The organism is Streptomyces sp. NPDC102258 (genome assembly GCF_055584685.1).
In genome coordinates this window covers 55,980-113,650 of sequence record NZ_JBVJLO010000006.1, presented here as the reverse complement: position 1 = coordinate 113,650, position 57,671 = coordinate 55,980, and the positions used below count along the sequence as shown (strand labels likewise).

Annotated in this window: 45 protein-coding genes and 1 pseudogene (2 of these 46 cut by a window edge); 32 read left to right on the top strand and 14 right to left on the bottom strand. The window is 71.5% G+C overall.

What is annotated here, in order from left to right:
• Positions 1–442, bottom strand: partial view of an aminopeptidase P family protein gene (locus ACZ6ZT_RS12525; protein ID WP_469718596.1) — the beginning only. The gene continues 938 nt to the left of window position 1, outside the view; only the first 442 of its 1,380 coding nucleotides appear in the window; it begins with the start codon at positions 440–442; its stop codon lies beyond the left edge, outside the window.
• A gap of 171 nt (positions 443–613) precedes the next feature.
• Between ACZ6ZT_RS12525 and ACZ6ZT_RS12520 the strand changes: the two genes are divergently transcribed.
• The 14 genes from ACZ6ZT_RS12520 (at position 614) to ACZ6ZT_RS12455 (ending at position 17,049) form a co-directional block, all read left to right on the top strand.
• A complete protein-coding gene (locus ACZ6ZT_RS12520) occupies positions 614–3,040 on the top strand; it encodes a collagenase (protein WP_469718593.1) in 2,427 nt (808 codons plus the stop codon).
• A 104-nt stretch (positions 3,041–3,144) separates the two neighbouring features.
• Positions 3,145–4,329, top strand: a complete 1,185-nt coding sequence (locus ACZ6ZT_RS12515) for an NAD(P)/FAD-dependent oxidoreductase (RefSeq protein WP_469718589.1) — start codon at positions 3,145–3,147, stop codon at positions 4,327–4,329.
• Positions 4,330–4,460: 131 nt separating this feature from the next.
• On the top strand, positions 4,461–4,775 hold the full coding sequence (locus tag ACZ6ZT_RS12510; protein ID WP_469718584.1) for a (2Fe-2S)-binding protein: 315 nt from the start codon (positions 4,461–4,463) through the stop codon (positions 4,773–4,775).
• Positions 4,756–6,249 (top strand): FAD/NAD(P)-dependent oxidoreductase, encoded by a 1,494-nt coding sequence (locus ACZ6ZT_RS12505; protein ID WP_469718581.1) that lies wholly within the window; start codon positions 4,756–4,758, stop codon positions 6,247–6,249. The genes ACZ6ZT_RS12510 and ACZ6ZT_RS12505 overlap by 20 nt, the downstream gene beginning before the upstream one ends.
• Before the next feature lie 76 nt (positions 6,250–6,325).
• Positions 6,326–7,252: a dihydrodipicolinate synthase family protein gene (locus ACZ6ZT_RS12500; protein WP_469718579.1), complete on the top strand. Its 927-nt coding sequence runs from the start codon at positions 6,326–6,328 to the stop codon at positions 7,250–7,252.
• 20 nt (positions 7,253–7,272) lie between these two features.
• Positions 7,273–8,277, top strand: coding sequence for a proline racemase family protein (locus ACZ6ZT_RS12495; protein WP_469718575.1), 1,005 nt, complete (start codon positions 7,273–7,275; stop codon positions 8,275–8,277).
• The gene (locus ACZ6ZT_RS12490; RefSeq protein WP_469718573.1) at positions 8,274–9,302 is read left to right on the top strand and encodes a proline racemase family protein; all 1,029 of its coding nucleotides are present in this window, start codon (positions 8,274–8,276) and stop codon (positions 9,300–9,302) included. Before ACZ6ZT_RS12495 ends, ACZ6ZT_RS12490 begins: the two co-directional genes overlap by 4 nt.
• 71 nt (positions 9,303–9,373) lie before the next feature.
• The gene (locus tag ACZ6ZT_RS12485; protein WP_469718571.1) at positions 9,374–10,336 is read left to right on the top strand and encodes an ornithine cyclodeaminase family protein; all 963 of its coding nucleotides are present in this window, start codon (positions 9,374–9,376) and stop codon (positions 10,334–10,336) included.
• A 56-nt stretch (positions 10,337–10,392) separates the two neighbouring features.
• A complete protein-coding gene (locus ACZ6ZT_RS12480) occupies positions 10,393–11,103 on the top strand; it encodes a GntR family transcriptional regulator (protein ID WP_469718569.1) in 711 nt (236 codons plus the stop codon).
• 191 nt (positions 11,104–11,294) lie between these two features.
• Complete coding sequence (locus ACZ6ZT_RS12475; RefSeq protein WP_469718567.1) at positions 11,295–13,043, top strand: ABC transporter substrate-binding protein; 1,749 nt, start codon at positions 11,295–11,297, stop codon at positions 13,041–13,043.
• A 31-nt stretch (positions 13,044–13,074) separates the two neighbouring features.
• A complete protein-coding gene (locus ACZ6ZT_RS12470) occupies positions 13,075–14,079 on the top strand; it encodes an ABC transporter permease (RefSeq protein ID WP_469718565.1) in 1,005 nt (334 codons plus the stop codon).
• Entirely contained in the window at positions 14,076–15,062 is a 987-nt protein-coding gene (locus ACZ6ZT_RS12465) for an ABC transporter permease (RefSeq protein WP_469718563.1), read from the top strand. Before ACZ6ZT_RS12470 ends, ACZ6ZT_RS12465 begins: the two co-directional genes overlap by 4 nt.
• Positions 15,062–16,066 carry an ABC transporter ATP-binding protein gene (locus tag ACZ6ZT_RS12460; protein WP_469718560.1) on the top strand — a complete coding sequence of 335 codons (1,005 nt, stop codon included), beginning with the start codon at positions 15,062–15,064 and terminating at the stop codon, positions 16,064–16,066. Before ACZ6ZT_RS12465 ends, ACZ6ZT_RS12460 begins: the two co-directional genes overlap by 1 nt.
• The gene (locus ACZ6ZT_RS12455) at positions 16,063–17,049 is read left to right on the top strand and encodes an ABC transporter ATP-binding protein (protein WP_469718558.1); all 987 of its coding nucleotides are present in this window, start codon (positions 16,063–16,065) and stop codon (positions 17,047–17,049) included. The genes ACZ6ZT_RS12460 and ACZ6ZT_RS12455 overlap by 4 nt, the downstream gene beginning before the upstream one ends.
• Positions 17,050–17,119: 70 nt before the next feature.
• Here ACZ6ZT_RS12455 and ACZ6ZT_RS12450 read toward each other — a convergent pair whose 3' ends face one another.
• Positions 17,120–19,174: a S9 family peptidase gene (locus tag ACZ6ZT_RS12450; RefSeq protein ID WP_469718556.1), complete on the bottom strand. Its 2,055-nt coding sequence runs from the start codon at positions 19,172–19,174 to the stop codon at positions 17,120–17,122.
• A 107-nt stretch (positions 19,175–19,281) separates the two neighbouring features.
• Here ACZ6ZT_RS12450 and ACZ6ZT_RS12445 point away from each other — a divergent pair, with 107 nt between their 5' ends.
• Complete coding sequence (locus ACZ6ZT_RS12445) at positions 19,282–20,847, top strand: MFS transporter (RefSeq protein ID WP_469718554.1); 1,566 nt, start codon at positions 19,282–19,284, stop codon at positions 20,845–20,847.
• A gap of 68 nt (positions 20,848–20,915) precedes the next feature.
• A complete protein-coding gene (locus ACZ6ZT_RS12440; protein WP_469718551.1) occupies positions 20,916–21,503 on the top strand; it encodes a hypothetical protein in 588 nt (195 codons plus the stop codon).
• Here ACZ6ZT_RS12440 and ACZ6ZT_RS12435 read toward each other — a convergent pair.
• The gene (locus tag ACZ6ZT_RS12435; RefSeq protein WP_469718548.1) at positions 21,494–21,922 is read right to left on the bottom strand and encodes a DUF3224 domain-containing protein; all 429 of its coding nucleotides are present in this window, start codon (positions 21,920–21,922) and stop codon (positions 21,494–21,496) included. The genes ACZ6ZT_RS12440 and ACZ6ZT_RS12435 overlap by 10 nt on opposite strands.
• A gap of 115 nt (positions 21,923–22,037) precedes the next feature.
• Between ACZ6ZT_RS12435 and ACZ6ZT_RS12430 the strand changes: the two genes are divergently transcribed.
• Positions 22,038–23,000, top strand: coding sequence for a helix-turn-helix transcriptional regulator (locus ACZ6ZT_RS12430; RefSeq protein ID WP_469718545.1), 963 nt, complete (start codon positions 22,038–22,040; stop codon positions 22,998–23,000).
• 330 nt (positions 23,001–23,330) lie between these two features.
• On the opposite strand, the gene ACZ6ZT_RS12425 is transcribed toward ACZ6ZT_RS12430, so the two are convergent.
• Positions 23,331–23,762, bottom strand: a complete 432-nt coding sequence (locus ACZ6ZT_RS12425) for a hypothetical protein (protein ID WP_469718542.1) — start codon at positions 23,760–23,762, stop codon at positions 23,331–23,333.
• Between the two features lie 75 nt (positions 23,763–23,837).
• On the bottom strand, positions 23,838–24,551 hold the full coding sequence (locus ACZ6ZT_RS12420) for a hypothetical protein (protein WP_469718540.1): 714 nt from the start codon (positions 24,549–24,551) through the stop codon (positions 23,838–23,840).
• A 197-nt stretch (positions 24,552–24,748) separates the two neighbouring features.
• Here ACZ6ZT_RS12420 and ACZ6ZT_RS12415 point away from each other — a divergent pair, with 197 nt between their 5' ends.
• A complete protein-coding gene (locus ACZ6ZT_RS12415; RefSeq protein WP_469718539.1) occupies positions 24,749–24,955 on the top strand; it encodes a hypothetical protein in 207 nt (68 codons plus the stop codon).
• A gap of 397 nt (positions 24,956–25,352) precedes the next feature.
• Here ACZ6ZT_RS12415 and ACZ6ZT_RS12410 read toward each other — a convergent pair whose 3' ends face one another.
• On the bottom strand, positions 25,353–26,882 hold the full coding sequence (locus ACZ6ZT_RS12410; RefSeq protein WP_469718538.1) for a helix-turn-helix domain-containing protein: 1,530 nt from the start codon (positions 26,880–26,882) through the stop codon (positions 25,353–25,355).
• A 148-nt stretch (positions 26,883–27,030) separates the two neighbouring features.
• The gene (locus ACZ6ZT_RS12405; protein WP_469718536.1) at positions 27,031–28,944 is read right to left on the bottom strand and encodes an amidohydrolase; all 1,914 of its coding nucleotides are present in this window, start codon (positions 28,942–28,944) and stop codon (positions 27,031–27,033) included.
• 104 nt (positions 28,945–29,048) lie between these two features.
• Here ACZ6ZT_RS12405 and ACZ6ZT_RS12400 point away from each other — a divergent pair, with 104 nt between their 5' ends.
• The 5 genes from ACZ6ZT_RS12400 to ACZ6ZT_RS12380 all read left to right on the top strand — a co-directional run bounded on the left by ACZ6ZT_RS12400 (position 29,049) and on the right by ACZ6ZT_RS12380 (position 36,614).
• Complete coding sequence (locus tag ACZ6ZT_RS12400) at positions 29,049–30,047, top strand: LacI family DNA-binding transcriptional regulator (protein ID WP_469718533.1); 999 nt, start codon at positions 29,049–29,051, stop codon at positions 30,045–30,047.
• Between the two features lie 219 nt (positions 30,048–30,266).
• Positions 30,267–32,981 carry an aconitate hydratase AcnA gene (gene acnA, locus ACZ6ZT_RS12395; RefSeq protein ID WP_469718531.1) on the top strand — a complete coding sequence of 905 codons (2,715 nt, stop codon included), beginning with the start codon at positions 30,267–30,269 and terminating at the stop codon, positions 32,979–32,981.
• Positions 32,982–33,276: 295 nt separating this feature from the next.
• Positions 33,277–34,704: an N-acetylglucosamine/diacetylchitobiose ABC transporter substrate-binding protein gene (gene ngcE, locus ACZ6ZT_RS12390; RefSeq protein ID WP_469718528.1), complete on the top strand. Its 1,428-nt coding sequence runs from the start codon at positions 33,277–33,279 to the stop codon at positions 34,702–34,704.
• 22 nt (positions 34,705–34,726) lie between these two features.
• Positions 34,727–35,671, top strand: a complete 945-nt coding sequence (locus ACZ6ZT_RS12385) for a carbohydrate ABC transporter permease (RefSeq protein WP_469718524.1) — start codon at positions 34,727–34,729, stop codon at positions 35,669–35,671.
• 13 nt (positions 35,672–35,684) lie between these two features.
• Positions 35,685–36,614 carry a carbohydrate ABC transporter permease gene (locus ACZ6ZT_RS12380; protein ID WP_469718520.1) on the top strand — a complete coding sequence of 310 codons (930 nt, stop codon included), beginning with the start codon at positions 35,685–35,687 and terminating at the stop codon, positions 36,612–36,614.
• Here ACZ6ZT_RS12380 and ACZ6ZT_RS12375 read toward each other — a convergent pair.
• Positions 36,607–37,347 carry an MgtC/SapB family protein gene (locus tag ACZ6ZT_RS12375; RefSeq protein ID WP_469718518.1) on the bottom strand — a complete coding sequence of 247 codons (741 nt, stop codon included), beginning with the start codon at positions 37,345–37,347 and terminating at the stop codon, positions 36,607–36,609. The genes ACZ6ZT_RS12380 and ACZ6ZT_RS12375 overlap by 8 nt on opposite strands.
• Before the next feature lie 15 nt (positions 37,348–37,362).
• The gene (gene mgtA / locus ACZ6ZT_RS12370) at positions 37,363–40,083 is read right to left on the bottom strand and encodes a magnesium-translocating P-type ATPase (protein ID WP_469718515.1); all 2,721 of its coding nucleotides are present in this window, start codon (positions 40,081–40,083) and stop codon (positions 37,363–37,365) included.
• 583 nt (positions 40,084–40,666) lie between these two features.
• Here mgtA and ACZ6ZT_RS12365 point away from each other — a divergent pair.
• The 6 genes from ACZ6ZT_RS12365 to ACZ6ZT_RS12340 all read left to right on the top strand — a co-directional run bounded on the left by ACZ6ZT_RS12365 (position 40,667) and on the right by ACZ6ZT_RS12340 (position 49,181).
• Positions 40,667–41,881 (top strand): ROK family transcriptional regulator, encoded by a 1,215-nt coding sequence (locus ACZ6ZT_RS12365; RefSeq protein WP_469718511.1) that lies wholly within the window; start codon positions 40,667–40,669, stop codon positions 41,879–41,881.
• A 118-nt stretch (positions 41,882–41,999) separates the two neighbouring features.
• Positions 42,000–43,118 carry a sugar ABC transporter substrate-binding protein gene (locus ACZ6ZT_RS12360; protein WP_469718507.1) on the top strand — a complete coding sequence of 373 codons (1,119 nt, stop codon included), beginning with the start codon at positions 42,000–42,002 and terminating at the stop codon, positions 43,116–43,118.
• 185 nt (positions 43,119–43,303) lie between these two features.
• Complete coding sequence (locus ACZ6ZT_RS12355) at positions 43,304–44,092, top strand: ATP-binding cassette domain-containing protein (protein WP_469718505.1); 789 nt, start codon at positions 43,304–43,306, stop codon at positions 44,090–44,092.
• Positions 44,093–44,118: 26 nt separating this feature from the next.
• Positions 44,119–45,399, top strand: a complete 1,281-nt coding sequence (locus ACZ6ZT_RS12350; protein ID WP_469719065.1) for a sugar ABC transporter permease — start codon at positions 44,119–44,121, stop codon at positions 45,397–45,399.
• Between the two features lie 254 nt (positions 45,400–45,653).
• The gene (dxs, locus tag ACZ6ZT_RS12345) at positions 45,654–47,570 is read left to right on the top strand and encodes a 1-deoxy-D-xylulose-5-phosphate synthase (RefSeq protein ID WP_469718501.1); all 1,917 of its coding nucleotides are present in this window, start codon (positions 45,654–45,656) and stop codon (positions 47,568–47,570) included.
• 105 nt (positions 47,571–47,675) lie between these two features.
• Positions 47,676–49,181, top strand: a complete 1,506-nt coding sequence (locus ACZ6ZT_RS12340) for an amino acid permease (protein WP_469718498.1) — start codon at positions 47,676–47,678, stop codon at positions 49,179–49,181.
• A gap of 20 nt (positions 49,182–49,201) precedes the next feature.
• Here the strand turns inward: ACZ6ZT_RS12340 and ACZ6ZT_RS12335 are convergent, their stop codons facing one another.
• The gene (locus ACZ6ZT_RS12335) at positions 49,202–50,341 is read right to left on the bottom strand and encodes an LCP family protein (protein WP_469718494.1); all 1,140 of its coding nucleotides are present in this window, start codon (positions 50,339–50,341) and stop codon (positions 49,202–49,204) included.
• Positions 50,342–50,476: 135 nt separating this feature from the next.
• Between ACZ6ZT_RS12335 and ACZ6ZT_RS12330 the strand changes: the two genes are divergently transcribed.
• Positions 50,477–51,601: a PLL family lectin gene (locus ACZ6ZT_RS12330; RefSeq protein ID WP_469718491.1), complete on the top strand. Its 1,125-nt coding sequence runs from the start codon at positions 50,477–50,479 to the stop codon at positions 51,599–51,601.
• Here ACZ6ZT_RS12330 and ACZ6ZT_RS12325 read toward each other — a convergent pair.
• The 4 genes and pseudogenes from ACZ6ZT_RS12325 to ACZ6ZT_RS12310 all read right to left on the bottom strand — a co-directional run bounded on the left by ACZ6ZT_RS12325 (position 51,566) and on the right by ACZ6ZT_RS12310 (position 55,633).
• Complete coding sequence (locus tag ACZ6ZT_RS12325) at positions 51,566–52,639, bottom strand: hypothetical protein (protein WP_469718487.1); 1,074 nt, start codon at positions 52,637–52,639, stop codon at positions 51,566–51,568. The two genes, ACZ6ZT_RS12330 and ACZ6ZT_RS12325, sit on opposite strands and share 36 nt — an antisense overlap.
• Positions 52,636–53,553 (bottom strand): N-acetylneuraminate synthase family protein, encoded by a 918-nt coding sequence (locus tag ACZ6ZT_RS12320; protein WP_469718484.1) that lies wholly within the window; start codon positions 53,551–53,553, stop codon positions 52,636–52,638. The genes ACZ6ZT_RS12325 and ACZ6ZT_RS12320 overlap by 4 nt, the downstream gene beginning before the upstream one ends.
• Positions 53,554–53,586: 33 nt before the next feature.
• Positions 53,587–54,321 (bottom strand): annotated as a pseudogene (locus tag ACZ6ZT_RS12315) (acylneuraminate cytidylyltransferase family protein); the annotation flags it as partial.
• Positions 54,322–54,358: 37 nt separating this feature from the next.
• Positions 54,359–55,633 (bottom strand): DUF6716 putative glycosyltransferase, encoded by a 1,275-nt coding sequence (locus ACZ6ZT_RS12310; RefSeq protein ID WP_469718482.1) that lies wholly within the window; start codon positions 55,631–55,633, stop codon positions 54,359–54,361.
• Positions 55,634–55,944: 311 nt separating this feature from the next.
• Here ACZ6ZT_RS12310 and ACZ6ZT_RS12305 point away from each other — a divergent pair, with 311 nt between their 5' ends.
• Both ACZ6ZT_RS12305 and ACZ6ZT_RS12300 read left to right on the top strand, forming a co-directional pair.
• Positions 55,945–56,922 carry a glycosyltransferase family 2 protein gene (locus ACZ6ZT_RS12305; RefSeq protein WP_469719063.1) on the top strand — a complete coding sequence of 326 codons (978 nt, stop codon included), beginning with the start codon at positions 55,945–55,947 and terminating at the stop codon, positions 56,920–56,922.
• On the top strand, positions 56,919–57,671 hold the 5' end (the start) of the coding sequence (locus ACZ6ZT_RS12300) for a polysialyltransferase family glycosyltransferase (protein WP_469718480.1). It continues 990 nt past the right edge of the window; only the first 753 of its 1,743 coding nucleotides appear in the window; it begins with the start codon at positions 56,919–56,921; its stop codon lies off the right edge, out of view. Before ACZ6ZT_RS12305 ends, ACZ6ZT_RS12300 begins: the two co-directional genes overlap by 4 nt.

Genomic DNA, 57,671 nt, shown 5'->3' with positions numbered 1-57,671 from the left:
GGTCGGGGCGGCGCCCCACCCAGAACTCGCCGTAGCGGCGGTCGCGGAAGAACTCCTCGTTGCCGTCCGCGCGGGAGGAGCGCGGCCTCAGGTACAGCACGGCCTCGTGGCCGTGCGGCCCGGACGGCTCCAGCGCCAGGACGTGACCCGCCTGGTCCTCGCCCGTCAGCCCGGTCAGCCACGCGTACGCGCTGTGCGGCCGGAAGCGGAAGTCGGCGTCGTTCGAGCGGACCATCAGCTCGCCGGCCGGGATCAGCAGCCGCTCGCCCGGGAAGCGGGCCGAGAGCCGGGCGCGGCGGGCCGGGGTGAGGGCGTACGCGGGGACGCGGGTGGTGGCGGGGAGCGGAGTGGCCGCCCAGTTCCCGGCCATGAAACGGGACAACTCCGCTGATACCGGCCGGTCATGACTGCCGATGTTGAGGCGGGAGGAGGTGTCGGTCACGGAGGCTCCCTCAAGAAGTACCGAACTGGTGGGCGCACAGGGCTTGTCAGTGCAATTTCACATTACTATGTTACAGCTCACACCGCGGCACGTTAATCCCCGTCAAACGCCGTGTGAAGCAGGGCAGTTCACGCACCACTTCCCCCACCTCCCTCCCAACAGGAGCATCTGGTGTCCCAGCACAGAGCCGTGCGTACGTCCCTCCTCTCCGCCGCCGTGGCGGTCACCCTCCTCGCCACCGCCGGCCAGGCCGTGACCCAGGCCGCCGAGCGGGGCACCCCGAGCGCCCAGGCCGGCGCCACCGTTCCCGGCGCCTTCACCGGCGGCGCCCCCGGCGCGACGGGCGCCGCCGCACCCAACCCCTTCGACGAGGTCGACCACCTCGCGGAAGCCAAGCCGCTCGCCCCCGCGCCCGCCCCGGCCCCCGGCGGCACCGGCGTCACCGACGGCAAAGTGCCCGGCGCCGCCCCCGCCCTCTCCGCGCCCGGCTCGGCCAGCGCCGCCGAACGCGCCGAGAAGAGCCGTACGGCGGCCTCCGCCCAGACCGCGCCCGTCGCGCGCGGCGTCGCCGGCGGCGTCCCCTGCACCCTCGACGGGATCACCGGCCTGTCACCGGAGCAGTTCGCCGACTTCCTCGCCGACCAGTCCGTCCTCGCCGACGGCTGTCTGCGGGGCCTCATCTGGACCTGGGACGCCCGCCTGGTGCCCGTCATGTCGGACGCCCACGTCCAGGCCGTCGCCCGCCGGATATCCAGCCTGGCCGCCGCGCACGACGGCCGTAACTCCTCCCACCTGGAGGAGATGTTCACCTACCTGCACGCGGTCGCCTACCACGACTTCTCGCACGACGAGATCGACGTCACCGACGCCCCGACCGTGGCCACGATCCGCAAGGCCATCGACGACTTCGGCGCCGCGGCCCACTCCTTCGACGTCACCCCGTCCAACGCCCGCACCCTGCGCGAGGCCCTGTACGCCGCGGGCCCGGGCCTGCGCCAGTACCAGCTCGGCCTCATCAAGAAGGTGCTGGCCACGATGGACCCGGCCCACCCGGCCACGTACGCCGACGCCGGCTGGGGCGGCGCCGCGCTCGCCGCGCTGTCCATCAACTACCTCGGCGTCTACCCGGGCAACCAGGACTCCGCCTTCCACGCGGCCGTCCTCGCCGACCCGGCCTACCGGCCGACCTTCAAGGCCTTCGCCGGCTACACCCACCTCAAGGGCACCGCCAACGCCTGGGTGTCCCGCGACGCGCTCGGCGAGTACGGCCGCTTCGGCCAGATCGAGGGCCTGCAGGACCAGATCGCCGCCGACCTCGGCGCCCTCCTGGAGCCGGTCAAGACCGCCTGGGGCAACGGCAGCGAGCAGTGGGCGAAGGTGGTCACCTGGCTGAACGTGTACGACGCCTGCGCGCCGTACCACGTGTGCAAGGAGGACATCGAGAAGCAGCTCTTCCCCTACACATACACCTACGACAACGGCGGCATCAAGGTCCGCACCGCCCTCGACCGGGCCACCGTCGACCAGCTCTACTACGCGAGCAAGCAGGTCAAGACGCAGTTCCACCGCGTCCTCGGCACCGACCAGCCGCTGGCCGGCGACGTCAACACCACGCTGAACATCGTGCTCTATGCCTCCCGCGCCGACTACGAGAACTACCACCCCCTCCTCACCGGCTACGGCACCAACAACGGCGGCATCTACATCGAGAACGGCGCCACCTTCTACACCTACCAGCGCCGCGTCCCCCAGGACTCCTCCCTCACCCTGGAAGAGCTCTTCCGCCACGAGTACACGCACTACCTCAACGGCCGCTTCGCCGTCCCCGGCCTCTTCGGCGAAGGCGCCTGGTACGAGGGCGACCGCACCACCGCCATGGACGAGGGCACCGCCGAGTTCTTCGACGGCGCCACCCGCGACAACGGAATCGCCGTCCGCAAGTCCCTGGTCCGCGGCATCATGAGCGACACCGCCGGCGGCGGCCCCCGGATGACCGTCCAGCAGCTGCTCAACGCCACGTACGACGGCGACGGATTCCGCTTCTACAACTACGCGGGAACCTTCTTCGAGTTCCTGTGGACCGAGAAGCCCTCCCTGCTGCGCGAGATGTACACCCACATCCGGGCCAACGACGTGGCGGGCTTCGACGCCTGGCGCAACCGGATGGGCTCCGACAGCTACCTCCAGCGCGACTACAACCGCTTCCTGGACGCGCAGATCGCCAAGGTGGACCAGCTCTACGTCCCCAACACCACCTTCACGGCCAACGACCAGCTGCGCGACTCCGCGCTCGCGTCGGTCAAGTCCGCCTTCGCGACGGCCACCTACAACGCCCCGGACTGCGTGGAGAACGGCGACCCCGGCAAGCGCCGCTTCACCTGTACCGGGCGGATCACCGCGAACCTGAAGAACTGGCGCAGCGACGACCAGAACTTCAAGGACATGTCCGAGACGGTCGACTACTTCATCCTCGACCGCACGGCCCCCGTCTCCAACAACCTCGCCGACATGAACTGCTCCTTCGGCCCGGTGGAGATCTGGACCAACAAGGTGGCGGGCACCTCCTCCTACAGCTGTGAAGGCCCGCTGCGCAGCTGATCCGCGGCCGGGCCGGTCCCGAACGCCCTCGGGGGGCGGGACCGGCCCGGCGCACCCCTCGGGCCCGCCTGGGCACCCACTGAAGAATGTGACATATTACTGCCGTGTCCCAGACCCACTCCCCGGACCTCGTGATCATCGGCGCCGGTGTCGTCGGAGCCGCCTGCGCCTACTACGCGAGCCGCGCCGGACTCTCCGTCGCGGTGGTCGACCGCGGCCCCGTGGCGGGCGGTACGACCGGTGCCGGGGAGGGCAACCTGCTCGTCTCCGACAAGGCGGCGGGCCCCGAACTCGACCTCGCGCTCCTGTCGGCCCGGCTCTGGCGGGACCTGGCCGCGATCCTCCCCCCGGAGACGGAGTACGAGCCCAAGGGTGGCCTGGTCGTCGCCCCGGACGAGACCACCCTCAAGGCCCTGCGCGCCTTCGCGGACGGCCAGCGCGCCGCCGGGGTCCTCGCCACCGAGGTCGGACCGGACGGACTGCGTGAACTGGAACCCCACCTGGCCCCGGGCCGGGCGGGCGGCTTCCACTACCCCCAGGACGCCCAGGTCCAGCCGGCCCAGGCGGCGGCCCGCCTGCTGGCCGCGTCCGGCGCCGCAGCCCACCTCGGCGAGGAGGTCACCGAGGTGCTGCTGCGCGGCGGCAGGGCCGTCGGCGTCCGCACCACCCGCCGTACCCTCCACGCCCCGGCAGTGCTCAACGCGGCGGGCACCTGGGGCGGCCACATCGCCTCCCTCGCCGGAACCACCCTGCCCGTCATGCCGAGGCGCGGCTTCGTCCTCGTCACCGAACCCCTGCCCCGGGTAGTCCGCCACAAGGTCTACGCCGCCGACTACATCGCCGACGTCGCCAGCGGCTCCGCCACCCTGCAGTCCTCGGCCGTGGTGGAGGGGACCCCGGCCGGGCCCGTCCTGATCGGCGCCACCCGCGAACGCGTCGGCTTCGACCGGAGCCTGTCCACCGAGGCCCTGCGCCGCCTGGCCGGCCAGGCCGCGGACCTGTTCCCCGTACTGGCCGACGTACGGGTCCTGCGCACCTACCACGGCTTCCGCCCCTACCTCCCCGACCACCTCCCGGCGATCGGCCCCGACCCCCGCGTCCCGGGCCTCCTGCACGCCTGCGGCCACGAGGGCGCGGGCATAGGCCTGGCCCCGGCAACGGCCGCCTTGATAGCGGCGTCCCTCACCGGCGTGGAACCGCCCACGGACCCCACCCCATTCCGGCCGGACCGCTTCGAAGGGTCCGGGTCCGGTGACGGGGCGGGGTGCCGTCCGGGATGTAAAACGTGATGTGTTGGCGCGAGGTGCCGCCCGCCAACTCTGCTCCGGACAGGGCGCCATAAATCATGCCTATCCCGGACGGCACCCCGCCCCGTCACCGGACCCCCGCAGCCCCCCGCTCAGCCCCAAGGAGACCCCTGATGCGCCGCAGCCCCCGCTCGCTGGTCGGCGGCACCCCGGCGGCCACCTTCCCGATCGGCTTCGACGGCCGCGACCTGCCCGCCCAGGAGGGCCAGAGCATCGCCGCCGTCCTCTGGGCCGCCGGGATCCTCGCCTGGCGCACCACCCGCGAGACCGGCGCCCCCCGAGGGGCGTTCTGCGGGATCGGCGCCTGCTACGACTGCCTCGTCACCGTCAACGGCCGCCCGAACCAACGCGCCTGCCTCGTCCCGGCCCGCCCCGGCGACACCGTCACCACCCAGGAGGGCACCGGACATGCCGACCTCACCGTCTGAGCACCCCGACGGGTACCCCGCCGGCCCGGCCGAACCCCCCGCCGGCCTCGCCATCGTCGGCGCCGGCCCCGCCGGCCTCGCCGCCGCCGTCACCGCGGCCCGGCTCGGCCTGCGCGTCACCCTCCTCGACTCCGGCGAGCGCCCCGGCGGCCAGTTCTACCGCCACCCCGCCCCCGGCCTCGGCGCCACCCGCCCCCAGGCCCTGCACCACGACTGGCGGGCCTTCGCCACCCGCGAAGCCGCCCTGCGCGCCCACGTGTCGGCGGGCCGGATCACGTACCTCCCCTTCCACCACGTCTGGACGGTGGTCCCGGACGGCGACGGCGGCTGGACCCTGCACGCCGTCGCGGGCCCGGAGGAGCGCGCGGCGAGCGTCGGAGCCCGGGCCGTCCTGCTCGCCACCGGGGCCTACGAGCGGCAACTGCCGTTCCCCGGCTGGACGCTGCCCGGGGTGATCGGCGCGGGCGGGGCGCAGGCCATGCTCAAGGGCGGCCTCGTCCTGCCCGGCCGCCGCGTCCTGGTCGCCGGGAGCGGGCCGCTGCTGCTCGCGGTGGCCGGCTCCCTCGCGGCGGCCGGAGCCACCGTCCCGGCCGTCGTCGAGGCCGCCTCGTACACGGCGTACGCACCCCAGGCCCCGGCCCTGCTGCGCAATCCGGCGAAGCTCGTCGAAGGCGCCGCGTACGGCAGCGCCCTGTTGCGCCACGGCATCCGGCTGCTGACCCGGCAGGCCGTGACGGAGGCCCACGGGCGCGGCCGCGTCGAGGCCGTCACCGTCGCCCGCCTCGACCGGGACTGGCGCCCGCTGCCCGGCACCGCCCGCCGGATCCCCTGCGACGCCCTCGCGGTGGGCCACGGGCTCGTGCCGCAGCTGGAACTGGCCACCGCCCTCGGCTGCGCCACCCTGCCCGCCCCGGACGGCACCGTCGCCCTGGAACTGGACGCGGGACAGCGCACCTCCGTACCCGGCGTCTGGTCGGCGGGCGAGACCGGCGGCATCGGCGGCGCCCAGCTGGCCCTGACCGAGGGCGAGATCGCCGCCCACGCGGTCGCCGGCGTACCGGTCCCGGCGTCCCTCGTCCGCGGCCGCGCCCGGCTGCGCGCCTTCGCCGGGGCGATGGGCGCCGCGCACCGCCCCGGCGCGGGGTGGACCGGCTGGCTGCCCGACGAGGCCGTCGTGTGCCGCTGCGAGGAGGTCCCGGCGGGCCGGATCCGCGAGGCCGTCGACGCACTCGGCGCGCGGGACGCCCGTACGGTCAAACTGCTCACCCGGGCCGGGATGGGCTGGTGCCAGGGCCGGATGTGCGGCCCGGCCGTCGCCGCCCTGGCCGGCGCGGAACCCGCGCCCGACCGGCGCCCCTTCTCGTGCCCGGTTCCCCTGCGCCACCTGGCGGCCCTCCCCGAGACCGCACCACCCGCCCCGCCGGCCCGCCCGGACACTGGCCCGGCCGGCGAACTTCCGCCCCCCGCCCGCTGATCCGCCCCGCCCGGCCCCTTGTGGCCGACTCACACCCACTAGTAAAATGTCACACACCACACTAGGGAGTTCCTCCATGAACCACGCGCCCACCCCCGCGCCCCGCCCCGACACCCGCACCCGCCCCTGGCACGGCATCATGGTCGCCACCGCCCTCCCGCTGCGCGAGGACCTCAGCATCGACCACGACGCCTACGCCGAGCACGTGGCCTGGCTGATCGCCGAGGGCTGCGACGGCGTGGTCCCGAACGGCTCCCTCGGCGAGTACCAGACCCTCACCGACGAGGAGCGCGCCCGCGTCGTGCGCACCGCCGTCGAGGCCGCCGGGGACGGCTCCCGCGTCATGCCCGGCGTCGCCGCGTACGGCAGCGCCGAGGCCCGTCGCTGGGCCGAGCAGGCCGCCGAGGCCGGGGCTGGCTCGGTCCTGCTGCTGCCCCCCAACGCCTTCCGTGCCGACGAGGCCACCGTCCGCGCCCACTACGCCGAGGCCGCCCGCGCCGGGCTGCCCGTCGTCGCGTACAACAACCCCATCGACACCAAGGTGGACCTGACCCCGCAGTTGCTCGCCCGGCTGCACGCCGACGGCAGCATCGTCGCCGTCAAGGAGTTCAGCGGCGACGTCCGCCGCGGTTACGAGATCGCCGAACTCGCCCCCGGCCTCGACCTGCTCATCGGCGCCGACGACGTCCTCCTCGAACTCGCCCTCGCCGGCGCGGTCGGCTGGATCGCCGGCTACCCCAACGCCCTGCCGCGCTCCTGCGCCACCCTCTACCGGGCGGCCGTCGCCGGTGACCTGGCGACCGCCCTGCCCCTGTACAAGTCCCTGCACCCGCTGCTGCGCTGGGACTCCAAGACCGAGTTCGTCCAGGCCATCAAGCTCTCCATGGACCTGGCCGGGCGCCCCGGCGGCGCCACCCGCCCGCCCCGCTTCCCGCTCACCGGCGAGACCGAGGCCGCCGTACGCGCCGCCACCGAGAAGGCCCTCGCCGAAGGCCTCAACTAGCCCCCAGGAGACCGAGACCCATGCGCACGCGCCACGTCTACCACGCGGTGGACTCGCACACCGAGGGCATGCCGACCCGGGTGATCACCGGAGGGATCGGGGTGATCCCCGGCGCCACCATGGCCGAGAAGCGGCTCCACTTCATCGCGCACATGGACCACGTCCGCACCCTGCTCATGTACGAACCCCGCGGCCACGCCGCCATGAGCGGCGCCATCCTCCAGCCGCCCACCCGGCCCGACGCCGACTTCGGGGTGCTCTACATCGAGGTCTCGGGCCTGCTGCCGATGTGCGGCCACGGCACGATCGGGGTGGCCACCGTCCTGGTGGAGACGGGCATGGTCCCGGTCACCGAGCCCGTCACCACGGTCCGGCTGGACACCCCGGCCGGGCTGGTCAGCGTCGACGTACGGGTGGAGGACGGCGCCGCCACCGCCGTCACCTTCACCAACGTCCCCGCCTTCAGCGTCGGCCTCGACCTCAAGGCGGAGGTGCCCGGCTTCGGCACGGTCACCTACGACCTCGCCTACGGCGGGAACTTCTACGCCTTCGTCGAACTGGACGCCCTCGGCCTGCCCTTCGACCGCTCCCGCAAGGAGGACCTGATCGCCGCGGGCCTCGCCGTCATGGACGCCGTCAACTCCGGCCCGGACCGCCCCGTCCACCCCGAGAACCCCTCGATCGCCGGGGTCAAGCACGTCTACCTCGCCGCCCCCGGCTCCGACGCCCGCCGCTCCCGGCACGCCATGGCCATCCACCCCGGCTGGTTCGACCGCTCGCCCTGCGGTACGGGGACCAGCGCGCGCATGGCCCAGCTGCACGCCCGCGGCCTGCTGGAGCTGGATGCCGACTTCGTCAACGAGTCCTTCATCGGCACCGAGTTCACCGGCCGGCTCACCGCCGCGACCACGGTCGGCGGCCGGCCGGCCGTGGTGCCCACCGTCACCGGACGGGCGTGGATCACCGGCACCGCCCAGTACTTCCTCGACCCGACCGACCCCTTCCCCGGAGGGTTCCTGCTGTGAGCGCCGTCCGCACCACCGACTACCACACGGCGGGGGAGCCCTTCCGGATCGTCGACCTCACGGACGGCGCCGCCTCCGGCGTCCCGGCGGCGCCCGGTGACACCGTCGCCGAGCGCTGTGCCACCGCCATCGGCCCCGGGGGTTCGGGGACCGCGCCGAGGCGGAGCGCGCTGGACGACGTACGGCGCCTGCTCGTGCGGGAGCCGCGCGGGCACGCCGGGATGTACGGGGGGTTCGTGGTCGCGCCGGACGACGACGGAGCCCACTTCGGGGTGCTGTTCTGGCACAAGGACGGGTACTCCACCGCCTGCGGCCACGGCACCATGGCGCTCGGGGCGTGGGCGGTGGACACCGGCCGGGTCCCGGCGCCGGCCGACGGGGACGTCCAGGTGCGCATCGACGTGCCGTCGGGCCGGGTCGCCGCCACCGTCCACCGCGACGGGGGCCGCACCACCGGGGTCACCTTCCGCAACGTCCCGGCCCGGGTGGCCGCCCGCAAGGTGCCGGTGGCCACCACCCTCGGCCTCGCGGAGGTGGACATCGCCCACGCCGGGGCCTGTTACGCCGCCGTCGCCGCCCGGGACCTCGGCCTGGAGGTCTCCCGCGCCGCGCTGCCCGCCCTGGTGCGGGCCGGTACGGAGATCCGCGCCGCGCTGGCCGCCCACCCCGCGACCTGGCACCCGGACGGGCCGCTGCTGTCCGGGGTGTACGGGGTCGTGCTGTACGAGGAGCTGCCCGACACCCCGTTCGGGCCGCACCAGCGCAACGTCACCGTCTTCGCGGACGGGCAGACCGACCGCAGCCCCTGCGGCTCCGGCACCTCGGCGCGGCTCGCCCTGCTGGCGGAGGACGGGCGGCTGGGGCCGGGGGAGGACCTGCTGCACGAGTCGGTGGTGGGCACGGTGTTCACCGGCCGGATCCTGGGCGGCGGGGTCACCGAGGTCACCGGCACCGCCTACCGCACCGGCGAGCACGCCTTCACCCTCGACCCCCACGACGCCCTCGGCACGGGCTTCCTCCTGTGACGCCCCACCCGACCCACCCCGAGCCCCCGACCCATCCCGGGCCACAGCCCGCCCCCGGCGAGTCGCCGAGAGTGGCCCCCGCCGCCGCCCTGCCCCAGCTCACCCCCGAGCAGACGGCCGGTCTGCTCACCCCCGCGCAGGCCGCCGACGCCCTGGCGGACGTGCTGCGCGCCGGCCTCGACCCCGAGTCCTGCCCCCAGCGCTCCGCCCTCCCCGTGCCCGGCGGCGGCGAACTGCTCCTGATGCCCGCCGCGACGTACGCGTACGCCGGAGTCAAGATCGCCGGAGTCGCCCCCGGCAACCCGGCCCGGGGCCTGCCCCGGATCACCGGGAGCTACCTGCTCCTCGACGGCCCGACCCTGACCCCGCTGGCCCTGCTCGACGGCGCGGCCCTGACCGCGCTGCGCACCCCGGCCGTCTCGGCGCTCGCCCTGCGCCACCTCGCGCCGCCCGGCCCGGCCGGCCGGCTGGTGCTGTTCGGCTCCGGCCCCCAGGCGTACGGGCACCTCGACGCGGTGCTCGCCGAGCGCCCGCCCGCCGAGACGCTGGTCGTGGCCCGCGACCCCGAGCGGGCGGAGCGGCTGGCGGCGTACGCGCGTGCCCGCGGCCTCGCGGCCCGTACCGGCGCCCCGGCCGATGTGGCCGGCGCGGACCTGGTCGTCTGCTGCACCACCGCCCGCACTCCCCTCTTCGACGGCACGCTGGTGGCGCCGGGGACCCTGGTGATCGCCGTCGGCTCGCACGAGCCGGAGGCCCGTGAGACCGATACGGCCCTCGTGCGACGGGCGGCCGTGTACGTGGAGTCGCGCGCGGCGGCGCTGCGCGAGGCGGGAGACCTGCTGGTCCCGGAGGCGGAGGGGGCGATCGGAGCCGGTCATATCAGCGGAACGCTCGCCGACCTGGTCTGCGGCCGGATTCCGCGGGGAGGCCGGCCGAGTTGTCCACAGCTCTTCAAGAGCGTGGGCATGGCCTGGGAGGATCTCGCCGTGGCGGTCGCGCTGTTCAGGGCCGCTGGGGCGAGCAGCGAAACGTGACATTGTACGCTGTTCCTCTGCTCGTCGGCAGCGTCGGGTGTCTCGGAGGAAAAGCAATGGGTGACCTGAAACAGCACAGCCTCATCAAGGCCCAGGAACGGCTCCGCGACCAGGTCGGCCACGCCCTGAGGGCAGCCCTCATCGCCGGTGAACTGCGCCCCGGGAGCGTCTACTCCGCCCCCGGCCTCGCCTCCGAACTCGGCGTCTCCGCCACGCCCGTGCGCGAGGCCATGCTCGACCTCGCCCGCGAGGGCCTGGTCGAGCCGGTCCGCAACAAGGGCTTCCGGATCACCGAGGTCAGCGAGCGCGACCTCGACCAGTACACCGAACTGCGCACGATGATCGAGGTCCCGACGGTCGGCCGGATCACGAAGATCGCCACGGCCGAGCAGCTGGAGGCGCTGCGCCCCGTCGCCGAGGAGATCGTCACCAGCGCCCGCGAGCACAACCTCATCGGGTACCTGGAGGCCGACCGCCGCTTCCACCTGGGCCTGCTCGCCCTCTCCGGCAACGACCGGCTGGTCGAGACCGTCGGCGATCTGCGCAAGCGCTCCCGCCTGTACGGGCTGACGGGCCTGGACGAGGCCGGCAAGCTGGTCTCCTCCGCCGAGGAGCACATCGAGCTCCTCGATCTGATGCTCACCGGGGACGCCGACGCCGCCGAGGCCTGTATGCAGCGCCACCTCGGCCACGTCCGCTCGCTCTGGGCGCAGGGCCGCGACGAGCCGGTCGGCCGCACCCCGGGCGGCCTCGGCTCCGGCGTCTAAACGTCCGTCCCCTCCGCCTCCCCGAGCAACCGGGCGGCCCGGCCCACGCGGCCGCGGCCGCCCAACGGCGTGGTGGGGGACGGTATTTGGACACGGCTGGATAACGGCACCGCCAACCCCTTGTCAGTACAATTTCACATTACTATGTTACCGGTCACACCCTAAAGCGCGGCCCTTCACTGGAGTGACCCATGACCAAGCGCACCCAACTCGCCCTCGCCACCGCCGTGGTGGCCGCTCTCGCACTCGGTGCCTCGGGCTGCTCCGACCCCAAGAAGACCGCGAACGCCGGGAATCCCTCGGCGGCCAACCCGGCCGCCGCCAACGACGGCAAGGTCCTCGGCGGCACCCCCGTCAAGGGCGGCACCCTCACCGTCCTGTCGAACCAGGACTTCTCCCACCTGGACCCGGCCCGCAACTGGGTGATGCCGACGATGGACTTCGGGACCCGGCTCCTCTACCGCACGCTCGTCACCTTCAAGGCAGAGCCCGGCAAGGCCGGCAGCGAGCTGATCCCCGACCTCGCCACCGACCTCGGCACCCCCTCCGACGGCGGCAAGACCTGGACCTTCACCCTCAAGGAGGGCGTGAAGTACGAGGACGGCTCGCCCATCAAGGCGCAGGACATCAAGTACAACGTCGAGCGCTCCTTCGCCCCCGACCTGACCGGCGGCCCCGACTACGCCGCCCAGTACCTGGCCGGCACCGAGGGTTACAAGGGCCCCCTGGACGGCAAGCACCTCGACTCCGTCAAGACCCCCGACGACCGCACGATCGTCTTCCAGCTCAAGCGCCCCGTCGCCGAGTTCTCCGCGACCGCCACCCTGCCCACCTTCGCGCCCGTCCCGCAGTCCCAGGAGAAGGGCACCCAGTACGACGCCCGCCCGTTCTCCTCCGGCCCGTACAAGATCGAGACGTACGACCGGGACAAGAAGCTCGTCCTCGTCCGCAACGAGCACTGGGACCCGAAGACCGACACCGTCCGCAAGGCCTACCCGGACAAGTTCGTCGTGGTCATGGGCCTCAAGGGGGGCCAGATCGACGACCGCATCATCGCCGGGGAGGGCGCCGACGCCTCCACCGTCGAGTACGCCGACATGCGGCCCGAGAGCGCCCCGAAGGTGCTGCCCAAGCCCGACGTCAAGTCCCGCCTGCTCGCCGAGTCGCAGGGCTGCACCGAGATGCTCTTCCTCAACAACTCCCGCGCCCCCTTCAACGACCCCAAGGTCCGCGAGGCCATGCAGTACGCGGTCGACAAGGAGGCCGTGATCACCGCGGGCGGCGGCCCGGCCCTCAACGAGGTCGCCACCGCCTACCTGCCCCCGGCCCTCTCCGGCGGCAAGCAGGCCGACACCCTGAAGATCGCCCCCGCGGGCGACCCGGCCAAGGCGAAGGACCTCCTCAAGGCCGCCGGCAAGGAGGCCCTCAAGGTCTCCCTCTCCGTCTCCACCGGCGACAAGGGCAAGGCCGAGGCCATCCAGCAGGGCCTCGCCCGGGCCGGCGTCCAGGTCGTCATCGACACCGTCGACCCCGGCGCGTACTACGACGTCATCGGCGACCTCTCCACCACCCCCGACATGACGCTCAACGGCTGGTGCCCCGACTACCCCTCCGGCTCCACCTGGATCCCCTTCGTCTTCGACGGACGCACCATCAAGGACAAGGGCAACCAGGGCAACTACTCCCAGTTCCGCGACGACGCCACCATGAAGCGGATCGACGAGATCAACGCCATGGCCGACGCCCAGCAGGCCAAACAGGCCTGGATCGACCTCGACGCCGAGATCATGAAGAAGTCCCCGTCCGTGCCGCTGCTGCTGGAGCGCAAGCCGCTGCTCGTCGGCCCCAACATCGCGGGCGCCTACGGCCACCCGGTCTGGACCGGCACCATCGACTACGGGACCGTCGGCCTCAAGGACCCCTCGAAGAGCCAGGGCTGAGGAGGGCCGGATCCGAAGGGTTCCCCACACCATGACCACCATCGCACCGGGCGGCACCGGACCCGGCGCCCCCGGACCGGCCGCCGGCCGCCCCACCGCCCCGGAAAGGGCGGGCGCACCGGCGAAGGACGTGCCGCCCGGCAGCAGCCCCTGGCAGCTCGCCCGGCGCGAACTGCGCCGCCGTCCCGCCGTCCGCGTCAGCCTCTGCGTCGTCCTGCTCTTCGTCGTGATGGCGCTGGGCGCGCCCTGGCTGGGCGCGCTCGGCGGCTGGTCCCCGGACGCGTTCGACAAGGCCGCCGTCGACCCCTACCTCGGCGGGCAGCCCCTCGGCTCCTTCGGCGGGATCAGTCCCGAGCACTGGCTCGGCGTCGAACCCGTCACCGGCCGCGACCTGTTCGCCCGCGTCGTCCACGGCGCCCAGGTCTCCCTCATGATCGCCTTCGCCGCCACCGCCATCGTCGTCCTCGCGGGCACCGCCGCCGGCATCGCGGCCGGCTACTTCGGCGGGCGCACCGACGCCGTCCTGTCCCGGCTCATGGACCTCACGATGTCCTTCCCCTCGCTGATCTTCATGATCGCGATGCTGTCGGTGGCCAAGGACGTCAACCGGATCGTCCTGATGACCGCCGTCATCGGCCTCTTCGGCTGGCCGGGCGTCGCCCGCGTCGTCCGCGGCCAGACCCTCTCCCTCAAACACCGCGAGTACGTCGACGCCGCCCGCGTCGGCGGCGCCGGCTCCTGGCGGATCCTCACCCGCGACATCCTGCCCGGCGTCGCCGGCCCGGTCATCGCCTACACCACCCTCCTCATCCCCGGCATGATCAGCACCGAGGCCGCCCTCAGCTACCTCGGCGTGGGCGTGCGTCCGCCCACCCCCTCCTGGGGCCAGATGATCGCCGAGTCCGTGGCCTTCTACGAGACCGACCCCATGTACTTCGTCATCCCGAGCGTCTTCCTCTTCCTCGCCGTCCTCGCCTTCACCCTCCTCGGAGACGCCCTGCGCGACATCCTCGACCCGAGGGGCGGCCGTACGTGATCCTCTACCTCCTGCGCCGCCTGTTCGCCCTCGCCGGCGTCCTCCTGGCCATCACCGCCGTCACCTTCCTCATCTTCTACGTCCTGCCCACCGACCCGGCCGCCGCGGCCTGCGGCAAGACGTGCAGCGCCGAACGGCTGGCCGACGTACGGGACTACCTCGGCCTCGACCAGCCCCTCTGGAAGCAGTTCGCCGACTTCCTCTCCGGCATCTTCACCGGACGCACCCTCGGCAGCGGCCAGTACGCCGTCCAGTGCGACTTCCCCTGCCTGGGCTACTCGTACGAGGACGCCCTGCCCGTGTGGGACCTCCTCATGGACCGGCTCCCCGTCTCCGCCTCCCTCGCGGTCGGCGCCGCCGTGCTGTGGCTGCTGCTCGGCCTCGGCGCCGGGGTCACCGCCGCCCTGCGCAAGGACACCGCCACCGACAAGGCCCTGATGGTCGGCGCCGTCGCCGCCGCCTCGCTGCCCGTCTACTTCACCTCCGTGATGCTGATCTACGGAGTCATCCGCGTCGCGGGCCTCCTGCCCTACCCCGCCTACCGGGCCCTGACCGACGACCCGCTCGGCTGGGCCTCCAACCTGCTGCTCCCGTGGACCGCCCTCGCCCTGCTCTACGCCGCCATGTACGCGCGCCAGAGCCGCGGTTCGATGATCGAGGCGATGGCCGAGCCGTACATCCGCACCGCCCGCGCCAAGGGCATGCCCGAGCGCACCGTCGTGATCAAACACGGGCTGCGCTCCGGGATGACCCCGATCCTCACGATCTTCGGCATCGACCTCGGCGGTCTGCTCGCCGGAGCCGTGATCACCGAGTCGATCTTCGGACTGCCCGGCATCGGCCGGCTGTTCTACGGCGCGCTCGTCAGCTCCGACCAGCCCGTGGTCCTCGGGGTCACCCTGCTCGCCGCCTTCTTCATCGTCGTCGCGAACCTCGTCGTCGACCTCCTGTACGCCGTCGTCGACCCGAGGGTGAGGTACTGATGGCCACCGCGCCACCCCTGCTCGAAGTACGCGACCTGCGCGTCACGTTCACCACGCCGCGCGGCTCCGTACGCGCCGTCGACTCCCTCGGCTTCACCGTCGAGGCCGGCCGCACCCTCGGCATCGTCGGCGAGTCCGGCTCCGGCAAGTCCGTCACCTCGCTCGCCGTCATGGGCCTGCACCGGGGCGGCGCCGAGGTCACCGGCTCCGTCGCCCTCGCCGGACGGGAACTCACCGGGCTCTCCGAGAAGGAGCTGTCCTCGGTGCGCGGCCGGAAGATGGCGATGATCTTCCAGGACCCGCTGTCCAGCCTGCACCCCTATTACACCGTCGGCGAGCAGATCGCCGAGCACTTCCGGGTCCACTTCCGGGCCGGGCGCTCCGCCGCGCGCAAGCGGGCGGTCGACATGCTCGGCGAGGTCGGCATCCCGGAACCGGCCCGCCGCGCGGGGGAGTACCCGCACCAGTTCTCCGGGGGCATGCGCCAGCGCGCGATGATCGCCATGGCCCTGGCCTGCGAGCCCGACCTGCTCATCGCCGACGAGCCGACCACCGCCCTCGACGTCACCGTCCAGGCGCAGATCCTGGAGCTGATCGCCCGCCTCCAGCAGGAGCGCGGCCTCGGCGTCGTGATGATCACCCACGACCTCGGAGTGGTGGCCCGCGTCGCCCACGAGGTGCTCGTCATGTACGGCGGCCGCGCCGCCGAACAAGCCACCGCCGACGACCTGTTCGCGGAGCCCGCGCACCCCTACACGCGCGGCCTGCTCGACTCCCTGCCCCGTCTGGACACCGCCGACGATCTCCCCCTGCCCTCCATCCCCGGCTCCCCGCCCTCCCTGCTGGAGCCCGCCCCCGGCTGCGCCTTCGCGCCCCGCTGCGTGCGGGCCGCCGCCCGCTGCACGCACGAGCGGCCGGCGTTCGAGCCGTACGGGGACGGGCCCGGGCGGGCCGTGGCCTGCCACTTCGCGGGAGCCCCGCAGCCCGAGGAGGCGGCCCGATGACCGCGACCGACACCGGCCGGCCCCTGCTCTCCGTACGCGACCTGACCATGACCTTCCCCGGCCGGCGCTCGCTCACCGGCCGCCGCGGGGCGCCCGTCCGGGCGGTCGACGGGATCTCCTTCGACCTCGCCCCCGGCCGCACCCTCGGCCTGGTGGGGGAGTCGGGCTGCGGCAAGTCCACCACCGGACGGATGCTGGTCCGCCTCCTGGAACCCACTTCCGGCACCGTCACCTTCGACGGCAAGGACATCAGCCGGCTCTCCCAGGGCGCCCTGCGGCCGGTCCGCAAGCACATCCAGATGGTCTTCCAGGACCCGCACTCCTCCCTCAACCCCCGCCAGACCGTGGCCCGGATCATCTCCGACCCGCTGCTGGTCCAGGGCTGGAGCGCGGGCGACGCCCGCCGCCGGGCGGCCGAGCTGATGGAGCTCACCGGCCTGATCCCCGAGCACATCGACCGTTACCCGCACGAGTTCTCCGGCGGCCAGGCCCAGCGCATCGGCATCGCCCGCTCCCTGGCCACCAACCCGCGACTGGTCATCGCCGACGAACCGGTCTCCGCGCTCGACGTCTCCGTCCAGGCGCAGATCGTCAACCTGATGGAACGGCTGCGCGCCGAACTGGGCCTCGCGTACGTGTTCATCGCGCACGACCTCTCGGTCGTCAAACGGGTCAGCGACCGGGTCGCCGTCATGTACCTCGGCCGGATCGTCGAGATCGGTGACAAGAAGGCCCTGTACGAGAACCCGCAGCATCCCTACACCCGGGCCCTGCTCTCGGCCGTCCCTCTCCCCGACCCTGCGGCGGAACGCCGCCGCGAGCGGATCGTCCTCCTCGGCGACCCCCCGAGCCCCGCCGCCCCGCCCCCGGGCTGCACCTTCCACCCCCGCTGCCCGAAGGCCCAGCCGGTCTGCCGCACGGAACGCCCCTTGCTGCAGCTCACCGCCGCCCGAGAGGTGGCCTGCCACTTCCCGGGTGACTGACGGGGATCACGGGAAGAAGGAGGGCCCCGCGGCCGACGAAGCCCGCGGGGTCCTTCCGCGTACCGGCTCGCTAGCCCAGCTCGCGGCGGAAGAAGGCGAGTTCCTGGGCCATGACCTTCTCGCGGGTGCCGTGCGGGGTCATGTGGGTGGTGCCGGGGAGGGGCAGGACCTGGTGGGGGCGGGACGCGTCGGTGAGGGCCTGGGACAGGCGCAGGGTGTGGGAGGGGTGCACGTTGTCGTCGGCCAGGCCCGTGATCAGGAGCAGCGGGCGGGTCAGCTTCGGGGCGTCGGGGATCAGGGAGTCCCGCTCGTAGACCTCGGGGTGGTCCTGCGGGAGACCCAGGTACCGCTCCGTGTACGCCGTGTCGTAGTGCCGGAAGTCCGTCGGCGCGGCCCCCGCGGCCGCCGCGTGGAAGACGTCGGGGCGGCGCAGGACGGCCATCGCCGCCAGGTAGCCGCCGTAGGACCAGCCGCGGACGCCGACCCGGCCGAGGTCGAGGTCGCCATGGCGCTCGCCCAGTGCGCGCAGGGCGGCGACCTGGTCCTCCAGGGTGACGTCCGAGAAGCCCCGGTACATGGCGTGGGTGAAGGCGGGCGAGACGTACGGGGTGCCGCGGTTGTCGACGGTGACCACGGCGAAGCCCTGGTCGGCCCACCACTGCCGGGCCTGCCAGCGGCGCGGCTCGGCGCAGACGTCCTGGAAGCCGGGGCCGCCGTAGCCGTCCACCAGGACGGGCAGCCGCCGGCCGGGGACGTGCCCGCGCGGCAGGACGAGGGCGGTGGGCAGCCCGTGCTCGGTGACCCGCTCCAGCACGGGCACCACCCGGTACGGCAGCGGCGCGGACAGGTCGGCGGGGGTCCAGGCGCGCCCGTCGGCGGTGCGTACCGTACGCCGGTACCCGTCCACGTCGGCGGAGGTCAGCAGCAGCGCCCCGGCGGCGGCCTGGACGGAGTGCACCCCGGGCCCGTCGGCGAGGGCGGTCAGCTCGCCCGTGCCGGGGTCCAGCAGCAGCACCTGCTGTTCGGCGGGGTCGCGCAGCCCGGCCTCGATCAGCAGCCGGCCGTCGTACAGGCCGGCCACGCGGCGGACCTGTATCGCGTCGCCGGTCAGCGGCTTCCCGTCGAGGGCGAGTCCGCGCGCGGCCCCGCCGGGGGTGTCGGCGGCGGTGAGCATCCGCCCGTCGGGCAGCCGCGCGGGAGTGCCGGGCAGCGGGTCCACCCACTGGGGGTGTTCGGTGCGCGACAGCTCCCGGGTGTGCCCGGTGGCCGGGTCGGCGGTGAGCAGCAGCACGCTGCGCTGGAGCCGGTCCTGGACGGTCAGCAGGATCTCGGTGTCCGACTCCCAGCCGGCCTCCGACACGTACGGATGGGCGGCGGCGTCCCAGTCGAGGCGTACGCGGCCACCGTCCGGGCGGAGCACCCACAGCTGGACGTCGGCGTTGGGCCCGCCGGCCTCGGGGTACGCGAAGTCCTCGGCGGGCCGCCCGGGGTGGGCGGGGTCCGCGAACCAGCGCCGCGGCAGGGCGCTCTCGTCGACGCGGGCGGCGAGCAGGGTCTGCCCGTCGGGGGACCACCAGTGGCCGCGGGCCCGCCCGAGTTCCTCGGCGGCGGCGAACTCGGCGACGCCCCAGCGGGCCCCGTCGTCGGGGCTGACCCGCCCGCCCGGGGCCACGTACAGGGCGTCGTCGGCGACGTACGCGGTGCGTGAGCCGTCGGCGTTGGGGCGCGGGTCCAGGACCGGGCCGGCGGCCGGGATCTCCTCGGGCTGCCCGGCCGCGTCGGCGCCGACGCCGTAGAGCCGCCCGTAGAGGGGGAAGACGGCGCGGCGGCCGTCGCCGGAGAGCGCGTACGAGCCGATCCCGGCGGCGACGAGCCGGATCCGCTCGCGCAGGCGCCGCTCGGCGACGGGCACCTCCCCGGGCTCGGCGCACAGGGCGCGGGGGTCGGCGAGCAGGGTTTCGCCGCCGGTGACGGTGTCGAGCACCCAGAGGCCCTCGTACGGGTCGCTGGGCCCGGTCGAGCGCAGGAACCACAGGAGGCGGCCGTCGTCGCCGAACGCGAAGGCGCGGGGCGCTCCGTGGGTGAAGCGGGCGGTGTCGGCGGAGAGGCTGAGGAAATCGTCCATGGGCCGAGTCTGTCATGTGAAATGTCACACGGTATAGACCGCGTTCAGGCGGGCTGCACTAGGCCATTCGAGTGGTGACCCTCGAAGTCCGGGCATAGCGTCGACTAATGGACCCGAACACACTGCCGACCAGCGACGGGACCGACGGCAAGGTCCGAGGGAGCGGAAACGGGCTGGCCCTGTTCGTGATCGCCTCCTGCCAGCTCATGGTCGTCCTCGACATCACCATCGTGAACATCGCCCTGCCACACATCCAGACCGCTCTCGGCTTCTCGACGGAGAGCCTGGCCTGGGTGGTCAACGCCTACACCCTCACCTTCGGCGGCCTGCTCCTCCTCGGCGGCCGTACCGGCGACATCCTCGGCAGACGGCGGGTCTTCATCTTCGGCGTCCTCCTCTTCGGCCTCGCCTCCCTCCTCGGCGGCCTCGCCCAGAACGACGGCCAGCTCCTGGCCGCCCGGGCCCTCCAGGGCGTCGGCGGCGCCATCGCCTCCCCGACCGCGCTCGCCCTGATCACCACCACCTTCCGCGAAGGCCCCGCCCGCAACCGGGCCTTCGGCGTGTTCGCGGCCGTCTCGGCCGCCGGCGGCGCGATCGGACTCCTGGCGGGCGGCATCCTCGTCGAATGGCTCGACTGGCGCTGGGTGTTCTTCGTCAACGTCCCCATCGCCCTGCTGATCGCCCTGGTCGCCTCGCGCGTCATCCGCGAATCCGCCCGCCACTCCGGGCACTTCGACGTCGCGGGAGCGCTGCTGTCCACCCTCGGCATGGTCTCCCTCGTCTACGGGTTCATCCGCGCGTCCCAGGAGGGCTGGCGCGACCCCTACACGATCGGCTCCTTCGCCGTCGCCGTCGTCCTGCTCACCCTGTTCGTCCTCAACGAGCGGCGCTCGCCCCAGCCGATCACCCCGCTGCACATGTTCGCCGACCGCAACCGGGCCGGCACCTACGGGATCATGCTCTTCCTGGCCTGCGCGATCTTCGGCATGTTCTTCTTCCTGACCCTCTTCGTGCAGAACGTCCTCGACTTCACCCCGATACGGGCCGGCCTGGCCTTCCTCCCCGTCAGCGTGATGATCGCGCTGGCCGCCGGCACCGCCTCGCAACTGCTGCCCCGGTTCGGGCCCAAACCCTTCATGGTCACCGGAGCGCTGTGCTGCGCGGCCGGGCTGGGATGGCTGACCCGGACCGACGTCCACTCCACGTACGCGGGCAGCATCCTCGGACCGATGCTGGTCTTCGGCACCGGCATGGGGCTCCAGTTCGTCTCGCTGACCCTGATGGCCCTGTCCCACGTGCCCGACCGCGAGTCCGGCGCCGCGTCCGGGCTGCTCAACACCATGCAGCAGGTGGGCGGTTCGCTCGGTCTGTCCATCCTGGTGACCGTCTTCGGCACGGCCAGCCGCGACGAGGCCAGGGCGCAGGCGCCGGACTTCCTGCGCACCGCCACCCCTGAGCAGAAACTCTCCTTCGTCCGCACCCGCCAGCTCCCGAAGCCCTGGGCCGACCAGGTCCTCACCTCCGGCGTGACCTCGGCCTTCGTGGCGGGCGCGCTCTTCACCCTGGTCGGTGCGGCGATCGCGCTCTTCGTCATCCAGGTGCGGCCCTCGGACCTCCAGCGGCTCCAGGGGAACCACGCCCCGGCGGCCGTGCGGGAGGAAACGGGCGGATAGGCTCGCAGATCACCGCCCGCCCGCCCGCTCATCCGGCCGGCGGGTCAACGCACCTCGGGGGGAAGACGATGCTCAGCTCGACCAGCTCGACCAGCTTCCACACGGCCCGGCGGCGCCGGGCCGCGACCGCCGCCCTGACCCTGTCCCTGGCCCTGCTCGCGGCGGCCTGCGGCAGCGGCGACGCCAAGCCGAAGGCCGCCGCGCCGCCGTCCGCCCCGCCCGCGGCCGCGACGCCGACGCCACCCGCGACCGCCACCGCGTCCCCGTCCGCGCTCCCCGTACCGGGCGCCACGCCGCCGCTGTCGCCGACCGCCCCCGCCCCGGCCGGCAGCGGCTTGCCCGCCGCCGGACCGGAGAAGGTACGGGACGCCTTCGCCGGGCTCCAGGCCACCCTGGGCGAGTCCTGCACCCCGGCGAACTGCGCCTACTTCCTCGGCCGCGTCCACGACGAACTCCACCGCCTGGACCGCGCGTTGAAGGCCGACCCGAAGGGCCCCGGCCACTTCCCCGAGCCGATCGCGGCGATCGCCGGACTGGACGAGGAGCTGGGCGGGGACAGCGGCTTCGAGAACCTGAAGAAGCACCAGAGCACCCTCATCGCCGCCCGCGACGAGATCAACGACTGGATGCAGGACCACCCCGACGACTACCGCTGACCCGGGCGCACCTCACCGAGCTCGTACGTGAAGACGTAGGCGACGGAGGGCTCGCCGTGCCGGGCGGTGAAGGCGCCGCTGCCGCGCAGCCCGGCCAGCTCGCGGGTGCCCGAACCCGGCACGACCTCGAAGGCGCACCGTACGGTGCCGTCGGCGTCGAACGAGCCGCGCTCCTCGACGGCGAAGCCGCCCCGGCGTCCGTCGAGGCCGCCCTCCAGCACCTCCATGCCGGCGAACGTACCGGTCCCGTCGGCGAGGTAGGCGATGGTGTACGCGCAGGTGGTGTCCGCGGCCTCGATACCGCCGGTGAAGGTGTTGACGACAGCGGCGCGGGCCAGCCCCGGCCGCCCGCCACCCGCGGCGAGCGGGTGCTCCTCCCAGTCGGCGGCGGTGAAGTGGCCGGTGGTCCGTACGGGCATGGTGGTGCTCCTCCGCATCGGCCGCGCGGGCTGTTCCGCGCGGCAGGGGACCAGCCTGGCGCCCGTACCTGACACCTCGTGTCAGGTACGGGCGTACGGGGAGGAGAATGGCCCCGTGCGCGCCGACCGGCTTCTCTCCCTGCTCCTGCTGCTCCAGAACCGCGGCCGGATGACGGCTCCCGAACTGGCCACCGCGCTGGAGGTGTCCGTCCGCACCGTCTACCGGGACGTCGAGGCGCTCGCCGCCTCGGGCGTCCCGGTCCTCGCCGACCGCGGACCGGCCGGCGGCTACCGCCTCATGGACGGCTACCGCACGCGGCTGACGGGGCTCACCGACGCCGAGGCCGGTTCGCTGTTCCTCGCCGGGGTCCCCGGTCCGGCGCACGAGCTGGGCCTGGGCGCGGTGCTCGCGACCGCTCAGCTCAAAGTGGAGGCCGCGCTCCCGGCGGCCCTGGCCGACCGGGCCCGGCGCGTCCAGGACCGCTTCCACCTGGACGCGCCCGCCTGGTTCCGGGACGCCGACCCGGTGCCCCACCTGGCGGCCCTCGCCCGGGCGGTGTGGGAGCAGCACGTGCTGCGGGCCCACTACCGGCGCTGGCGCGGCGAGGTCCACCGCGAGCTGCGCCCGCTGGGACTCGTCCTCAAGGCGGGCATCTGGTACGTGGTGGCGCTGGGGGAGGAGGCCGTACGCACCTACCGCGTCTCCCGGTTCCTGGCCGTCGAGAGCCCGGGGGAGACCTTCGAGCGGCCGGCCGGCTTCGACCTGGCGGCCTACTGGGAGCACTCCTCCCGGCGCATGGAGGCCGCCCTGCACCAGGACACCGCCCGGCTACGGGTCTCCCCGAGCGCGGCACGCCTGCTGCCGGTGCACTTCGGCGCGGCGGGCCGCCGCGCACTCGACGGGGCCGGCCCGCCGGACCGGGAGGGCTGGGTGGAGGTACGGCTCCCGGTGGAATCCCCCGCCGTGGCGGTCGCCGACCTGCTCCGCCTCGGCGCCGACGCGGAAGTCCTCGACCCCCCACACCTACGCGAAGCCATCGCCCACACCGCCCACGCCCTGGCCCGGCGCTACGCGTAGCCGCGTCGGGGCACAAATGATGGAAGGCCGTAGCTTTACGGCCGCCCCGAATTTCAGGAAATTGGTTGTTTTCGCCTGCCTGGCTCTAGTGAGAGTAAGCGCGGGGCTCTCACAGGCATGCTCCGGAACATTTCACCGTTCTGCTGGCGCCCGTGTGATGCGTTACAACAGCGACTGGCCGGCAGAGCCATCCGCGATCCGGCGTGCTTAGACGCTCGGCCCGACAGCAACAGACATGAGACGGCCCCCGGCGGGGCTGTCATCCGGGTTGAGGGTCGGACCAAGCCGGAAGCCTCAACCTTCCCTGTGGCTCCCCGGCATCTGCTGTCGTCAGCTTCGCTGAGGCTCCACCATCGTGCCCCTTCCCATGCGCCTGCCCTGTGCGTCGAAGGTGCCGATCCGGACCGCGTCCGTGGCGCGCTGAGGCCACTGTGTATACGCCTCTCCGATCGCCTGGGCCTGCATGTCGGAGTCGGTCTTCTTCGAGTTCAGGTCGGTATGGACGTAGGCGTACACGGCGTCTCCCTCCACCACGCGCTGCACTGCCTTCACATGGCTCACGACGGACCAGTCCGGGTTGTTCTCGGAGGCTGCCCATGCCTTGAAGAGTTCGCCGTCCCTGGCCTCGTCCTGGAGGTAGAACCCGTGGGGCTCGGGTGTGAGGTGGTCAGGTACAGCGAGGTCTCCCTTCGGATGGCCCTCCAGTGAGCATCCGGCCAGTGCAAGGAGGGAGGCGGTCAGCAGCAGGCGGCGTGTGATCAAGGGGGCCCCTCGGGTGCAGGAATGGGAGAGCCCCCACACCGTAGTCAGTGCGGGGGCTCGGGGGACAGTGAGGTGTTACATGGTCAGTTCGTCGGCCTTGTCGCCCCAGTTCCCGCCGTACGGGTAGCTGTAGCTGTGCAGGTTTCCGAGGCATCCACCCAGTCCGGTGATGATGGACGGGTCCAGCATCCCGGTGCGCCAGTCGTAGAGTGTCATGCCGCCGGACTCGTCGTTGTTGCAGGTGGACGACGCCTGGTCGCGGAAGGAGTAGTCGCCCAGGTTTTTCGAGCCGTCGCTGTAGAAGGTGAGCTGGCGGCCGTAGTACCAGATGTCGGCCCAGATGCGGGTGGAACCGAACGGGGTGTAGGCGGTGCCGTCCCCGTCGACCGCTATGGCCATCGAGCCGGACTTGTTCGGTGCGCCCTTCTTCATCGTCAGGTCGGATCTGCCTTCGGGCGCCTCGGGAATCGCGCGCTTGGTACCCTTCGTGGCTTTCTTGTAGGAGTTGGTTGCGGCCTTCTCCTCGTCTTCGGTGTCGAAGCACTTGACGGTGAGGTCGGGGTATTCGGTGCAGTTTTTGGCGGTGCCCCAGCCGTTCTTGGTCAGGTTGATCTTCTTGCCCTTGTACGTGGCGAAGATGTCACCGGTCTTCTTGGTACCGGCCCGGTCGGCCTGCTCCTTGGCCTGTTCCGCGGCAGGGTCGACGGTGTCGGCACTGGCGACCTGGGCACCGGCGAGCACGAGCAGCGTGGCGGCGAAGGGTATGGCGATCTTTCGGGTCTTCCACACGTCTCCTGGAATCCTGGTGAGAGATCGGGTGAATTCCCCACCCTACTAACTGAGTTGGGGGTCACCAAGGAGATTTCACAGGCTGGGACGGGAGTGGAAGCGGGTCCCCCGGTTCGACGGGTTGGTGCGGCTGAGCGGCGCGTGGGGGACGGGAAGGTTAGGGGTCCATGGCCGGGGCCAGGTCGTTGAAGAGGGCGATGGCCGAGGCGAGCGTCTCCTCCAGCGGCGGGATCACCGATGAGGTGGAAGCCCCGCCGGGCGAAGAACTCGATCAGCTCGAAGCAGCAGTCGTGGTCTTCGGTCGCGAACAACCGGGCACCTGCAATCTCCGGCCGCCGACTCCTGAGCCCGACGTCCCTGCCCCCCGCTTCGGCGGTATCCTCTTGCCGCGCCAGCGCGTCTGACCCCTTTGGTCCACCGGAGCGGGGTCATTTGTGTCGCGGAACAGCAGCGGGGCGCCTCGCCGGTCAGTAGCGCTCGGCGCTGATGCGGCAGGGTTCGCCGGTCGGCCATATGCGGCTATCCGGCTGTCGCATACCGATTCCGGGCACGGGCTGTTGCACAGGCCGCGGCAAATGAGCCAGCCGCTTCTGCGGTTTCGGCGAAGCCGAATCCAGCTCGGCCGTTGTCTCCGCAATCGTCCCATCGGGCGGGCTTTGCACCGGGTCTCGCGCTACTACCTGTAGTGCTTCCGCAAAGGCGCTGGCAGACGTCGAGAAGCGTCAGAAGTGTTCCGCAGTTCAGAGGGCAAATTCGAGGGAGCGGGGCCAAGCCCTGCTTGGCCCCGCTTCATCCGGATCCCTAGATGTCGCGGAAGATCTCGATCTGGGCGCCCACCGAGTTGAGGCGCTCCGCCAGTTCCTCGTAGCCGCGGTTGATGACGTAGACGTTGCGCAGGACCGAGGTGCCCTCGGCGGCCATCATGGCCAGCAGGACGACCACGGCCGGGCGCAGGGCCGGCGGGCACATCATCTCGGCGGCGCGCCAGCGGGTCGGGCCCTCCACCAGGACCCGGTGCGGGTCCAGGAGCTGGAGGCGGCCGCCGAGGCGATTGAGGTCGGTCAGGTAGATGGCCCGGTTGTCGTACACCCAGTCGTGGATCAGGGTCTGGCCCTGGGCGACGGCGGCGATGGCGGCGAAGAACGGGACGTTGTCGATGTTCAGCCCGGGGAAGGGCATCGGGTGGATCTTGTCGATCGGTGCTTCGAGCTTGGAGGGGCGCACCGTGAGGTCGACCAGACGGGTGCGGCCGTTGTCGGCGACGTACTCCGCGGAGCGGTCGTGGTCGAGGCCCATCTCCTCCAGGACCGCGAGCTCGATCTCCATGAACTCGATCGGCACCCGGCGGATCGTCAGCTCCGACTCCGTGACCACGGCGGCGGCCAGCAGGCTCATCGCCTCGACCGGGTCCTCGGAGGGGGAGTAGTCGACGTCGACGTCGATGACGGGGACGCCGTGCACGGTCAGCGTGGTGGTGCCGATGCCCTCGACCTTGACGCCCAGCGCCTCCAGGAAGAAGCACAGGTCCTGGACCATGTAGTTGGAGGAGGCGTTGCGGATGACGGACACGCCGTCGTGGCGGGCCGCGGCCAGCAGCGCGTTCTCGGTGACCGTGTCCCCGCGCTCGGTCAGCACGATCGGGCGGTCGGGGGAGACCCCGGCCTCGATCTTGGCGTGGTAGATGCCCTCGGTCGCGGTGATGTCCAGGCCGAAGCGGCGCAGGGCGATCATGTGCGGCTCGATGGTGCGGGTGCCGAGGTCGCAGCCGCCGGCGTACGGCAGCTTGAAGCTGTCCATCCGGTGCAGCAGCGGGCCGAGGAACATGATGATGCTGCGGGTGCGGCGGGCCGCGTCCGCGTCCATGGCGTCCATGTCGAGGCGGGCCGGCGGGACGATCTCCAGGTCGACGCCCTCGTTGATCCAGCGGGTGCGGACGCCGATGGAGCCCAGGACCTCAAGGAGCCGGTAGACCTCCTCGATGCGCGCCACCCGGCGCAGCACGGTGCGGCCCTTGTTGAGGAGCGAGGCGCACAGCAGCGCCACGCACGCGTTCTTGCTCGTCTTGACGTCGATGGCCCCGGACAGGCGGCGGCCGCCCACGACGCGCAGGTGCATCGGTCCGGCGTAGCCGAGAGAGACGATCTCGCTGTCGAGTGCTTCGCCGATTCGGGCGATCATCTCAAGGCTGATGTTCTGGTTGCCGCGTTCGATGCGGTTCACCGCGCTCTGGCTGGTGCCGAGTGCGTCGGCGAGCTGACTCTGTGTCCAGCCCCGGTGCTGCCGAGCGTCACGGATGAGCTTGCCGATGCGTACGAGGTAGTCGTCTGCCATGGATGCACCGTATCTCAGATATGAGATGCCTTCCGTTCCGGGTGTGGCAGACGGGTGTTACCGACCGTCAGCTCCCCGGACCTTTAGAACATCACGCCGAATACGGACATCCAACCTCTTCTGCGCATCGGCCGCCCGTCGTCACCCGTCAGTGGCCGCAGGCGTGGTGGCGCCCGCCGTGTACCGCCGCGTACGTGGCCGGGCGCGGTCCGGACCCCGCGGCGCGGGCCAGCCGGGCCGCGGCGGCCCGGCCCGCCGCCGAGTCCGCGTCGTGCACGACCCGGCCGCCGACCAGGGTCATCCGTACGCCGGTGCCGCTGATGTCGGCCACCGGACAGCGGGTCACATCCCGGTCCAGCAGCACCAGGTCCGCCGCCTTGCCCGGCTCGACCGTGCCCGTCAGCCCCTCCTGCCGCAGTTGCCACGCCGTCCCGGCCGTGTGCATCCGCAGCACCGAGGTCCGGCTCAGCCCCTCCAGCTCCCGGTACAGCTCGCCCGAGCCGAACGCGCCCTGCCGGTCGATCGCGGCCCGCAGCTGGTTCCACACCTGGAGGGCGTCCACCGGCCAGTCGGAGCCGCCGGTCAGCCGGGCGCCCGCGCGCTCCAGGCTGCGTGCCGGGTACATCCACCGGTGGCGGCGCGGACCGATGTACGGGAGCAGGGCGTCCATCGTCCAGGTGTCCTCGGACGCCCACTGGAGCTGCATGCAGGCCGCGACGCCCAGTTGCGCGAAGCGCGGCAGGTCCGCCGGGTCCACGAGCTGCAGGTGTGCGATCGCGTTGCGCGCGTCCCGCTGCCCGGTCGCCCGGCGGGCGTACGCGTACCCGTCCAGAGCCGTCCGTACCGCCCGGTCACCCAGCCCGTGGGCGTGCAGCTGCCAGCCCGCCCGGTTGAACGCCTCCGTCAGCCGGCCGTAGTCGGCCGCCGAGGTGTACAGCTCGCCCCGGTTGCCGGTCGGCTTCCCGTGCCCGTCCAGGTACGGCTCCAGCAGGGCGGCCGTCTGCGCCGGGTACTCGATGACCCCGTCCAGGAACACCTTGACCATGCCGAACCGCAGGCCCGCCACCCCCTCGAACTCCTTGCGCAGACCGCGCGCGTACGCCAGCGAGCCCGCCGGGTCCTTCGTCTGACCGGCGTCGAGCCGGATCGCCGGCACGATCCGCTGCGGCAGCTTCCCCGCCGCCGACAGTGCCTGGTAGAGCTCCAGCTCGTGCCGCCCGACCAGGGCGTCCATCATCGTGGTGACCCCGGACGCGGCCGCCAGCTCCAGCACCCGCGCGCAGGCCGCCACCAGTTCGGCCCGGGAAGGCTCCGGGACGTGCCGCTTCACCAGGTCCTGCGCGTCGTCCTTCAGGACCCCGGTCGGCTGCCCGTCGGCGCCCTTCACGATCCGGCCGCCGACCGGGTCGGGGGTGGCCGCCGTGATCCCGGCGATGTCCAGGGCCCGCTGGTTCGCCCAGAGGTTGTGGCCGTCGCCGCCGACCAGCGCGACCGGTCTGCGGGTCGCCAGGGCGTCCAGCATCGTGTGGTGCGCCACGGTGCCGGTCGGCAGCAGTCCGACCGGGTTCCAGTCCTCCACCACCAGCCAGCGGTCCGGCTCCGCGTCCGCGCCCCCGGTGTCGGCGAGGAAGCCGGTCAGCAGCTCCCGCAGGGCGGCCAGCGTGGTCTCCGCCCCCTCCAGCGAGGGCCGCAGGGAGCGGTCCCCGGCGCCCAGCGGGTGCACGTGCCCGTCGTGGATACCGCTCATCACGGTGTTCCCGCGCGCGTCGACGAACGCGGTGTCCCGCCCGGCGTGCCGGCGCACCGCGGCGCCGCTCCCGGTGGCCAGGACCTTCCCGTCCCGCCCGACCGCGACCGCCTCCACCGGCGCCCCGCCGCCGCCCGTGGTCCCGGTGAACACCCGGGCGTTGTGGATCACCAGGGCGGCCGAGCCGCGCCCGCCGGAGGAGCCGGCCGCGGCGGCGGGGCCCGCGCCGAGGAGCCCGGCGGCCCCGGCCGCGCCGACGGCCCCGAGCAGGCCGCGCCGGGAGAGGGGGGAGGACGAAGCGGAAGCAGAGGTCATGGCCACTCCAAAGGTCGGTGTGGCCAGGACACTGGATGATTAACCCCTTAACCAGAACCCGTCGCGGCCGACGAAATCCGCACCGCCGTCCGTACGATGACCCCGTGCCCGGGCCCCTACCGACCATCGCCGACATCGCGCGCGCCGCGGAGGTCTCCACCGCGACCGTCTCGCACGCGCTGGGCGGCACCGGCCGCGTCGGCGAGTCCACCCGCCGCCGGGTCCGCGAGGTGGCCGCCGCCCTCGGCTACGGCGGCCGCCGCGGCCCGCGCACCCGTGCGCTCGGCGTCGCCGTCACCACGTACGCGGGCTCCGCCTGGAACTACGTCGAGATCGCCTACTTCTCCCGGCTGCTGACCGCCGCCACCGCGGCCGCCCACGCCCGCGGCTACGCCCTCACCGTGCTGCCGGCCGACCGGGGCGGCGAGCCGCTGTGGCACACCCTCGCCGTCGACGGGATGCTGCTGCTCGACAGCCCGGCCGGCGATCCGGTGCTCCGCGCCCTGCGGGCCCGCGGCCTGCCGGTGGTCTTCGACGGCCGGCCCCCGGACCTGCGGCCCGAGGACGTGTGGGTGGACAACGACCACGAGGCCACCACCCGCGAGGTCCTCGACCACCTGGCCGCCTCCGGGGCCCGCCGGATCGCGCTGCACGCCGGGTACGGCCGCGACCACTACACCGAGGCGGTCACCGCGGCCCACGCCCGCTGGTGCGCCGCGCGCGGGACCGAACCCCTGGTCGTCCCGTTCGACCCGGGCGACACCCCCGGGCACGCCTTCGACGCCGCGTTCGCCGCGCCGGGCCGGCCCGACGCCGTGTACTGCGTCTACGACCCCGGCGGCCGCCAGGTGCTGGCCGCCGCCGCGCGCCACGGGCTGCGGATACCGCGCGACCTGCGGCTCGTCTGCGCGAGCGAGGACCCCTCGTACGCGGCCGGCGACCCGGCGGTGAGCACCGTGACCCTCTGCCCGGACGTGATCGGCGAGAGCGCCGTCACCGCCCTGGTGTCCCTCCTGGAGACCCCCCACGACACACCCCCGGGCCGGCGAACCGCCCCGACCGCCCTGACGGCACGCACGTCCTCCGCCACGTGGTCGCGCTGAGCGCTGGAGGGCCGGCCGCCGATGTGGCCCATGCCGCATGACCCGGGGCGTGGCGATGTACTAGAGTTATCTCGACATCGAGATATCTGCCGAAGGCGCACCGCAGCCGCCCCTGCGAGTAAGGCTTACCTAACTTAGCCTTACCTTAGCGGATTGGCCACAGGGCGTGGCGGCAGGATTGCGGTAATACGCGCGAAATCATGCATGAAGGAGACTGTCGTGTCGGCGAACAGCTTCGACGCCCGCAGCACGCTGCAGGTGGGCGACGAGTCGTACGAGATCTTCCGGCTGGACAAGGTCGAGGGCGCCGCGCGCCTTCCCTACAGCCTGAAGGTCCTGCTGGAGAACCTGCTCCGCACCGAGGACGGCGCGAACATCACCGCCGACCACATCCGGGCGCTCGGCGGCTGGGACTCCCAGGCCCAGCCCAGCCAGGAGATCCAGTTCACGCCGGCCCGCGTGATCATGCAGGACTTCACCGGCGTGCCCTGCGTCGTCGACCTCGCCACCATGCGCGAGGCCGTGAAGGCCCTCGGCGGCGACCCGTCGAAGATCAACCCGCTGGCCCCGGCCGAACTGGTCATCGACCACTCGGTCATCGCCGACAAGTTCGGCACCAACGACGCGTTCGCCCAGAACGTGGAGCTGGAGTACGGCCGCAACAAGGAGCGTTACCAGTTCCTGCGCTGGGGCCAGACCGCCTTCGACGAGTTCAAGGTCGTCCCCCCGGGCACCGGCATCGTCCACCAGGTCAACATCGAGCACCTGGCCCGTACGGTCATGGTCCGCGGCGGCCAGGCCTACCCCGACACCCTCGTCGGCACCGACTCGCACACCACCATGGTCAACGGCCTGGGCGTGCTGGGCTGGGGCGTCGGCGGCATCGAGGCCGAGGCCGCGATGCTCGGCCAGCCGGTCTCCATGCTGATCCCGCGCGTCGTCGGCTTCAAGCTGACCGGCGAGCTGCCGACCGGCACCACCGCCACCGACCTCGTGCTGACCATCACCGAGATGCTGCGCAAGCACGGCGTCGTCGGCAAGTTCGTCGAGTTCTACGGTGAGGGCGTCGCCGCCACCTCCCTCGCGAACCGCGCCACCATCGGCAACATGTCGCCGGAGTTCGGCTCGACCGCCGCGATCTTCCCGATCGACGAGGAGACGCTGAAGTACCTGCGCCTGACCGGCCGCGACGCCCAGCAGGTCGCGCTCGTCGAGGCGTACGCCAAGGAGCAGGGTCTGTGGCTGGACCCGGCCGCCGAGCCGGACTTCTCAGAGAAGCTGGAGCTCGACCTCTCCACGGTCGTCCCCTCCATCGCCGGCCCGAAGCGCCCGCAGGACCGCATCGTCCTCGCGAACGCCGCCGAGCAGTTCGCCGTCGACGTACGCAACTACGTCAGCGACGACGAGGAGGCCGGCAAGGAGTCCTTCCCGGCGTCCGACGCCCCGGCGTCCTCCAACGGTGTGCCCACCAAGCCCACCCTGGTGACCCTGGCCGACGGCACCTCCTTCGAGATCGACCACGGCGCCGTCACCGTCGCCGCGATCACCTCCTGCACCAACACCTCGAACCCCTACGTCATGGTCGCCGCGGCGCTCGTGGCCAAGAAGGCGGCCGAGAAGGGCCTGACCCGCAAGCCGTGGGTCAAGACCACCCTGGCCCCGGGCTCGAAGGTCGTCACGGACTACTTCGACAAGGCCGGCCTGACCCCGTACCTGGACAAGCTGGGCTTCAACCTGGTCGGCTACGGCTGCACCACCTGCATCGGCAACTCCGGTCCGCTGGACGAGGAGATCTCGAAGGCGATCAACGAGGCCGACCTCGCCGTCACCTCGGTGCTCTCGGGCAACCGCAACTTCGAGGGCCGCATCAACCCCGACGTCAAGATGAACTACCTGGCCTCCCCGCCGCTGGTCGTCGCGTACGCCATCGCGGGCTCCATGAAGGTGGACATCACCAAGGACGCCATCGGCATCGACACCGACGGCAAGCCGGTCTTCCTCGCGGACATCTGGCCCTCCGAGGCCGAGGTCAACGACGTCGTGGCGAACGCCATCGGCGAGGACATGTTCAACAAGTCCTACCAGGACGTCTTCGCGGGCGACGCCCAGTGGCAGGCGCTGTCGATCCCGACGGGCAACACCTTCGAGTGGGACCCGCAGTCGACCTACGTGCGCAAGCCCCCCTACTTCGAGGGCATGACGATGGAGACCACCCCGGTCTCCGACATCGCCGGCGCCCGCGTGCTGGCGAAGCTGGGCGACTCGGTCACCACCGACCACATCTCCCCGGCCGGCGCCATCAAGGCCGACACCCCGGCCGGCAAGTACCTCACGGAGCACGGCGTCGAGCGCCGCGACTTCAACAGCTACGGCTCCCGCCGCGGCAACCACGAGGTCATGATCCGCGGCACGTTCGCCAACATCCGCCTGCGCAACCAGATCGCGCCGGGCACCGAGGGCGGCTTCACCCGCGACTTCACGCAGGCCGACGCGCCGGTCGCCTTCATCTACGACGCCTCCCAGAACTACCAGGCCGCCGGCATCCCGCTGGTCATCCTGGCGGGCAAGGAGTACGGCTCGGGCTCGTCCCGCGACTGGGCCGCCAAGGGCACCGCGCTGCTCGGCGTCAAGGCCGTCATCGCCGAGTCCTACGAGCGCATCCACCGCTCCAACCTGATCGGCATGGGCGTCCTGCCCCTGCAGTTCCCCGAGGGCGCCACGGCCGCCTCGCTCGGCCTCACCGGCGAGGAGACCTTCTCCTTCACCGGTGTGGAGGAGCTGAACAACGGCACCACCCCGCGCACGGTCAAGGTCACCACCGACACCGGCGTGGAGTTCGACGCGGTCGTCCGCATCGACACGCCGGGTGAGGCCGACTACTACCGCAACGGCGGCATCATGCAGTACGTGCTCCGGAACCTGATCCGCGGCTAGTCACCGCTCGGGCGCCACAGGCACCCAAGGGCCGTATCCCCTAAAAGGGGGTGCGGCCCTTCCGCGTATCCGGGGCCGGGGTGAGGTTTCGGAGAGGTCTCAACTCGGAAATGTCTGTGCATGATCTTGCTCACACGAGCAGAAGTGGACTATACCTGTGCCCGTCCGGCCTGCCGAGTTTTCGAACGGCACCGGACCGGGGGATGGGCGGGGACCTGCGGTGACGTCCGCATGCACGGCGCCGGCCGTGATTTCCGGCCTCCTTCACACTTCTGACGAAGGCGAGGACAAGAGCATGGGATCCACTGGTGAGGGCTTCGGCCGCCGTGACCTGATCAAGCGCTCTGCGGCGCTGGGACTGATCACGGTGCCCACGATGAGCTTCCTGTCCGCCTGCGCCTCCGGCGGGGACGACACCTCCACGAAGGGGCCCGACAAGGCCGCGGTGACCAAGGAGAACCCCTTCGGCGTCGCCAAGGGCGGCAAGATGGACGTCGTCGTCTTCAAGGGCGGGTTCGGTGACGACTACGCCAAGGCGTGGGAAGCCGCCTTCGACAAGAAGTGGGGCACCACCACCTCCCACCTCGGCACCCAGGAGATCGCGGGCAAGCTCCAGCCGCGCTTCAACGGCGGCAACCCGCCGGACGTCATCGACGACTCGGGCGCCCAGCAGATCAAGGTCGACGTCCTCGCCAAGGGCGGCCAGCTCGCCGACCTCACCCAGGTCCTCGACGCTCCCTCCCTGGACGACCCGGCCAAGAAGGTCCGGGACATGCTGATCCCCGGCACCGTCGAACAGGGCACCCAGGGGGGCAAGTTCGTCGCCCTGTACTACGTCTACACCGTGTTCGGCTTCTGGTACTCCGGCAAGCTGTTCAAGGAGAAGGGCTGGAGCGAGCCCAAGACCTGGGACGAGTTCCTGGCCATCTGTACGAAGGCCAAGGAAGCTGGCATCGGCGGCCTCGCCCACCAGGGGAAGTACCCGTACTACATCAACGTCGTCATCATGGACCTGATCGCCAAGAAGGGCGGCCTGGACGCGATGAAGGCGATCGACAACCTCGAACCGAACGCCTTCGAGGGCAACCCCGCCGCCCTCGCGGCGGTCGAGGCGGTGTACGAGGTCGTCGAGAAGGGCCTGCTGATGCCGGGCACCAACGGCCTCACCCACACGGAGTCCCAGACCGCCTGGAACCAGTACAAGGCCGCCTTCATCCCCTCCGGCTCCTGGCTGGAGAACGAGCAGCTCAAGCAGACGCCCGAGGACTTCGACATGAAGTTCCTGCCGGTCCCGCTGCTCGCCGACAGCAAGCTGCCCTTCGAGGCCATCCGGGCGGGGGCGGGCGAACCCTTCATCGTCCCCGAGAAGGCCGCCAACAAGGCCGGCGGGCTGGAGTTCCTGCGCTCGATGCTGTCACGCGAATGGTCGACCCTCTTCGCCCAGCAGGCCAACTCCCTCACCGTCGTCAAGGACGGCGTCAACCCCGACGTGAAGCTGCGTCCGGGCACGCAGTCCGCGGTGGCGGCGGTCAAGGCGGCCGGGACCAACACCTTCAACTACCTGTACCCCGACTGGTACAGCGAGATGGACACCGAGATCCAGAACGCGTCCAATGAGCTGATGGCCCAGCGGATCCAGCCCAAGGAATGGATCAAGCGGGCCCAGGCTGCGGTAGACAAGGCTGCCAAGGACCCGAACGCGAAGAACAACCGCCGCAGCTGACGTCACGGACGGGACGGACACCATGAGCCACGTTGCCCGCGGCACAGGACGGGGCGGTTTCATCACCGGCTTCCTGATCCTGCCGCTCGCGCTGTACCTGACCTTCGTCATCTGGCCCTACATCCAGACGTTCGGCTACTCCTTCACCGACTGGTCGGGCCAGTCGCCGACGTTCCGGTTCGTCGGCCTGGACAACTACGCGACGCTGATGAAGGACGAGGTCTTCCGCGGCGCCCTGTGGCACAACCTGCTGCTCCTGGTGTTCGTCCCGGTGATCACCATCCTGCTCGCGCTGTTCTTCGCCTTCATGGTGAACGCGGGCGGCCGCAGCGGCGCCGGCGGAGTGCGGGGCGTGCGCGGATCGGGCGTCTACAAGATCGTCTACTTCTTCCCGCAGGTCCTCTCCCTCGCCATCCTCGCGGTGCTCTTCGGCGCCGTGTACCGCAGCGACGCGGGCGGCCTGCTCAACGGCTTCCTCACCAAGCTCGGCCTCGTCGACCCGGCCCGGCCCGTCGAATGGCTGAACGAGCCGAACCTGGTGCTGTGGTGCCTGCTCATGGTGGTCGTCTGGCACGGCGTCGGCTTCTACCTGGTGCTCTTCTCCGCCGCCATGCAGTCCATCCCGAAGGACATCTACGAAGCCGCGCTGCTGGACGGCGCAGGCCGGGCCCAGACCTTCTTCAAGGTCACCCTGCCCCTGCTGTGGGACTCGGTGCAGACCTCCGCCGTGTACCTGGGCATCGCCGCGATGGACATGTTCGTCCTCGTGTCCACCATGACCTCGGGCCAGTTCGGCGGCGGCCCCGACCACCACAGCGAGGTCATGGCGACCGTGCTGATGCGCAACTTCCTCTACTTCGGCAAGAGCGGATACGCCTGCGCCATGGGCGTGGTCATGCTCGTCCTGACCATGATCCTTTCCATTGTCACGCTGCGTGCCACCCGCCGCGAGCGCATCGAGTTCTGAGCGGGAGACACCGATGACCACAGTGATCAAGGCCCCCGGAGAGGCCGCCGCCGAGCGGCCCGGCGGCGCCGGCCGCCGCGGCGGGAAGGGCGGCAAGGGCCCTTCGGACGGCATGGTGCTCAACGTCTTCTCGCACGGGTTCCTGGCCCTCTGGGCGATCCTGATCGTCCTGCCCCTGATCTGGCTCGCGCTCGGCTCCTTCAAGACCGACTCACAGATCGGCGGCTCCGCGCTCAGCTGGCCCTCGAACTGGCACTTCGACGCCTTCTCCCGCGCCTGGGACAAGGGCATCGGCGACTACTTCGCCCACACGCTGATCGTGCTGGTGTTCTCCGTCCCGCTCACCATGCTGCTCGGCTCGATGGCGGCGTACGTCCTGGCCCGCTACCCCTTCCCGGGGAACCGGGTCGTCTACTACTTCTTCGTCAGCGGGGCCATGTTCCCCGTCTTCCTGGCGCTCGTCCCGCTGTTCTTCATGGTCAAGCGCCTCGACATGCTCAACACGTACCAGGGTCTGATCCTCGTGTACGTGGCGTACTCGCTGCCGTTCACCGTCTTCTTCATGCACTCGTTCTTCCGGACACTGCCCACGGCGGTCCACGAGGCGGCGGTGATCGACGGGGCCTCCGACACCCGGATCTTCTTCCAGGTGATGCTGCCGATGGCCAAGCCCGGCCTGATCAGCGTGGGGATATTCAACGTCCTGGGCCAGTGGAACCAGTACATCCTGCCCTCCGTGCTGATGCAGCCCCAGAGCGGATCGGACCCCGAGCGCTACCTGCTCACCCAGGGCCTGATCCAGCTCCAGTACCAGATGGGCTACGAGACGGACCTGCCGGTGCTGTTCGCCGGCGTGACCATCGCGATGATCCCGATGCTGGTGGTCTACCTGTCCTTCCAGCGGCAGATCCAGGCCGGGCTGACCTCGGCCACCCTCAAGTAGCGCCGGGTCCGCAGGCGGGGCCGGGGACCACCGACCAGCTGACCGCCGAGACCGAGGGGTCGAGCGAGAGGTTGCTGACCGCTTCCTCCAGCGCCCGGGCCCCCTGGCCCTCGGCGGTCAGCAGCGCGGAGACGGTCACCCGGCCGGGCTCCGGGCCGTCCTGGCTGCGGATCTCCCGCAGCAGGTGGCCCGGCCGGCCCAGCGCGTCGACCAGCCGGTGGCGGATGTGGGCCTCCTCCGCCTCCAGGCAGACCGCCTCGAAGTGGTAGTCCACGGCCACCTCCGCGCCACCGCGCGGCTCGCGGTCGAGCCGCCGGCCCAGCGGGCGCAGCAGGAGGTTCGCCCCCACCACGCCCGCCGTGCCGAAGGCGGCCAGGACGAACAGGCCCACCCCGGCGAGGCAGCCCACGGCCGCCGAACACCACAGGGTGGCGGCCGTGTTCAGGCCCCGGACGCTCAGCCCGTCCCGCATGATCACCCCGGCGCCCAGGAAGCCGATGCCCGAGACGATCTGGGCGGCGACCCGGGAGCCGTCGTACTCCACCTCGGAGACCGCGCCGAGGAACCCGTACTGCGAGAGCAGCACGAACAGCGCCGCCCCGCCCGCGACCAGGGAGTTCGTCCGCAGGCCCGCCATCCGGGCCCGCCACTGCCGTTCCAGGCCGATGACCGCCCCGAACCCGAGCGCGGCCGCCAGGTGCCCGGCCATCTCCCACTGTGTGAGCAGCGTCATCGGCCCCTCTCCTTCCTACAGCCAGGTCTTGAAGGTGCGGATGTACCAGGTCTTCACCAGCTGGGTGAGCGTGCAGTACGCGAGCAGCACGCCGATCAGCCAGGGGAAGTAGCTCGCCGGCAGCGCCACGAAGCCCAGCGAGGGGGCCAGCGGCGAGAACGGCAGCCACAGCCCGGTCAGTACCGCGAGGACGGTCGTCACCAGGACCGGCCAGGAGGCACGGGACTGGATGAAGGGGATCCTGCGGGTGCGGATCATGTGGACGATCAGGGTCTGCGAGAGCAGGCCCTCGACGAACCAGCCGGACTGGAAGAGCGACTGGGCGGCCTCGTTGTTCGCGCCGAAGACGCTCCACATGATCACGAACATCGCGATGTCGAAGATCGAGCTGATGGGGCCGATCGTCACCATGAAGCGGAAGATGCCCTTGGCGTCCCAGTTGCGCGGCTTGCGCAGGTACTCCTCGTCCATCCGGTCCCACGGGGTGGCCAGCTGGGCGAGGTCGTAGACCAGGTTCTGCATCAGCAGCATGATCGCGAGCATCGGCTGGAAGGGGATGAACGCGCTCGCCACCAGCACCGAGAAGACGTTGCCGAAGTTCGAGGATGCCGTCATCTTGATGTACTTGATGGTGTTGCCGAAGGTGGTGCGGCCCTGGACGACGCCCTGCTCCAGGACGGTCAGGTCCTTCTCCAGCAGGATGATGTCCGCCGACTCCTTGGCGATGTCGACGGCGGTGTCGACCGAGATGCCGACGTCGGCGTCGCGCAGGGCGGCCGCGTCGTTGATGCCGTCGCCGAGGAAGCCGACGGTGTGCCCCTCGGCCTGCAGGGCCCGTACGATCCGGGCCTTCTGGACCGGGTTGGCCTTGGCGAAGACCGTCGTACGGGCGGCCAGCGCGCGCAGCGCCTCGTCGTCGAGGGCGTCCAGCTCGGAGCCGCAGACCACCTGGCCCACCTCGATGCCGACGTCCGCGCAGACCCGGGCCGCCACCAGCTCGTTGTCGCCCGTCACCACCTTCACCGCGATGCCCTTGTCGGCCAGGCCCCGCAGGGCCGTGGCCGCGGAGGCCTTCGGCGGGTCGAGGAAGGCGAGGAAGCCGACCAGGGTCAGCCCGTCCTCGTCGGCGACGGTGTAGGTGTCGCGCGGGGCCGTCACCGTCCGGGTGGCGACGGCGAGGACGCGCAGGCCCCGCCGGTTGTTCTCCTCCGCGATCCGGGTGACGTGCCAGCGCAGCTGCTCGGTGAGCTCGACCCGCTCGCCGCGGTCGCGCAGGTGGGTGCAGAGGGCGAGGACCTCCTCCACCGCACCTTTGGTGATCATGACGTGCTCGGCGCGGCCGGCGGCGCCGAGCACGCCGTTGCGGTCCAGGACCACGGACATCCGGCGTCGGACGAAGTCGAAGGGGATCTCGTCGACCATCGAGAACCGTGCGTCGACGACAACCTCCTCGGCCTCGTCCACGCGGTCGATGACCGCCTGGTCCAGCAGGTTCCGCAGGCCCGTCTGGAAGTGGGCGTTGAGGTAGCCGTACTCCAGCACCTCGGCGTCCTCGGTGCCGTGCACGTCCAGGTAGCGGTCCAGGACGATCCGGTCCTCGGTGAGGGTGCCGGTCTTGTCGGTGCACAGGACGTCCATCGCGCCCAGGTTCTGGATCGCGTTCAGCCGCTTGACGACCACCTTCCGCCGGGACATGGCCACGGCTCCGCGCGCCAGGTTGGCGGAGACCACCATCGGCAGCATCTCGGGGGTCAGCCCGACCGCCACGGCGACGGCGAAGAGGAAGGCCTCGTCCCAGTCGCCCTTGGTGAAGCCGTTGATCATGAAGACGACGGGGACCATGACGAGCATGAAGCGGATCAGCAGGAAGCTGACGCGGCGCACGCCGTTGTCGAAGTTGGTCTGCGGCCGCTCGCCGGTCAGCGAGCCGGCCATGGAACCGAAGTAGGTGCCGGCGCCGGTGGCGACCACCACGCCGATCGCGGTGCCGGAGGTGACCGAAGTGCCCATCAGGCAGAGGTTGTCGGCCTCGACCGGGTCGGCCGTCGTGTGCTGCCCGAGGTCCTCGGTACGGGTGTCGGCCTTGGCCACCGGCAGGGACTCGCCCGACAGCGAGGCCTGGGAGACCATCAGGTCCTTCGACGTCAGCAGGCGCAGGTCGGCCGGGATCAGGTCACCGGCGGCCAGCTTGACCAGGTCGCCCGGGACCACCTGCTCCATCGGCACCTCGAAGGTGGTGGGGCCCGAACCGCCGCCGGCCCGGCGCTGCACCGCGCAGGTGGTGGTGACCAGCTTCTTCAGCGCGTCGGCCGCCCGGCCCGAGCGGTACTCCTGCCAGAAGCGCAGCAGACCGCTGACGCCCACCATGACGGAGAGGATGACGACGCCCGGGTCGGCCGGGTCCTGCCAGAACATGATGGCGGCCAGGAAGACCAGTACGCCGATGAAGGGGTTGCAGAACGCCTTCGCGAGCTGCGTGAACCAGCGCGGGGCGCGCTCGTGGGCGACGGTGTTGGCGCCGTGGCGCTCCAGGCGCAGCGCCGCCTCGGTGTGGGTGAGGCCGCCGCGCGAGGTGTCCACGTCCTGGAGGACCCGGACGGCCGGACGGGAGCTGACGGCGGCGAGGCGCTCGCCGACGCGGCGGGTCCCGGCCTCCAGCTCGGCGGCCTTGCGCTCGCGGCGGGAGCGGCCCGGCGGTGCGAGCTTCGCGGGGGTACGAGGGGTGAGCATGGTCATGACGATTACCTCCGTCCACCGTGTCCGGGCAGCGCGCAGCCGCGCGGTCACGGGGAGTGGTCATGGGACGGCGCGGCAGGCCGCGAAGGGCCCCGGACGCACCGGTGGGCATGGATGACGCATGCCTGTCACGGAGTACGGGGCATGCGGGAGGAATGGAGAAGGAAGAGGACGCACGCATGCGGGCAGCGAAAGGCCGCCGTGCCCGTCAGGGCCGTGCGCGGGAGGGAACGGGTCGGCTGATCAGAAGGTCAGCGGACGCGGGCGCTGCAAGGACTTCGATCGGGACTCATCCCGAACACCTCCTCGCGTAGCGCCGTCATCACAGGGTGCCAGGTCCGGCCGGAAAGGCCGCAGAGGACCGGCGCCTCAGCGACCGTAGCACGATCCAGGAGGCCCCAGTTCCTCCTTTTGGCCAGAGGTGTCCCATTCGTACTGCGTCAGCCTCTTGACGTCTGGAGGGGCAAAGGCTCGACTTAAGGTTCACAAGTTGGAGAGACGCCGGGGTCTCGGAGCGGGCAGCCGCGACGACCCGGCCGGGGGCGACGGCTGGCCGTCGCTTATGGGCAGGAGTGGATGAGTCGTGCAGACTCCCGGATCGCAGTCCTCGCTGCATCGCGCGAACCTCGAACGGGTCGTGCGGGCCGTGCGCCTCGCGGGTTCGCTGACCCAGGCGGAGATCGCCCGCACCACCGGACTGTCGGCGGCGACGGTCTCCAACATCGTCCGCGAGCTCAAGGACGCCGGGACCGTCGAGGTCACCGACACCTCGGCCGGCGGCCGCCGGGCCCGCAGCGTCTCGCTCAGCGGGGACGCGGGCATCGTCATCGGGGTCGACTTCGGCCACACCCACCTGCGGGTGGCGGTCGGCAACCTCGCCCACCAGGTGCTCGCCGAGGAGTCCGAGCCACTGGACGTGGACGCCTCCTGGGTGGAGGGCTTCGACCGGGCCGAGGCGCTGGTCGGGCGGCTGATCGAGGAGGTCGGCGTCGGCCGGGACAAGGTCATCGGCGTGGGGCTCGGCGTCCCCGGTCCCATCGACGTGGAGTCCGGGACCCTCGGCTCCACCGCGATCCTGCCGGGCTGGGCCGGGATCAACCCGCGCCGCGAGCTCTCGCAGCGCCTGGGCGTGCCCGTGTACGTGGACAACGACGCGAACCTCGGCGCGCTGGGCGAGCTGGTCTGGGGCAGTGGCCGGGGGGTCAAGGACCTGGCGTACATCAAGGTCGCGAGCGGCGTCGGCGCGGGCCTGGTGATCAACGGCCAGATCTACCGGGGACCGGGCGGCACCGCCGGGGAGATCGGGCACATCACCCTGGACGAGTCCGGCCCGGTCTGCCGCTGCGGCAACCGCGGCTGCCTGGAGACCTTCGCCGCCGCCCGCTACGTGCTGCCGCTCCTGCAGAGCAGCCACGGCCCGGAGCTGACGATGGAGCGGGTGGTCGAGCTGGCCCGCGGCGGGGACCCGGGCTGCCGCCGCGTCATCACCGACGTCGGCCGGCACATCGGCAGCGGCGTGGCCAGCCTGTGCAACCTGCTGAACCCGAGCCGGGTGGTGCTGGGCGGATCGCTCGCCGAGGCGGGTGAACTCGTACTGGCTCCCATCCGTGAATCAGTGGGGAGGTACGCGATCCCCAGCGCGGCCCGGCAGTTGTCGGTGCTGACGGGGTCGCTCGGGGGCCGGGCGGAAGTGCTCGGCGCGCTGGCCCTCGTACTGAGCGAGATGGGCGATTCAACGCTTTTGGCAGAAAATGGAATGGGCGTGCGCGCGCCCGCCGTCATGTCTTCAGTTAGATAACGGATGGCACCGTTGTCATCTCGTTAAGGATTCACTCCTTGACGGCAAACTTGCGGCCGGGGTTGACTCACATCCACCTCGGCCGCAGTGTTGCGGCCTCGTCAGGGAGGTTCAAGTAATGAACACGCGTATGCGTAGAGCCGCCGTAGCCGTAGCCGCCGGCGCCATGGCCGTCTCGCTGGCCGCCTGTGGCAGTGCCAAGGAAGCGGGCGGGGACGCCGCGAAGAAGCCCTCGGGTTCCGCCGCCGGCGACGCCATCAAGGTCGGTCTGCTCCTGCCGGAGAACCAGACCGCGCGCTACGAGAAGTTCGACAAGCCGCTGATCGAGAAGAAGGTCTCCGATCTGACGGGCGGCAAGGCCGAGGTCGTCTACGCCAACGCCAAGCAGGACGCGACCACGCAGAACTCCCAGGTCGACACGATGATCACCAACAAGGTGAACGTGCTGATCATCGACGCGGTCGACGCCAAGGCCATCGCGGGCTCGGTCAAGAAGGCCAAGGACGCCGGTATCCCGGTCGTCGCCTACGACCGCCTCGCCGAAGGCCCGATCGACGCCTACACCTCCTTCGACAACGAAGAGGTCGGCAAGGTGCAGGGCAAGGCGCTCCTGGAGGCCCTGGGCGACAAGGCCAAGGACGGCCAGATCGTCATGATGAACGGCTCCGTCACCGACCCGAACGCCGCGCTCTTCAAGAAGGGCGCGCACTCCGTCCTGGACGGCAAGGTGAACATCGGCAAGGAGTACGACACCAAGGAGTGGAAGCCGGAGAACGCCAACACCAACATGGCGGGAGCGCTCTCGGCGATCGGCAAGGACAAGGTCGTCGGCGTCTACTCCGCCAACGACGGCATGGCCGGCGGCATCATCACCGCCCTCAAGGCCGCCGGCATGTCGCCGCTGCCGCCGGTCACCGGCCAGGACGCCGAACTCGCCGGTGTGCAGCGCATCGTGGCGGGCGAGCAGTTCATGAGCGTCTACAAGCCCTACGCTCCCGAGGCCTCCGCCGCCGCCGAGATGGCCGTCGCCCTCGCCAAGGGCGAGAAGATCGACGGTGTCGTCAACAACAACGTGGACAGCCCCACCACCAAGGGCGTCCCGTCGGTGCTGATCCCGGTCGTCTCGCTCACCAAGGCCAACATCAAGGACACCGTCATCAAGGACGGCGTCTACACGGTCGACGAGATCTGCACCGACAAGTACACGGCCGCCTGCACCACCGTCGGCCTGAAGTAATCCGCGCGGCGAGCGCGCAGCACGTCTCCTTCTTCCGCGAGACGACCCCACGCCTGCCCGGCGCCCCGCCCTTTCCACCCCGCCACCCGCGGGGCGCCGGGCAGAAACGATCCACCCCCACCCCCCCCATCCGCCCCGCTCCTGCTCTTTTGCACGACATCCCCGCCGGTCAGGCGGCGAAGGAGATGGTTCATGTGTCCGCTGCGCCCGTGCTGGCGTTGCGAGGGGTCTCGAAGCGGTTCGGCGCCGTTCAGGCCCTGACCGACGTAGAGCTCGAAATCCACTCCGGTGAGGTGGTCGCCCTGGTGGGCGACAACGGCGCCGGCAAGTCCACGCTGGTCAAGACGATCGCCGGCGTGCACCCCATCGATGACGGCGTCATCGAGTGGGAAGGCCGTCCGGTCTCGATCAACAAGCCCCACGACGCCCAGAGCCTCGGCATCGCGACGGTCTACCAGGACCTCGCGCTGTGCGACAACATCGACGTCGTCGGCAACCTCTTCCTCGGCCGCGAGCTCAAGCGCTTCGGCGTCCTCGACGAGGTGGAGATGGAGCGCCGCGCCCGCGAGCTCCTGACCACCCTGTCGATCCGGATCCCCAGTGTCCGGATCCCCATAGCCTCGCTCTCCGGCGGGCAGCGCCAGACCGTGGCGATCGCCCGCTCGATGCTGGGCGAGCCCCGGCTCGTCATCCTCGACGAGCCCACCGCCGCCCTCGGCGTCGAGCAGACCGCCCAGGTCCTGGACCTGGTGGAGCGGCTGCGCGAACGCGGCCACGCCGTCATCCTCATCAGCCACAACATGGCCGATGTGAAGGCCGTCGCCGACAAGGTGGCGGTCCTGCGGCTGGGCCGCAACAACGGCGTCTTCAGCGTCGCCGACACCTCGCAGGAAGAGATCATCTCCGCCATCACCGGGGCCACGGACAACGCCGTGACCCGCCGGGCGGCCCGCACCGGGGAGGCCCGCAAGTGAGCACCCACAACCCCGCCGCCGATCCGCTGGACAAGGGCCCGGAGCGGCACGCCGATCCGGTCAACCCCTCCGCCGCGGCGGACGCCATCCCCGCCGTGGACCCCCGCCTGCTCGTGCGCGAGCGGGGCCTCTCCGGCTACCTGAACGAGTTCGGCCGCAAGATGAAGGCCGGTGACCTGGGATCCATCCCGGTCGTCCTCGGCCTGATCGTCATCTGGAGCATCTTCCAGAGCCTGAACTCGAACTTCCTCTCCCCGGAGAACCTCACCAACATCGCGATCACGATGGTCGCCACCGGCATGATGGCCGTCGGCATCATCTTCGTGCTGCTGCTCGGCGAGATCGACCTCTCGGTCGGCTCCGTCAGCGGTGTCTCGGGCGCGATCGTGGCGGTCCTCGCCGTCACCCATGGCGTCAACGAGTGGGTGGCGATCCTGGCCGCCATCGCGGGCGGCGCCCTGATCGGCGCGATCCACGGCTTCTTCTTCGCCAAGATCGGCGCCCCGGCCTTCGCCGTCACCCTGTCGGGCCTGCTGTTCTGGTCCGGCGCCATGCTCCAGATCCTGGGCAGCAACGGCACCGTCAACCTCGACTCCGAGGGCGTGGTCGGCAAGCTCACCACGTACTACTTCTCGGACGTGGCCGCCGGGTACGGGCTCGCGGCGATCGCGGTGGCGGCGTACTTCCTCGCCACCTTCTTCGACAACCGCCGCCGCGAGGCCGCCGGGGTCCCCTCGCGGCCGCTCACCGAGATCCTGCTGCGCACGGGCGTGCTCGCGGTCTTCACCTTCGGGCCGGCCGTGGTGTTCAACCAGTACAAGGGCCTGCCGCTCGCGGTGGTGCTCTTCGTGCTGGCGCTGGTCGGCACGGACTTCCTGCTGCGCCGCACCTCCTTCGGACGCAAGGTCTTCGCGCTCGGCGGCAGTGTCGAGGCCTCCCGCCGCGCGGGCATCAACGTGGCCGGGATCCGTATCGCGGTCTTCGCCATCGCGGGCACCTTCGCGGCGGTCGGCGGGCTCTTCTGGGCCTCCAAGATCGCGGCGGCCAACCAGAGCGCCGGCGCCGGCGACCTGCTGATGAACGTCATCGCGGCGGCCGTCATCGGCGGCACCAGCCTCTTCGGCGGCCGGGGCCGGACCTGGAACGCCCTCCTCGGCGTCATGGTCATCACCTCCATCCAGTACGGTCTGGCCCTGGAGGGCATCGCGACGCCGATCCAGTACATGATCACCGGCGCGGTCCTGCTGGCCACCGTCGTCATCGACTCGGTCACCCGCAAGACCCAGAAGACGGCCGGACGCGCCTGACCGCGGGCCCTGCGGGGCCCCGCGGGACGGTAAGACCCGTCACAGTGCCCGGTGCCACCGCGTGTGGTACCGGGCACCTGTGCGTGTGTCGATCCGTACAACTGTGCGGGTATGAGCCCATTTGGGGGGTGTGATTCCCCGGCGGCGTGTACAGGTATGACAAAGGTGTGTCCCTCGCGGTACCGCCCGATGACGGCCTCCGCGAGCGGAACATTAGACTCGACAGACCGGCAAGCAACTGCAAGGAGGCACGGGTGCTGCTGCCCCGCATCAAGGGACCGCGCGATCTGGACCGGCTCAGCAGGGAGGAGCTCGACCAGCTCGCCGCCGAGATCAGGTCCTTCCTCGTCGACGCCGTCTCCAAGACCGGCGGGCACCTCGGCCCCAACCTCGGCGTGGTCGAACTGACGATCGCCCTGCACCGGGTCTTCGAGTCGCCCAGGGACAAGGTCCTCTTCGACACCGGCCACCAGGCCTACGTCCACAAGCTGCTCACCGGCCGCCAGGACTTCGGCGGTCTGCGCACCAAGGGCGGCCTCTCCGGCTACCCCTCGCGCGCCGAGTCCGAGCACGACGTGATCGAGAACTCCCACGCCTCCACGGTGCTCGGCTGGGCCGACGGCTTCGCCAAGGCCAACGAGGTGCTCGGCCGCGAGGACCACCACGTCGCCGCCGTCATCGGCGACGGCGCGCTGACCGGCGGCATGGCCTGGGAGGCGCTGAACAACATCGCCGCCGCCAAGGACCGCCCGCTCGTCATCGTCGTCAACGACAACGAGCGCTCGTACGGCCCCACCATCGGCGGCCTCGCGAACCACCTCGCCACCCTGCGCACCACCGACGGCTACGAGCGCTTCCTCGCCCGCGGCAAGGACCTCCTGGAGCGCACCCCGGTCGTCGGGAAGCCGCTGTACGAGACCCTGCACGGCGCGAAGAAGGGCCTGAAGGACTTCATCGCCCCGCAGGGCATGTTCGAGGACCTGGGCCTGAAGTACATCGGCCCCATCGACGGCCACGACATCGAGGCCCTGGAATCCGCCTTCCAGCGCGCCAAGCGCTTCAGCGGCCCGGTCATCGTGCACTGCCTCACCCAGAAGGGCCGCGGCTACACCCCGGCCCTGGAGCACGAGGCGGACCGTTTCCACGCGGTCGGCGTCATCCACCCGGACACCGGCCTGCCGGTCAAGACCGCCGCCGCGAGCTGGACCTCCGTCTTCGCCGACGAGATGGTCAAGCTCGGCCACGACCGCCCGGACATCGTCGGCATCACCGCCGCCATGCTCCACCCGGTCGGCCTCAACAAGTTCGCCGAGGCCTTCCCGGACCGCATCTTCGACGTGGGCATCGCCGAGCAGCACGGCGCGACCTCCGCGGCGGGCCTCGCCAGCGGCGGCGTCCACCCCGTGTTCGCCGTCTACGCGACCTTCCTCAACCGCGCCTTCGACCAGGTCCTGATGGACGTCGCCCTGCACAAGTGCGGGGTCACCTTCGTCCTGGACCGGGCCGGCGTCACCGGTGACGACGGCGCCTCCCACAACGGCATGTGGGACATGTCCATCCTCCAGGTCGTCCCGGGCCTGCGGCTCGCCGCTCCGCGCGACGCCGAGCAGCTGCGCGCCCAGCTGCGCGAGGCCGTCGAGGTCAAGGACGCCCCGACCGTCGTGCGCTACTCCAAGGGCGTGGTCGGCCCGGCCGTCCCGGCCGTCGGCCGGATCGGCGGCATGGACCTGCTGCGCACTCCGGCCCCGGAGGTCACCCGGCCGGACGTACTCCTCGTGTCGGTGGGCGCGCTCGCCCCGATGTGCCTGGAGATCGCCGATCTGCTCGACAAGCAGGGCATCACCACGACCGTGGTCGACCCCCGCTGGGTCAAGCCGGTGGACGAGGCCCTGGCCCCGCTCGCCGAGCGCCACCGGGTCGTCGTCACCGTCGAGGACAACGGCCGCACCGGCGGGGTCGGCTCCGCCGTCGCGCAGGCCCTGCGGGACGCGGGCGTCGACGTACCGCTGCGCGACTTCGGGATCCCGCAGCGGTTCCTGGACCACGCGCTGCGCAAGGAGATCATGGCCGAGATCGGCCTGACCGCCCCGGACATCGCCCGTCAGGTCACCGGTCTGGTGGCCAAGCTGGACGGGCGCTACGACAGCGAGCCGGCCGCCACGGTCGACTAGACGGCGGCCTCCGCGCGGTTGCACGTCGCGGGCCGGGAGATCACCCTTGAGGGGGTGGGCCTCCCGGCCCGTTCGTGTGCCTCGTCACCTGCCGGAGGTGCGTCGGTGAGCAAGGACCTGAACAGCGTCTTCCGCACCAAGACGGTGGAGCAGTCCATCCGCGACACGGAGGAGCCGGAACACGCGCTCCGCAAGTCCCTCTCCGCCTGGGACCTCACGGTCTTCGGGGTGGGCGTCATCATCGGCACCGGCATCTTCGTCCTCACGGGCATCGCGGCCCGCAACAACGCCGGACCCGCCACCGCCCTGGCCTTCGTGGCGGCGGGCATCGTCTGCGCCCTCGCCGCTCTCTGTTACGCCGAGTTCGCCTCCACCGTGCCGGTGGCCGGATCCGCGTACACGTTCTCGTACGCCTCGATCGGTGAGCTGCCCGCCTGGATCATCGGCTGGGACCTGGTGCTGGAGTTCGCGCTCGGCACCGCCGTCGTGGCGGTCGGCTGGTCCGGCTACGTGCGTCACCTCATGCACACCAACCTCGGCTGGGACCTGCCCACGGCGCTGTCGGGGCCCGACGCGGGAGGCACCTTCGACCTGCTGGCCTTCCTGCTGATCGTGGTGCTGACCGCGATCCTGGTCGTCGGGACGAAGCTCTCGGCGCGGATCACGGGCGTCGTGGTCGCGATCAAGGTCGCCGTGGTGCTGCTGGTCATCATCGCGGGCCTGTTCTTCATCAAGGCCGACAACTACTCGCCGTTCATCCCGCCGGCCCAACCACAGGAGGCGGGCGGCGACCTGCACGCGCCGCTGGTCCAGCTGCTGTTCGGTTACGCGCCCACCAACTTCGGCGTGATGGGCATCTTCACGGCGGCCTCCCTCATCTTCTTCGCCTTCATCGGCTTCGACGTCGTGGCCACCGCGGCCGAGGAGACCAGGAACCCGCAGCGGGACATGCCGCGCGGCATCCTCGGCTCGCTGCTCATCTGCACCTTCCTGTACGTCGCCGTGACGCTGGTGGTGACCGGGATGCAGAAGTACTCGGAGATGTCTCCGACGGCGCCCCTGGCCGAAGCCTTCAAGTCGGTGAACCAGCCGTTCTTCTCCGGTGCCATCAGCCTCGGGGCGGCCGTCGGCCTGATCACCGTGAGCATGATCCTGCTGCTCGGCCAGACCCGGGTGTTCTTCGCGATGAGCCGTGACGGGCTGCTGCCGCGGGTCTTCTCCGTCACCCACCCCAAGTACCGCACGCCCTACCGGGCGACCCTCCTGCTCGGCGGCGTCATCGCCGTCGTCGCGGGGTTCACCAGCCTGGAGAAGCTCGCGGAACTGGTGAACATCGGCACGCTGTTCGCGTTCGTGCTCGTCGCCCTCGGCGTGATCATCCTGCGCCGGACCCGCCCCGACCTGCACCGGGCGTTCCGCACCCCGTGGGTGCCGGTGATCCCGATCCTGTCGATCGCGGCCTCGCTCTGGCTGATGCTCAACCTGCCGGCCGAGACGTGGATCCGGTTCGGCGTCTGGATGGCCATCGGCCTCATCGTCTACTTCGTCTACGGACGCGGCCACAGCAGGCTCGGCCGCGGCGAGTTCGTCCGCGAGGACGGCAAGGGTTAGGGCGGCTCTTCCATTCCGGTTCAGCCCGCGGACGGCGAGGGCGAGGCCTTCGGTCCCTTCGGGGCCTTGCCCGCACCGCCCTTGGCGGGGGAGTCCTTCGCCGCGGCGGGGACCTTCTGGTCGGTGCGCAGCGCCTCCCACAGCAGGGAGGCCTGCTCCTGCGCGACGACGACCCGGTTGGGGTCGACCTTGTCGTAGGCCACCGGCAGCATGATGGTCTCCATCGTGGACGGGTCCACGCCCTTGACGCTCCGCGCGAAGTCGGACAGCGCGGTGAGCGAGGCGAGGTCGGAGTCGGTGGTCAGCGACTTGGTGCCGGCGTCCGCGAGCTTGTACAGCCGCGCCGGGTTGCCGAAGGCGTCCTGCTTCTTGATCTCGGACAGCATCGCGAGCATGAACTGCTGCTGGAGGCCTATGCGCCCGAGGTCGCTGCCGTCGCCGTAGCCGTAGCGGGTCCGGACGAACTTCAGCGAGTCCGTGCCGTTCAGCCGGTGCGTGCCCGCGTCCAGTTTCAGGCCGCCCTTGGCGCCGCTCATCGGCTGGTCGAGGGTGACGGTGACCCCCCCGAGCGCGTCCACCAGCCCCTTGAACCCGGCGAAGTCCACCTCCACGAAGTGGTCCACGCGGATCCCAGAGAGCTGCTCCACCGTCTTGACCACGCAGGCCGGACCGGCCACGGAGTACACGGAGTTGAACATGACCCGGTTGGCCGGGGGCACCGTCTTGCCGTCGCCGTCCTTGCACTCGGGCCGGGAGATCAGGGTGTCGCGCGGGATGCTCACCGCGGTGGCCCTGGCCCGGCCCTCGGGTATGTGCACCAGCATCGCGGTGTCGGAGCGGGCCCCGCTGACGTCGCCGTGGTCGAGTTCGCCGTTGGCGCCGGCGCGCGAGTCGGAGCCGAGCACCAGGATGTTCTGCGCGTTCTCGACCACCTTCGGCGGCCGGTTGTCGGTACCGATCGCCTGGTCCAGGTCGACGCTGGCGATGTTCCCGTTGAGGTGGCTGTAGACCCACCAGCCGGAGCCGGCCGCGCCGAGGACCAGGACGGCCGCCGTCCAGCCCAGCCCGCGCCGGATCCTGCTCGCGCGGGAACGGGGCGGACGCCCGGGGGGCGCCTGGCCCTCGGCCGGGCTCGTCGTCGCGGTGGTGTCTGAAGTCATGCCCGGGGACCGGCCTTCCGAAGGGGAAGCGGGGAATCTCGCGGGCTACAAGATAAGCGCACGATCACGCCAGAAACCCTCCGGGGTATCCTGATTCTGTTCGAACGGTGAAAGCGGAAGGGTTGCTTGCGGTCCATGGCGACGCGATCCAGGCGCAATTCGTCCCCGAACACCCGCCGCGCCACCGCCCCGGCCGGGCCCGCGCGCGACTGGACGACGGTGGCCCTCGGCCCCGTACGCGGCCGCTGGCTGCTCGCCGGCAAGGACGGACGGCTCACCGCCTACGCGCGCACCGAGGGCGGCCTGCTGCGCTGGACCGAGCGCGCCCCCGGCGGACCCGAGTGGAGCGGCCCCGACCTCTTCCCCGCCGAGGAACTGACCGACCTCGCGGTGGGCCAGGGACCGGACGGGTACGCGCACTTCGTGGGCCGGCGCCGCCGCCGCACCGGGGACACCGAGACCGTCACCTACCACCACGCCGTGCAGTACCAGAGCGGGCGCCCCATGGGCCCCTGGGACTCCCTCGGCACCCTGTACCACAAGCCCGAGATGTCCCACCGGGGCGGACCGCCGGCCCTCGCGGTGGACGCCCAGGGCGCACCCCACGTCTTCGTGCGCAACGCCGGGCGCGGGGTCCACGTACGGCGACAGGACAAGAAGGGCAACTGGGGCGCGTGGGACGACCTGCGCGGCAGCAAGACCTTCGAGGGGGCCTGCGCGGCCTCCACCGCCGAGGGGCGCGTCTGGTTCGCCGCCCCGGGCGAGAAGGGCCTGTCGCTGTGGGCCCAGAGCGCGCCCGGCGGTCCCCTGAAGAAGGGCGCCGACCTGCCGTACCTGGCCCAGGACGGCTCGCTCTGCGCGCTGGAGACCGCCCCGGGCCGGCTCACCCACTTCTGGCACGCGGCCGACGGCAGCGGGGTGTTCGCCCACCGCGAGGGCGCCGGGGTGCTGGCCCTCGGCGGCGGTCCGGCCTACGGGGCGCTCGCCGCCGCCCGCGCGCTGGTCGACGGTTACGACTGCACCGTGCTGGCCTTCCGTGCGGTGGGCGGCCGGACCGCGCTCGCCGCCTATCCGACCGAGCACGAGGCCGCCGGGCTGTGGTGGACGGAGATCGGCGAGGAGTGCCTGGAGTCCCCGGCGCTGGCCGTCGACGCGCGCGGACTGGTCGTCATCGCCTCGATCAGCGCCCGGGGCGAGCTGCTGGTCAACCGGCAGAAGGACGGCTCAAGCCTCTCGCTGGGCCGCTGGCAGCGGTTCTGACGGCCGCCGGCCGCGCCGGGGCTGGGGCGGGATCAGGGTCAGGCCGTGCCGGTCCACCGCCAGGGCGGAGATCCGCCGCAGGAAGTCCACCGAGCGCTCCGCGGTGTCCGGGGTGATCCAGGCGTCGTCCATCTCGCACAGCTCCACCCGTACCGGCGCACCGCGCAGCACGATCGGCAGCGTGTAGGCGATGGTGGACGCGAAGGTGAGCACCGAGCGGCCGATGGGCTCGGTCAGCGCGGTCAGCTCCAGGGGCAGTTCGGGGTGGACGACCTCCATGCCCGTCGCCGCCGCGATCCGCGCCAGCTTGGCCGCGCTCTCGCGGCGGTGCGCCAGGTAGCGGCCGGCCGCGCGGGACCGGGCGATCCAGCCGACGGCGTCGACGTACCGGTCCTCGTCGACGACCCCGGTCTCCACGAGGGAGCTGCCCGCCAGGTCGGCGCCGTCGCGGACCCGGACCGGGCCGAAGGTGGCCCGGCTCCAGGCGTACTCGTTGGGCCGGACCTCGGTGCCGGGCGGCGCGGCGACCGGCATGCAGGTGAAGAAGACGGCGCGGTCCAGGCCGTCGCGGGCCAGCCAGCGGTTGACGGGGCCGCCCTTCGCGGACGCCTTGACCTCGCCCTGGTGCCAGCGGGTCAGCTGCTGCCCGTCGGTGAGCAGGCTGACCAGCTCGGTGGTGGCGGTGCCGTCGTCCACGACGACCACCTCACGGGCCTTGGAGCGGGGCAGCAGCAGCTGGATGGTGCGGGAGAACAGGTCCCCGATGACGAGCCGGTCGGCGGCTCCCACCGCCCGCCCCAGGCGCATCAGCTCACCCGCGCGTCCCAGGTAGCCCGCGCGCACCTCGTAGCGGCGCCACACCACCTGGGAGCGGGAGGCGAACCGGCACAGCCGGCGGACCTGTTCGCGCGAGCGCGGGTCCACCGGCTGGAGCACGGCGATGGTCAGGGACGCGGCCTCGCCCGGGTGGACGTGGGCCCACTCCAGGACGTTCAGCAGTTGAGCCGGGCTCTCCACCAGGGCGAGGGTCTCGCTCATGCCGAGGCCGTCACGCCCTCGGCGGCGAGGGCGCCCTGGACGCGGCGGAGCTTCCGCATCGGCGCGAGCTCGGACTCGTACACGCGCTTGACGCCGTCGCCGAGCGCGGTCTCGATGGTGCGGATGTCGCGCACGAGGCGGGTGAGGCCACCGGGTTCGACGGAGGCGGCCTGGTCGGAGCCCCACATGGCCCGGTCGAGGGTGATGTGCCGCTCGACGGCGCAGGCACCCATGGCGACGGCGGCCACCGTGGTCTGCAGGCCCGTCTCGTGGCCGGAGTACCCGATCGGCACGTTCGGGTAGGCCGCCTCCAGGCTCTGGATGACGCGCAGGTTCAGCTCCTCGGCCTTCGCCGGGTAGGTGGACGTGGCGTGCAGCAGGACGATGTTCTCGCTGCCCAGCACCTCCACCGCGTGCCGGATCTGCCGCGGGGTGGACATGCCGGTGGACAGGATGACCGTCTTGCCGGTGGCGCGCAGGGCGCGCAGCAGTTCGTCGTCGGTCAGCGAGGCGGAGGCCACCTTGTGGGCCGGGACGTCGAACTTCTCCAGGAAGGCGACGGCCTCGGTGTCCCAGGGGGAGGCGAACCAGGCGATGCCGCGCTCCGCGCAGTGCGCGTCGATGGCCCGGTACTCGTCCTCGCCGAACTCCACGCGGTGGCGGTAGTCGATGTACGTCATCCGGCCCCAGGGGGTGTCGCGCTCGATGTCCCACTGGTCGCGGGGCGTGCATATCTCGGGCGTGCGCTTCTGGAACTTCACCGCGTCACAGCCCGCGTCGGCGGCGGCGTCGATCAGCGCCAGGGCGTTGGCGAGCTCGCCGTTGTGGTTGATCCCGATCTCGCCGATCACATAGGCGGGCCGGCCGGCGCCGACCTCCTTGTTCCCGATCCGGCGGATACGGCTGCTGTGCACCACTGTTCAGAGTTCCTTTCCGATGTACTGCGAGGGGTGTGGGGGCTGCGGGGACGCCTGCGCGTCCAGCAGCGGGGCCAGGGCGCGGGCCCGGGCCAGGTCGCCGGGCTCGTCGATCTCCACGGCCCGCTCCGGGGCGGTGGGGACGAGCTGGGTCCGGCCGAAGAAGCGGTGGCCGTGGCGGCGGAAGCCGTCGGCGCGCATGGCGTAGACGGCGCCGGACTCCAGGTATTCCGGCGTACGGTCCTGGCGGCGCTGGCGGACGGCGCTGTCGTGGTTGACGCCGCTCGCGCGGTGGCCGGGTACGGCGCCGGGCGCGGCGGTCCACAGGAAGCCGTGGAAGGGCACGGCGGTGAAGGCGGAGTCGGCGCCGTCGCGGACCACGGCCAGGACGGTCTCGTCGACCTCCTCGGCGGTGACGAAGGGGCTGGTGCACTGGACGAAGACCAGGACGTCCACCGGCTCCCCGTGCCGCTCCTCCAGCCGGTCCAGCGCGTGCAGCAGCGCCGACTCGCTGGAGGCCCGGTCGGTGCCCAGCTCGGCGGGGCGCTCGACCACCTCCGCGCCGGCCGCGCGGGCGGCCCGGGCGATCGCCTCGTCGTCGGTGGACACCGCGACCCGGGTCACGTGGGCGGCGCCGAGGCAGGCGCGCACGGCGCGGGCGACCAGGGGCATCCCGCCGACCTCGGCGACGTTCTTGCCCGGGATGCCCTTGGAGCCGCCCCGGGCGGGTATGACGGCGGTGACGTTCACAGGGCTCTCTCCCACGCTGCTGGATCGGTGTACGGCACGGTGCGCGGGGCGGTCACACGCCGCCCCACTGCTGGATCTTCGGGGCCACGCGCTGGACCCCGAACCGGTAGGCGACCTTCAGCACGCGGCGGGACGTGCGCCGCATCGGTCCGGCGCCGCGGGCTCCCCCGCCCGCGCCGGGGGAGCCGTCCGGATTCAGGCCCCGGCGGCGCAGCAGCGTACCGACGTATTCGGGTGCGCTGTCGGCGGTGTAGTACGGGGATATCGGCGGCAGCGGTCGGCCCGTCAATTCCCGGATACGGGTGCGGAGTTCTTCGAAGGGGTCGGCGCAGCGGATTCCCTGGTCGGCGGTCCAGGATTCGTGCGCGAGGGGGGCCGCGCCCTCGTCTATGGCGGACCAGTCGGTGACGCAGCCGGAACCGGTGAAATAGTGGTTGCCGTGGATCTCCCGTATCCCGAGATCGCTCAGGATCGCGGTGGGCATTCCCCGGTGCATCGATTCGAGCGCGGCCGTGGAACTGACCGTCGCCAACAGGTCGGTGCGGTCCAGGGTTTCCGACATGTTGCCGTACACGAAATGCAGATTGGGCGGGAGCGGCTCTTCGAGTTCCTCCGCCAGCACCTGGTAGTGGTACGCCTCGATGTGGGTGGTGGCCTCACCGGGCCTGCTGCGGAGTTTGACGAGCACGTCGCGGCCCGGGCGCAGCCGCGCGTGGGATATCGCGCGGCGCAGCAGGTAAAGGCGTCCCGTGCGGTCGGCGGGCACCGAGGGCTGGACGGCGAAACAGACCGTATAGGGGTGCCGGGCGTGCGTGCGGTTCGGGTCGTACGGCCTTTGGTCGAGGAAAGGCAGGGCGGTCTGGACGATGCACGAGCCCGGAATTCCGAGGGGCTCGTAGATCTCGCGGAACCGGCGCCGGTCGAAAGGGCTGTTGGCGAGGACGATGTCGGCGCCCGCCCGCAGCAAGAGCCCGTCGGCCATCTTCTCGTAGACGACGCCGACGTATCCGGTCATCAGGACCGGCCGGCGGGCGGCCCCGCGGAACCGGTGGGCCAGCGCGTGCAGGGCGGCGTGCGTGGAGCCGCCGACGGTGCCCAGGATGACGAGGTCGGCCCCGTCCAGCTCGGGCGCCGCCGCGAACTCGGGGAGGGTGGCCTCGGTGATGGAGGCGGGGGTGATGCCGACCTCGGCCAGCTGGCGCGCCGTGGGGGTGCTCCTGCCGCGCAGCATGTGGGCGTGCACCTCGCTGCCCGGCGCCAGGCCCACCGCCAGCCCCGCGCCCCATTTCCAGCGGGTGTCGGAGTCTGCGAGCACGTGGATGCGCACTGGTGATTCCCGGGTCGATGGGCGAGGTCCGACTGGCGTCGTCAGGGCCGCGGCCGAGTGCGGGCAGGGACGGATTGCCGCGCGGCCCGTTAGACCTTACATGCTCACCTCAGCCTTACGTGTCACGAAAAGGCCTCGACCGGCAGGGGAGTTGTACGTCACACCGGGGCGGTCGTTCAGGGCCTTCGGGGGGTTCTGTCATGATGGCCGACGTGTTACCTGATCGTAGGATCGGGGAGTGCGCCGGGCGGATCGTCCGGGCCGCATCCGGGGGAAGTGAGTGAGGAATGTGAGCGGGGTGAGTGCTTTCCATGGTGACCCTTTCGGTAATCGTTGCCATGTGTGACGTGCGGGACTACTGTCGGACCGCCCTCAAATCCCTGGCGCTCAATGCCCGGGAGGATTTCGAGTTCATCATCGTGGACGACGGATCCATTGACGGGACGTCAGAGATACTCCAGGAAATGGTGCCCACCATTCCCGGCGCCGTACTGATCCGCAATCAGCGCAACCTGGGGATATCGGCCACCCGCAATATCGGCCTCTCGGCGGCGCGGGGACGCTTCTTCACCTTCCTCGACGGCGACGACTGGTACGCCCCCGGATATCTCGCGCAACTGGTCGGCTGGATGAGCCAGTCCGGCGTCGACTTCCTGCGGACGGGACACGTCCGGGTGTACGGGCGCAAGCGCAAGATAGTCATGGCGCCGCTCGCCCCCAGGGCCCTCCCGCTCGACCCCGTCGACTACATCGGCCCGGTGGACGCCTCGACCTTCATGGACTACCCGCAGTCCTGGGCCGGCATCTACGACCGCGAGCGCCTCCTGGAGGCGGGCGCGCTGTTCTTCGACGAGACCCTGCGCACCGCCGAGGACCGGCCCTGGTTCTACAAGCTGCACCTGCGCACCCGCTCCTTCGGGGTGGTCGACCTGCACGGCATCTTCTACCGCCGTGATGTGTCCACTTCGCTCACCAAGGTGCCCGACGAGCGCCAGCTCGACTTCCTTCCCGCCTTCCGGCTGATTTTCGACGAGCTGTCCCGTCACCCCCGCGGATATGAACTCTCGTTCAAGGCGATGCGAACTCTCTGTGCGCTCATCGTCATTCACCTGGACCGCGCCGAGTCGTACGAGGAACTCACCCGGGGTCTGCTGCTGGAACGGAGCGCGCAGATCCTGAAGGACCTCCCCCAGGACATCCTGGAGGGGACGTTGGCAGGAATGGACTCCGCACGCGTGAACAAGCTCAGAGCGCTGATGTCCCGGCACCAGGGCGCCGCCGCCCGATGACCCGGATATTCGCCGCCTCCACCCTCTACGGCGCCATGACGGTCGCCGCCGCCATCGAAGCGGGCCAGCTCGGCCAGGACGACCGCGAGCGCGTCCTGCTCGTGTGCAACAACGTCGACATCCCCGAAGTCGCCACCCCGCTGCACCACATGCCCGGCGCCGCCCCCGTCCTCGCCCGCTTCCACCGGGTCGTCTACTGGAACGACCTCATCTACCCCTTCCACCCCGCGCTCTGGTCCCCGCGCGACGAGGACGCCCCGCTGTGGCGCACGGTGATGGCGGAGAAGATGGGCATCCGGTCGGGCCCCCTCGAACTCGTCGTCGAGTCGATCCAGGTCAAACCCGCCCAGACCCTCTGCAAGATCTTCTCGGACGCCACCCTCGCCGTCTACGCCGACGGCGTCATGAGCTACGGCCCGACCCGCAACGACCTGCCCCGCTCCCTGCACGGCCGGATCACCCAGGTCCTCTACCTCGACCTCGTCCCGACCCTGCTGCCCATGCTGCTGACCGAGTACGGGATCCCCTCGCAGCCCGTGCACACCGGAGCCGTCCTCAAGCTGCTGGACGAGGTCACCCGCGCGTGCGCGCCCCTCCTGGACCGGGTGGTCCCGGCCCCGCTGGCCCGCCTCGGCCCGCAGACCGCCGTCCTGCTCGGCCAGTACCTCTCCCCGCTCGGCATCCTCACCGAGCAGGAGGAGGAGGAACTGCACCTGCGCATGTTCCAGAACGCGCTCCGCCTCGGCCAC

Bases quoted from the DNA above. Each gene is read 5' to 3' on its own strand.
- ACZ6ZT_RS12510 (WP_469718584.1), top strand. From the start codon at position 4,461: ATGCGCCGCAGCCCCCGCTCGCTGGTCGGCGGCACCCCGGCGGCCACC.
- ACZ6ZT_RS12505 (WP_469718581.1), top strand. From the start codon at position 4,756: ATGCCGACCTCACCGTCTGAGCACCCCGACGGGTACCCCGCCGGCCCG.
- ACZ6ZT_RS12500 (WP_469718579.1), top strand. From the start codon at position 6,326: ATGAACCACGCGCCCACCCCCGCGCCCCGCCCCGACACCCGCACCCGC.
- ACZ6ZT_RS12495 (WP_469718575.1), top strand. From the start codon at position 7,273: ATGCGCACGCGCCACGTCTACCACGCGGTGGACTCGCACACCGAGGGC.
- ACZ6ZT_RS12480 (WP_469718569.1), top strand. From the start codon at position 10,393: ATGGGTGACCTGAAACAGCACAGCCTCATCAAGGCCCAGGAACGGCTC.
- ACZ6ZT_RS12475 (WP_469718567.1), top strand. From the start codon at position 11,295: ATGACCAAGCGCACCCAACTCGCCCTCGCCACCGCCGTGGTGGCCGCT.
- ACZ6ZT_RS12470 (WP_469718565.1), top strand. From the start codon at position 13,075: ATGACCACCATCGCACCGGGCGGCACCGGACCCGGCGCCCCCGGACCG.
- ACZ6ZT_RS12460 (WP_469718560.1), top strand. From the start codon at position 15,062: ATGGCCACCGCGCCACCCCTGCTCGAAGTACGCGACCTGCGCGTCACG.
- ACZ6ZT_RS12455 (WP_469718558.1), top strand. From the start codon at position 16,063: ATGACCGCGACCGACACCGGCCGGCCCCTGCTCTCCGTACGCGACCTG.
- ACZ6ZT_RS12450 (WP_469718556.1), bottom strand. From the start codon at position 19,174: ATGGACGATTTCCTCAGCCTCTCCGCCGACACCGCCCGCTTCACCCAC.
- ACZ6ZT_RS12445 (WP_469718554.1), top strand. From the start codon at position 19,282: ATGGACCCGAACACACTGCCGACCAGCGACGGGACCGACGGCAAGGTC.
- ACZ6ZT_RS12440 (WP_469718551.1), top strand. From the start codon at position 20,916: ATGCTCAGCTCGACCAGCTCGACCAGCTTCCACACGGCCCGGCGGCGC.
- ACZ6ZT_RS12435 (WP_469718548.1), bottom strand. From the start codon at position 21,922: ATGCCCGTACGGACCACCGGCCACTTCACCGCCGCCGACTGGGAGGAG.
- ACZ6ZT_RS12415 (WP_469718539.1), top strand. From the start codon at position 24,749: ATGGCCGAGGCGAGCGTCTCCTCCAGCGGCGGGATCACCGATGAGGTG.
- ACZ6ZT_RS12410 (WP_469718538.1), bottom strand. From the start codon at position 26,882: ATGGCAGACGACTACCTCGTACGCATCGGCAAGCTCATCCGTGACGCT.
- ACZ6ZT_RS12405 (WP_469718536.1), bottom strand. From the start codon at position 28,944: ATGACCTCTGCTTCCGCTTCGTCCTCCCCCCTCTCCCGGCGCGGCCTG.
- ngcE (WP_469718528.1), top strand. From the start codon at position 33,277: ATGGGATCCACTGGTGAGGGCTTCGGCCGCCGTGACCTGATCAAGCGC.
- ACZ6ZT_RS12385 (WP_469718524.1), top strand. From the start codon at position 34,727: ATGAGCCACGTTGCCCGCGGCACAGGACGGGGCGGTTTCATCACCGGC.
- ACZ6ZT_RS12380 (WP_469718520.1), top strand. From the start codon at position 35,685: ATGACCACAGTGATCAAGGCCCCCGGAGAGGCCGCCGCCGAGCGGCCC.
- ACZ6ZT_RS12375 (WP_469718518.1), bottom strand. From the start codon at position 37,347: ATGACGCTGCTCACACAGTGGGAGATGGCCGGGCACCTGGCGGCCGCG.
- mgtA (WP_469718515.1), bottom strand. From the start codon at position 40,083: ATGACCATGCTCACCCCTCGTACCCCCGCGAAGCTCGCACCGCCGGGC.
- ACZ6ZT_RS12360 (WP_469718507.1), top strand. From the start codon at position 42,000: ATGAACACGCGTATGCGTAGAGCCGCCGTAGCCGTAGCCGCCGGCGCC.
- ACZ6ZT_RS12355 (WP_469718505.1), top strand. From the start codon at position 43,304: ATGGTTCATGTGTCCGCTGCGCCCGTGCTGGCGTTGCGAGGGGTCTCG.
- ACZ6ZT_RS12335 (WP_469718494.1), bottom strand. From the start codon at position 50,341: ATGACTTCAGACACCACCGCGACGACGAGCCCGGCCGAGGGCCAGGCG.
- ACZ6ZT_RS12330 (WP_469718491.1), top strand. From the start codon at position 50,477: ATGGCGACGCGATCCAGGCGCAATTCGTCCCCGAACACCCGCCGCGCC.
- ACZ6ZT_RS12325 (WP_469718487.1), bottom strand. From the start codon at position 52,639: ATGAGCGAGACCCTCGCCCTGGTGGAGAGCCCGGCTCAACTGCTGAAC.
- ACZ6ZT_RS12305 (WP_469719063.1), top strand. From the start codon at position 55,945: ATGGTGACCCTTTCGGTAATCGTTGCCATGTGTGACGTGCGGGACTAC.